Annotated in this window: 43 protein-coding genes and 1 other RNA gene (1 of these 44 running past the window's edge); 16 read left to right on the top strand and 28 right to left on the bottom strand. The window is 66.2% G+C overall.

Annotated features, from left to right (window positions below):
* Together OU11_RS07540 and OU11_RS07535 are read left to right on the top strand one after the other, a co-directional pair.
* A protein-coding gene (locus tag OU11_RS07540) for a transglutaminase-like domain-containing protein (RefSeq protein WP_033515817.1) crosses the window boundary here: on the top strand, positions 1–2,113 show its 3' portion. 536 nt of this gene lie to the left of the window's left edge; 2,113 of the gene's 2,649 nt are visible here — the last part of the coding sequence; its start codon lies off the left edge, out of view; the stop codon is at positions 2,111–2,113.
* A complete protein-coding gene (locus OU11_RS07535; RefSeq protein WP_052122783.1) occupies positions 2,113–3,234 on the top strand; it encodes an ROK family transcriptional regulator in 1,122 nt (373 codons plus the stop codon). The genes OU11_RS07540 and OU11_RS07535 overlap by 1 nt, the downstream gene beginning before the upstream one ends.
* A 97-nt stretch (positions 3,235–3,331) precedes the next feature.
* On the opposite strand, the gene OU11_RS07530 is transcribed toward OU11_RS07535, so the two are convergent.
* Positions 3,332–4,063: a copper homeostasis protein CutC gene (locus OU11_RS07530; RefSeq protein WP_033515815.1), complete on the bottom strand. Its 732-nt coding sequence runs from the start codon at positions 4,061–4,063 to the stop codon at positions 3,332–3,334.
* A 204-nt stretch (positions 4,064–4,267) separates the two neighbouring features.
* On the opposite strand from OU11_RS07530, the gene OU11_RS07525 reads away from it, so the two are divergent.
* The 5 genes from OU11_RS07525 (at position 4,268) to dtd (ending at position 9,351) form a co-directional block, all read left to right on the top strand.
* Positions 4,268–5,467, top strand: coding sequence for an ROK family transcriptional regulator (locus OU11_RS07525; protein ID WP_033515813.1), 1,200 nt, complete (start codon positions 4,268–4,270; stop codon positions 5,465–5,467).
* Positions 5,468–5,529: 62 nt separating this feature from the next.
* Positions 5,530–6,432 (top strand): carbohydrate kinase family protein, encoded by a 903-nt coding sequence (locus OU11_RS07520; RefSeq protein ID WP_033515812.1) that lies wholly within the window; start codon positions 5,530–5,532, stop codon positions 6,430–6,432.
* A 361-nt stretch (positions 6,433–6,793) separates the two neighbouring features.
* Positions 6,794–7,191: a transfer-messenger RNA gene (gene ssrA / locus OU11_RS09050) on the top strand.
* A gap of 333 nt (positions 7,192–7,524) precedes the next feature.
* Complete coding sequence (locus OU11_RS07515; RefSeq protein ID WP_033515810.1) at positions 7,525–8,778, top strand: AGE family epimerase/isomerase; 1,254 nt, start codon at positions 7,525–7,527, stop codon at positions 8,776–8,778.
* Between the two features lie 78 nt (positions 8,779–8,856).
* Complete coding sequence (gene dtd / locus OU11_RS07510; RefSeq protein WP_033515808.1) at positions 8,857–9,351, top strand: D-aminoacyl-tRNA deacylase; 495 nt, start codon at positions 8,857–8,859, stop codon at positions 9,349–9,351.
* Here the strand turns inward: dtd and OU11_RS07505 are convergent.
* The 12 genes from OU11_RS07505 to mraZ form a co-directional block, all read right to left on the bottom strand.
* The gene (locus OU11_RS07505; RefSeq protein WP_033515806.1) at positions 9,344–10,324 is read right to left on the bottom strand and encodes a cell division protein FtsQ/DivIB; all 981 of its coding nucleotides are present in this window, start codon (positions 10,322–10,324) and stop codon (positions 9,344–9,346) included. The genes dtd and OU11_RS07505 overlap by 8 nt on opposite strands.
* Positions 10,321–11,883 carry a UDP-N-acetylmuramate--L-alanine ligase gene (gene murC / locus OU11_RS07500; protein WP_033515804.1) on the bottom strand — a complete coding sequence of 521 codons (1,563 nt, stop codon included), beginning with the start codon at positions 11,881–11,883 and terminating at the stop codon, positions 10,321–10,323. Before murC ends, OU11_RS07505 begins: the two co-directional genes overlap by 4 nt.
* 44 nt (positions 11,884–11,927) lie before the next feature.
* Entirely contained in the window at positions 11,928–13,100 is a 1,173-nt protein-coding gene (locus tag OU11_RS07495; RefSeq protein WP_033515802.1) for a UDP-N-acetylglucosamine--N-acetylmuramyl-(pentapeptide) pyrophosphoryl-undecaprenol N-acetylglucosamine transferase, read from the bottom strand.
* Between the two features lie 86 nt (positions 13,101–13,186).
* Positions 13,187–14,455: a peptidoglycan glycosyltransferase FtsW gene (locus tag OU11_RS07490; RefSeq protein ID WP_081963526.1), complete on the bottom strand. Its 1,269-nt coding sequence runs from the start codon at positions 14,453–14,455 to the stop codon at positions 13,187–13,189.
* A complete protein-coding gene (murD, locus tag OU11_RS07485; RefSeq protein WP_373869290.1) occupies positions 14,442–15,884 on the bottom strand; it encodes a UDP-N-acetylmuramoyl-L-alanine--D-glutamate ligase in 1,443 nt (480 codons plus the stop codon). Before murD ends, OU11_RS07490 begins: the two co-directional genes overlap by 14 nt.
* A gap of 32 nt (positions 15,885–15,916) precedes the next feature.
* Positions 15,917–17,017 (bottom strand): phospho-N-acetylmuramoyl-pentapeptide-transferase, encoded by a 1,101-nt coding sequence (mraY, locus tag OU11_RS07480; RefSeq protein WP_033515798.1) that lies wholly within the window; start codon positions 17,015–17,017, stop codon positions 15,917–15,919.
* A gap of 40 nt (positions 17,018–17,057) precedes the next feature.
* The gene (locus OU11_RS07475; RefSeq protein WP_033515846.1) at positions 17,058–18,539 is read right to left on the bottom strand and encodes a UDP-N-acetylmuramoyl-tripeptide--D-alanyl-D-alanine ligase; all 1,482 of its coding nucleotides are present in this window, start codon (positions 18,537–18,539) and stop codon (positions 17,058–17,060) included.
* A 39-nt stretch (positions 18,540–18,578) separates the two neighbouring features.
* The gene (locus tag OU11_RS07470; protein ID WP_033515797.1) at positions 18,579–19,463 is read right to left on the bottom strand and encodes a hypothetical protein; all 885 of its coding nucleotides are present in this window, start codon (positions 19,461–19,463) and stop codon (positions 18,579–18,581) included.
* 24 nt (positions 19,464–19,487) lie between these two features.
* The gene (locus tag OU11_RS07465; RefSeq protein WP_033515795.1) at positions 19,488–21,299 is read right to left on the bottom strand and encodes a peptidoglycan D,D-transpeptidase FtsI family protein; all 1,812 of its coding nucleotides are present in this window, start codon (positions 21,297–21,299) and stop codon (positions 19,488–19,490) included.
* Entirely contained in the window at positions 21,296–21,751 is a 456-nt protein-coding gene (ftsL, locus tag OU11_RS07460) for a cell division protein FtsL (RefSeq protein ID WP_033515793.1), read from the bottom strand. The genes OU11_RS07465 and ftsL overlap by 4 nt, the downstream gene beginning before the upstream one ends.
* Before the next feature lie 2 nt (positions 21,752–21,753).
* Complete coding sequence (rsmH, locus tag OU11_RS07455) at positions 21,754–22,776, bottom strand: 16S rRNA (cytosine(1402)-N(4))-methyltransferase RsmH (RefSeq protein WP_033515790.1); 1,023 nt, start codon at positions 22,774–22,776, stop codon at positions 21,754–21,756.
* Positions 22,776–23,282 carry a division/cell wall cluster transcriptional repressor MraZ gene (mraZ, locus tag OU11_RS07450; protein ID WP_033515788.1) on the bottom strand — a complete coding sequence of 169 codons (507 nt, stop codon included), beginning with the start codon at positions 23,280–23,282 and terminating at the stop codon, positions 22,776–22,778. Before mraZ ends, rsmH begins: the two co-directional genes overlap by 1 nt.
* A 244-nt stretch (positions 23,283–23,526) precedes the next feature.
* On the opposite strand from mraZ, the gene OU11_RS07445 reads away from it, so the two are divergent.
* Together OU11_RS07445 and serA are read left to right on the top strand one after the other, a co-directional pair.
* The gene (locus tag OU11_RS07445; RefSeq protein ID WP_033515786.1) at positions 23,527–25,806 is read left to right on the top strand and encodes a HelD family protein; all 2,280 of its coding nucleotides are present in this window, start codon (positions 23,527–23,529) and stop codon (positions 25,804–25,806) included.
* Positions 25,807–25,815: 9 nt separating this feature from the next.
* Positions 25,816–27,015 carry a phosphoglycerate dehydrogenase gene (gene serA, locus OU11_RS07440; protein ID WP_033515784.1) on the top strand — a complete coding sequence of 400 codons (1,200 nt, stop codon included), beginning with the start codon at positions 25,816–25,818 and terminating at the stop codon, positions 27,013–27,015.
* A 138-nt stretch (positions 27,016–27,153) separates the two neighbouring features.
* On the opposite strand, the gene nrdR is transcribed toward serA, so the two are convergent.
* A complete protein-coding gene (gene nrdR / locus OU11_RS07435; RefSeq protein ID WP_033515783.1) occupies positions 27,154–27,609 on the bottom strand; it encodes a transcriptional regulator NrdR in 456 nt (151 codons plus the stop codon).
* 40 nt (positions 27,610–27,649) lie between these two features.
* Positions 27,650–28,036, bottom strand: coding sequence for a LysM peptidoglycan-binding domain-containing protein (locus OU11_RS07430; protein ID WP_152597117.1), 387 nt, complete (start codon positions 28,034–28,036; stop codon positions 27,650–27,652).
* A gap of 155 nt (positions 28,037–28,191) precedes the next feature.
* Here OU11_RS07430 and lexA point away from each other — a divergent pair, with 155 nt between their 5' ends.
* Positions 28,192–28,899, top strand: coding sequence for a transcriptional repressor LexA (gene lexA, locus OU11_RS07425; protein ID WP_033515781.1), 708 nt, complete (start codon positions 28,192–28,194; stop codon positions 28,897–28,899).
* A gap of 144 nt (positions 28,900–29,043) precedes the next feature.
* On the opposite strand, the gene OU11_RS07420 is transcribed toward lexA, so the two are convergent.
* The 3 genes from OU11_RS07420 to hflX all read right to left on the bottom strand — a co-directional run bounded on the left by OU11_RS07420 (position 29,044) and on the right by hflX (position 33,025).
* Positions 29,044–29,970: a cation diffusion facilitator family transporter gene (locus OU11_RS07420; protein WP_033515779.1), complete on the bottom strand. Its 927-nt coding sequence runs from the start codon at positions 29,968–29,970 to the stop codon at positions 29,044–29,046.
* 436 nt (positions 29,971–30,406) lie between these two features.
* Positions 30,407–31,369, bottom strand: a complete 963-nt coding sequence (locus tag OU11_RS07415; protein WP_033515777.1) for an L-lactate dehydrogenase — start codon at positions 31,367–31,369, stop codon at positions 30,407–30,409.
* Between the two features lie 213 nt (positions 31,370–31,582).
* On the bottom strand, positions 31,583–33,025 hold the full coding sequence (gene hflX / locus OU11_RS07410; RefSeq protein ID WP_033515842.1) for a GTPase HflX: 1,443 nt from the start codon (positions 33,023–33,025) through the stop codon (positions 31,583–31,585).
* A 431-nt stretch (positions 33,026–33,456) separates the two neighbouring features.
* Between hflX and OU11_RS07405 the strand changes: the two genes are divergently transcribed.
* From OU11_RS07405 to OU11_RS07390, 4 genes are all read left to right on the top strand, one after another.
* Entirely contained in the window at positions 33,457–34,110 is a 654-nt protein-coding gene (locus OU11_RS07405) for a class I SAM-dependent methyltransferase (RefSeq protein WP_052122776.1), read from the top strand.
* Between the two features lie 61 nt (positions 34,111–34,171).
* On the top strand, positions 34,172–38,308 hold the full coding sequence (locus OU11_RS07400; protein ID WP_033515773.1) for a DUF3418 domain-containing protein: 4,137 nt from the start codon (positions 34,172–34,174) through the stop codon (positions 38,306–38,308).
* Positions 38,309–38,572: 264 nt separating this feature from the next.
* Entirely contained in the window at positions 38,573–39,364 is a 792-nt protein-coding gene (locus tag OU11_RS07395) for a hypothetical protein (protein ID WP_033515770.1), read from the top strand.
* A gap of 67 nt (positions 39,365–39,431) precedes the next feature.
* The gene (locus OU11_RS07390; RefSeq protein WP_033515768.1) at positions 39,432–41,102 is read left to right on the top strand and encodes a DUF5067 domain-containing protein; all 1,671 of its coding nucleotides are present in this window, start codon (positions 39,432–39,434) and stop codon (positions 41,100–41,102) included.
* A gap of 90 nt (positions 41,103–41,192) precedes the next feature.
* Here the strand turns inward: OU11_RS07390 and OU11_RS07385 are convergent, their stop codons facing one another.
* The 8 genes from OU11_RS07385 to OU11_RS07350 all read right to left on the bottom strand — a co-directional run bounded on the left by OU11_RS07385 (position 41,193) and on the right by OU11_RS07350 (position 50,208).
* Complete coding sequence (locus tag OU11_RS07385) at positions 41,193–42,530, bottom strand: glutamine synthetase family protein (RefSeq protein ID WP_033515766.1); 1,338 nt, start codon at positions 42,528–42,530, stop codon at positions 41,193–41,195.
* 64 nt (positions 42,531–42,594) lie between these two features.
* Complete coding sequence (gene priA, locus OU11_RS07380) at positions 42,595–43,323, bottom strand: bifunctional 1-(5-phosphoribosyl)-5-((5-phosphoribosylamino)methylideneamino)imidazole-4-carboxamide isomerase/phosphoribosylanthranilate isomerase PriA (protein WP_033515764.1); 729 nt, start codon at positions 43,321–43,323, stop codon at positions 42,595–42,597.
* 39 nt (positions 43,324–43,362) lie between these two features.
* Positions 43,363–44,010 carry an imidazole glycerol phosphate synthase subunit HisH gene (gene hisH, locus OU11_RS07375; RefSeq protein ID WP_033515762.1) on the bottom strand — a complete coding sequence of 216 codons (648 nt, stop codon included), beginning with the start codon at positions 44,008–44,010 and terminating at the stop codon, positions 43,363–43,365.
* A 50-nt stretch (positions 44,011–44,060) separates the two neighbouring features.
* Positions 44,061–44,798, bottom strand: coding sequence for a hypothetical protein (locus tag OU11_RS07370; protein ID WP_033515760.1), 738 nt, complete (start codon positions 44,796–44,798; stop codon positions 44,061–44,063).
* On the bottom strand, positions 44,798–45,397 hold the full coding sequence (gene hisB, locus OU11_RS07365; RefSeq protein ID WP_033515758.1) for an imidazoleglycerol-phosphate dehydratase HisB: 600 nt from the start codon (positions 45,395–45,397) through the stop codon (positions 44,798–44,800). Before hisB ends, OU11_RS07370 begins: the two co-directional genes overlap by 1 nt.
* A gap of 61 nt (positions 45,398–45,458) precedes the next feature.
* Positions 45,459–46,619 (bottom strand): histidinol-phosphate transaminase, encoded by a 1,161-nt coding sequence (locus OU11_RS07360; protein ID WP_033515756.1) that lies wholly within the window; start codon positions 46,617–46,619, stop codon positions 45,459–45,461.
* Positions 46,616–48,007 (bottom strand): histidinol dehydrogenase, encoded by a 1,392-nt coding sequence (hisD, locus tag OU11_RS07355; RefSeq protein WP_033515754.1) that lies wholly within the window; start codon positions 48,005–48,007, stop codon positions 46,616–46,618. Before hisD ends, OU11_RS07360 begins: the two co-directional genes overlap by 4 nt.
* A 278-nt stretch (positions 48,008–48,285) precedes the next feature.
* Positions 48,286–50,208, bottom strand: a complete 1,923-nt coding sequence (locus tag OU11_RS07350; protein ID WP_033515840.1) for a histidine-type phosphatase — start codon at positions 50,206–50,208, stop codon at positions 48,286–48,288.
* A 360-nt stretch (positions 50,209–50,568) separates the two neighbouring features.
* Between OU11_RS07350 and OU11_RS07345 the strand changes: the two genes are divergently transcribed.
* On the top strand, positions 50,569–52,191 hold the full coding sequence (locus OU11_RS07345; protein WP_033515752.1) for an ABC transporter permease: 1,623 nt from the start codon (positions 50,569–50,571) through the stop codon (positions 52,189–52,191).
* Between the two features lie 149 nt (positions 52,192–52,340).
* Entirely contained in the window at positions 52,341–52,979 is a 639-nt protein-coding gene (locus OU11_RS07340; protein WP_052122781.1) for an ABC transporter ATP-binding protein, read from the top strand.
* Positions 52,980–53,076: 97 nt separating this feature from the next.
* Here the strand turns inward: OU11_RS07340 and OU11_RS07335 are convergent, their stop codons facing one another.
* Positions 53,077–53,667, bottom strand: a complete 591-nt coding sequence (locus OU11_RS07335) for a DUF1349 domain-containing protein (protein ID WP_033515751.1) — start codon at positions 53,665–53,667, stop codon at positions 53,077–53,079.
* 181 nt (positions 53,668–53,848) lie between these two features.
* Positions 53,849–57,403 carry a DNA polymerase III subunit alpha gene (gene dnaE / locus OU11_RS07330; RefSeq protein ID WP_033515750.1) on the bottom strand — a complete coding sequence of 1,185 codons (3,555 nt, stop codon included), beginning with the start codon at positions 57,401–57,403 and terminating at the stop codon, positions 53,849–53,851.
* Positions 57,404–57,671: the final 268 nt, after the last annotated feature.

The raw sequence follows: 57,671 nt of genomic DNA, 5'->3' as shown, positions 1-57,671 counted from the left end.
CGTGCCCGCGCGACAGGTCTACACGCCGCGCTGGGCCCACTGCGACGACAACCACGCCTGGGTCGAGGCGATGGTCGACGGCGTGTGGCGGTTCATGGGCGCCTGCGAGCCCGAGGAGCAGCTGGACCGCGGCTGGTTCGACCGCGCCTCGGCCCGCGCCATGCTCGTGCACGCCCGCGTGTTCTGCGACTACTCCACCGGCACCGTCGACGTCGGCGCCTCCGCCGGGGAGCAGGATGACGCGCTGCTGGAGAACCTCACCGACGCCTACGCCCCCGTCACCCGCCTGTCCGTCACGGTGACGCACCCCGACGGGACCCCCGCCGCGGACGCCGCGATCAGTTTCGAGCTGCTCAACATGGCGGAGTTCACGCCGATCGCCCGGCTGCGCACCGATGCGCAGGGGCGCGCCGAACTGCAGGTGGGCCGCGGCTCGCTGCTCGTCCACGCCTCGACGGCGGACCTGTTCGGGCAGACGCTGGTCGACACCGCCGCCACCGACCAGGCCACGGTCGTGCTGGGGGCCCCGCTCCACCCCGGGCAGGACCCCGATCCCCGCCTGCCGGAGGATTGGACGGCGTTGACCCTGCATGCGCCGGCGGCCGGGGAGTCGCGCAGCGCCGCGCTGAGCGACGAGGAACGCGCCACCGGCACGCAACGGGCGCTGCAGGCCGAGGCCATGAGGGTGGCACGGCTGGACGGCTTCGCCGCGCAGTCGGCGCGGGGTCACGCCGCCGTGGACGCGCTGCTGCGCCATGCCGGCGGCAACTGGCCGACCCTCGCCCGGTTCCTGGACCAGGACGACTACCCCGACCGTCTGACGCTGCTGCAGGCCCTGGCCGACAAGGACCTGTGCGATACCGGATACGACGTGCTGGAGGATACGCTGCAGGCGGCCGCCCGGATCCGCGACTACGCGATGTCCGGCCCGCTGGCGCGGCTCGACGGAGAGCGCGCCGCCGGCCTGTGGCGCGACTGCGTGTTGAACCCGCGTGTGCTCAACGAGGAGCTGACCGCCGACCACCGCCTCCTGCAGGACCTTGTGGGCGCGGACCTCACGGCCCGGTTCCGGCGGGATCCCGCGCAATTGTGGGCGCGGCTCAACAACGGCGTCCGTGACGTCGACGACGACGCCCCCTGCGCGAGCGCGAGCGCGCTGTGGATCAGCGGTCTGGGCGACGCCGCGCATCGCAGGATCGCGTTCGTCGCCATCTGCCGCGTGTTGGGCATCCCCGCGCGGCTGGATCCCGAGGGCTTCCGTCCGCAGTATTTCGATGGATCGCGTTTCGTCACCGTGCAGTCCGGCGCCGCGACCGACGTGCAGGCCCCGGTTGCCGCCATGGCGCCGTGCACCATCACGGCCGAGGGACGAGAGGACGTCCCCCGTTACCAGGTGGATTGGTCCCTCGGGCAGTTGCAGCGCACGCCGCGAGGCATGGATTACGTCTCCCTGGACCTGTCCGAGCTGCCATGGGACGGCGACGGGATGCGGGTCATGCTCGAGCCCGGCGACTACAGGGCGATCACCACCGTGCGCCTGCCGAACGGCAACCAGATGGCCGCGGTGCACGGCTTCACAGTCACGCCGGACGGTTGCGCGCTGCGGCTGCGCTGGCGCACGCCGGACGAGAGCGATCTGCTGGAGCGCCTGCCGCTGGAGAACCTGCCGTTCACCGCGCCCGACGGCACCGCCACGCCGCTGGATGCGATGGTGGGCGACCGGCGCGCGGTGCTGTTCATCCTCGACGCGAACGGTTCGGAACCCAGCATCCATGTGCTTGACGAACTTCGCGAGTTCCTGACGGAGCATGCGGACACCGAGGTCGAGCCGATCCTGGCGCTCAGCCCCGCGCAGACGCCCGCCAGCGACCCGATCATGCGGATGATGGACCGGCTGCCGCGACCGTTCGAGCTGTGGCGTTGCGACGAGGCCACCGCATCGCGTCTGGCGCGCATCACCTTCGTCGACCCGGACAAGATGCCGCTGATCATCGCCGTGCATCCCGCCGCCGACGGCGGGCCCACCACCGGCGTCTACGCGTGCAGCGGCTACAACGTGGGTTCGGTGGCGTTGGCGATGCGGCTGAACAGGCTGACGGGGAGCCGATCGTGATCCCCTCCATCCTGTCCGTCCCCGGTGCGCCCGGGCAGACGGCCAAAGCCGAACCGGCCGACGTGCGACGCAACAACCGCGCGTTGATCTTCGGCCTGCTGTTTCCCGACACCGAACTCTCCCGCGCGCAGATCGGGCGTCGCACCGGGCTCTCCCGCGTCGCCGTGTCCGATGTGGTCGGCGGCATGCTGGACGAGGGGCTGATCCGCGAGGGCGGGCTGGCGCACAACACCGGCAAGGGCAAGCGCGGCACGCTGCTCGGCGTGGACCCCGAGCGGCTGCACGTCATCAGCATCGACCTGTCGCAATCGCATTTCATCCAAGGTGCGATCACCAACCTGCTCGGCGTCATCGTGGAGCGGGCCGAACTCTCGTTGGGGGCGGCCAACGCCATCACCATCGAGGACATCGCCGAGCTGGCCGAACGGCTGATGGCGCGAGCCGACGGCGTCATCGGCGTCGGCGTGGCGGCCCCCGGCGTCGTGGCCGATGGCATCGTGCGCCGTTCGACCGTGCTGGGCTGGCAGGACGTGGACCTGCGCGGTCCGTTGGAACAACGGCTCGGCGTGCCGGTCAGCGTCGACAACGACGCGACCAGCGGCATGCTGGCCGAACGGTGCTTCGGCCAGGGAGGCCCCAACCTGCTGTTCGTCTGGATGCGCCGCGGCATCGGCACCGCCGTGCTGATCAACGACGTCCCCGTCATGGGCGAGAACAATGCGGGCGGCGAGATCGGACACATCTCCATCGACCCGCAGGGACCGGAGTGCCCCTGCGGCAAACGAGGCTGCCTGGAACGGCTCATCGCCGCGCCGACGCTCGGCGAACGGCTGCGGGAGCATCCCGAATCCCGCGGCCGGATCCTCGGACAGGCGGGACTCCATCTGGCAGAGGCGCTCGCCATGCCCGTGGGCATGCTCGACATCTCCGACGTCTGCGTCTACGGACCGCCGGACATCATCAACACCGACCTCATCGCCGCCGCGCAACGGCATCTGGACGAGACGACCATGTCGTCGTTCCGTACGCGCACCGGCATCCGGCGCTGCCAGCTCGGCGGCGACATCGCCCTGCGCGGGGAGACGATCGCCGTGCTGCGCGACCATCTGCACCGGGTCTGAAGGCCCCGCCGGACCGACAGGCGAGACGGCCCGGAACTACGACACGGCCGGGCCCGAACGGACCCGGCCGTTGCCATCGACACCGGATGACGCGTGGTCAACGCGCGGCCTGCACCGCCGCCCGGACGATCTGCCGGTCGGTGCGTTCCAGCGGTGCGGCGCCGCCGCCACCGGGGCCACCTGACGCGGGAACCAGGGTCTTGGCGGACAGGTGGATTGCATTGACCCCCGCGGCGCGGATCGCGCCGATGGATTCCGGGGTCACGCCGCCGCCGGCCTGGATCTCGATGCGCCCCGACGCATGGCGCACCAGGTCGCGCAGCCGATCCAGCCCCTGCGGCACCGTGGGCGCCCCGCCCGAAGTGAGCACGCGCGTGTATCCCAGTTCGATCAACGTGTCCAACGCGGCGAACTGGTCGGGCACCATATCGAACGCACGGTGGAAGGTCACCTGCACGTTTCGGTTGCAGCGCCGCCCCTCATCACGCGCGCATTCGATCAGATCGGTCGCGAACGGCACGTCAATCGTCCCGTCCTCGCGCAGCCCGCCCACGACCACGCCGCTCGCGCCGGCCAGGATCGCCGATCTCACGTCGCCCAGCTGCACCACCTTCTCCGATTCATCGAACACGAACGAACCGGCCCGCGGCCGGACAAGCACCTGCACGCCGTGCGGCAGCCCGACATGCGCACACGCCTGGATCAGCGCGAAACTCGGGGTCAGGCCCCCCGTGGCGCCCAATGCGACGCACAGTTCGATGCGATCGGCTCCCTCGTCCAACGCCACCCTGGCCCCGTCGATGTCCTGGACGGCAATCTCCACGGTCATGGTATCTCCTTTGACTCTCGTGACTGTCATGCGCCTACGGCACCACGCTACCATCCCCGAATGCGTACCACGCCGCCACCGCACCAGGAATCGACGTCCCACGCCGATACGCATGAGAAACGATTGACACACTGCATTAACCGTGTTAATATATAAACAACGTTGAAGCCGACGAAGGAAACGATGGACCCAAAGGAGGTGCCCATGCCCAGCCAAGCCACATCACAGGCCTCGGTATCGGAATCCAACCGCTCCCGCATCCTCCAGCACCTCTATCACCACGGCATCTGCTCGCGCGCGCAGATCGCCAAGGCGCTGTCCCTCACCCCCGCGGCCATCACCAAGATCACCGCAAGACTCATCGAAGCCGGCATCATCGAGGAAACCGGCGACATGGAGGGACGCAAGAACCGCCGCTCCATCGGCCTGCACCTCGACGGCTCCCGGTTCCACGTCATCGGCGTCAAATTCGCACGCACCCTGGTCCAGATCGGCGTGTTCGACCTCGCCGGCGCCACGCTGTCCCTCGAGGACCTGCCCACCGTCAGCGACGACACCATCGCCCAGACCATCCAGGCCATCCACGGCAAAATCCACGACCTGCTCGACGCCGACCCCGCAATCATCGCCGTCGGCATGGCCGTCCCCGGACCATATCTGCGCGAGGTCGGCTACACCGCCGTCGTCTCCTCGATGCAGGGCTGGCGCACCATCAACTTCCAGCAGGAATTCGCCGGCGCATTCCGGGTCCCGGTGTTCGTGGAGCAGGACGCCCGCGCCGGCGTGCTGGCGCAGCACCTGTTCTCCCCGGACGGGCAGAGCGAGAACCTCGCCTACTATCTGCTCGGCGAAGGCGTGGGCCTCGGCGTCATCGACCACGGCCGGCTCGTCAACGGCGCACAGGGCACCGCCACCGAACTCGGACACACCAGCGTGGACGTCAACGGACTGCCCTGCGACTGCGGCAACGTCGGCTGCCTGGAACGATACTGCTCCGCCGTCGCCATCCACGAACGCGTCAACGCGGCCGGCATCATCGCGGACAGCGCCGACATGACCCATCGCCAGGCCTGCAACGCGCTGTTCGCGCTCGCGGACAACGGCGACCGCCAGGCCCTGGCCATCGTGGACGAGGCCGGCCGGTACATCGGTTACGGCTGCGTGACCATCTGCAACATGGCCAATCCCTCCCGCGTCATCCTCGGCGACATCGTCGCCGGTGCGGGACAGCACCTGCTCGACGTCGTCAAGGACATCGTGCGACGCCGGGTCACCCCCGAAGTGGCCGAAGCCACCGACATCCGACTGTCGACGCTGCCGGCGGACGCGACCGTCACCGGCGCCGCGGCCGTGGCCATCACCCAGTTCCTGGACCACCCCTCGATGTTCTTCGACATCACCTGACCGGCGGCATCAGCATCTTCCACCCCATCAATCAATCAACCAACCAAGGAAAGGAACCATCCATGACCAAGCCCATCGTGCTCTCCCTCGGCGAACTGCTGTGGGATATGCTCCCCACCGGCAAGCGCGCCGGCGGCGCTCCGGTCAACTTCATCTACCACGCCTCCATGAACGGCGCCGAAGGCGTGGCCATCAGCGCGGTCGGCGAGGACGAGCTCGGCGACGAACTGCTCGCCGCCACCGAGGCCGCGGGCATCAACTCGATGGTCCAGCGCAACGCCTGGCCCACCGGAACCGTGGACGTGGCGCTCAAGAACGGCATCCCCGAATACACGATCGTCAAGAACGTGGCCTGGGACCACATCCTATACACGCGCCAGCTCATCGAGGTCGTCGAGAAGGCCGATGCCATCTGCTTCGGCACGCTGGGCCTGCGCTCCCCCGAATCGCATGACACGATCATCGAGCTGCTCAAGCACGCCAAGAAGGGCGCGATGAAGTTCTTCGACATCAACCTGCGCGGCGACCACTACTCCAAGGAGCTCATCGAGGAGCTGCTCGGACAGGCCACCGTGTTCAAGATCAACGACGACGAGCTGTTCCTGCTGCGCGACATGTTCGACATCCGCGGCACCTCCGACGACAACGCCTGCCGCTGGTTCCTCGACACGTTCGACCTCGATTACGTCATCCTGACCGGTGGCGCCTCGTTCAGCACCATCATGTCGAAGACCGGCGAGACCTCCACGATCAACACGCCGCGGGTCGAGGTGGCCGACACCGTGGGTGCCGGCGACTCCTTCTCCGGCACCTTCACCGGCAAGCTGCTCAACGGCGCCACCCTGAAGGAGGCGCACCGCGCGGCCGTCAACACCTCCGCATTCGTCTGCACGCAGGAGGGCGCATGGCCGGCCTATCCCGAGGAAGGCATCCCGGACTACTGCCAGATCATCAACGGCGAGTGATCGCCAGACGCGCCGCACGCCGCCTGCGGCCTCGCCGGCCATAGCCTGGGAGGCCGTAGCCCGGCCGGCCGCAGCGCATCTGGCCGCAGCCCAACTGGCCCTTCTGGTGCAGTAGCGCCAAGCCACTGCGTCAGAAGGGCCAGATCATGTGCTCCAACTGAACCTTCTGTCGCAGCAGCACCAAGCAGCTGCACCAAAAGGGCCAGATCGCATGCACCAACTGAACCTTCTGACGCAGCAGCACCAAGCAGCTGCACCAGAAGGGCCGGTTCACTGGGAGCGCATCGAGTTGCATTCCTCCGGCGACGGGGTTATTGTGGAAAGTCCGGCCATGAGCCGGCAAGGTTTGATAACTGAACAAGGGGCTGATCGGTTTCGACGGTGACCTGTTCGCTGCAGGGAAGCGTGCCGAGAATGCGGGGTCCGCTCGTGGATGTCCCCCGCGAAACAATAAGTGCTAAATCTAACCGCACTGAGTTCGCTCTCGCTGCCTGAGCTTCGCGCCAGGATTAATCCAGCGAGCAGTCGCTCCGTCCGCTCTTCTGCGTCTCCGGGAAGAGTTCGGGCGTCGTTAAGGAGACTTGCCTCGTTCGCCGAGCCACAGGGCGTCTGAGGGACTTGAACTGTAGATAGGCCTGCCACCGGTTGTCCGCGATATAGGTGGAGGCAGAACAATAGCCGCAAGGCCAGCGGACTACGCACGTAGAAGATTGTGGGTACGGTCACCGGACCGGGGTTCGATTCCCCGCAGCTCCACATATCCAACCCGGCATGTCGCTGACATGCCGGGTTTTTCGTTGATATACCAACCTTGCAGACCATAGCGCCAAGTTACCGGTTTCCGGTTTCACAGCCGATTTGAGGTGTTTTGGAATGGTCTTAAGGTGGCGGATATGAGTCGCACCAGATGCTTAACGGGGAACCCATGGTGGATAGGTGTATGCCGCCATACGCCCATGTACGCTCGTATACGTCCACCGCACCTCACACATCACCACCCCGGCGTGTCTTAAGCGCTTTAGTATTAACATGATTAACGCATTAACGCAGTTACCGTCGCTGTCGACGTTTCCACGGAAGGACCATCCACCGATGACCACCGCATACTCACTCGAATCCTATGTGTTCGGCTCCCCGGAGAACCATGACCTGCTTGAATCCGAAAGCAACGAGCTCCTGGCCTTCGGACATCGCTTCCCCGCCCCGAACGGCGGCTCGTACTGGCTGGACGAGCATGGCGAACCCGACCCCTCGCAGGGCATCCAGACCTGGATCACCTGCCGCATGGCGCACGTCTATTCCCTGGGCGCCATCCACGGCGAGCCCGGTGCCGAGGAGCTGGTGGACAAGGCCCTCGACGGCCTGCGCGGCCCGCTGCATGACGACGTGAACGGCGGCTGGCACCCGTCCGTCGCCGTCGACGGCACCCCCGAGCCGGGCAAGGTCTGCTACACGCACGCCTTCGTGATCCTCGCCGCCACCTCGGCCACCCTGATCGGCCGCCCCGGCGCCAAGGAGCTGCTCGCCGAGGCGCTCGACACCTACAACGCGCGCTTCTGGGATGAGGAGCACGGTCTGGCCGTGGACACCTGGAACACCGAGTTCACCGAACTGGACCCGTACCGCGGCATCAACGCCAACATGCACACGGTCGAGGCGTTCCTCGCCGTGGCCGACGTGACCGGAGACGAGACCTACCGCACCCGTGCCGGCCGCATTGTCGACCATGTCGTCGACTGGGCCTCGCATAACTCCTGGCGCATCCCCGAGCATTTCACCGCCGATTGGGCCCCGGACCTCGAATTCAACCGCAGCAAGCCCGACGACCAGTTCAAGCCGTACGGCGCCACCCCCGGCCACGGCATCGAGTGGGCCCGCCTGATCACCCAGTTCGCCACCAGCTGCGACCGCTCCGATGAGCAGAAGGCCGCGCTGATCGACGCCGCCGAGCATCTGTTCGCCCGCGCGCTCGAGGATGCGTGGAACACCGACGGCACGATCGGCCTGGCCTACACCACCGATTGGGAGGGCCGCCCGGTGGTCACCGACCGCATGCACTGGACCCTCGCCGAATCCGTGAACACCTCCGCCGTGCTGGCCACCGTGACCGGCAAGCAGGAGTACAAGGACTGGTACGCCACATTCTGGCAGTACATCGATGAGTATCTCATCGACCACGAGCACGGCTCATGGTTCCACCAGCTGGACAAGGACAACCACGTCATCGGCACCGTGTGGCCCGGCAAGTCCGATCTGTACCATGCGCTGCAGTGCACGTTCATCCCGCGTCTGACCCCGGCCGTCTCCGTGGCCCCCGCCCTGAAGCAGGCCGCCGAGACCCACTGATCCTCTTCTTCCTCCTTTCCTCCGATTACCGCAAACGCCCCGGTCACACGACCGGGGCGTTCGTTATGATGGGCCGATATGAGAATCGTGGTGCAACGGGTCAGTTCAGCCGGCGTGGATGTGATCGACGAGTCCACGGGGGCGCCGGATCCATCGTTCGAGCCGCAGACGATCGGCCGTGGGCTGGTATTGCTGGTGGCCGTCAGCGACGACGACGGCGATGCCCAGATCGACTGGGCGGCCCGCAAGGTCGCCAATATGCGGATTTTCGAGGATGACGAGGGCAGGATGAACCGGTCGATCCTGGACGTAGGCGGCGAGGTACTGTCCATCTCCCAGTTCACGTTGTTCGCCGACATCCGCAAGGGCAACCGCCCCAGTTTCGTCGGGGCCGGCCAGCCCGACCATGCGCGGGACGTCTGGCTGCGCTTCGACGAGGCGTTGCGCGGGCACGGCCTGACCGTCAGGGAGGGCCGGTTCGCCGCCCATATGCGGGTGTCGCTGACCAACGACGGCCCGGTGACCATCCCGATCGATACGGCGGTGATGACCCGGCCCCGATTCGCTACTTGATGATGGGGCGCAGCGGCGCGGAGACGTCCACCTGGTGCTTGTCGCCGATGACGTTGGGGTCGTTGATGATCTTGTCGACCACAGCCTTCTTCAGTTTCAGGTCCGAGGAGTCGCCCCAGATGATGGTGTAGTCGCCGCCGTCCAGCGCCGTGGTGATCGAATCCTGGGTCTGCGCGCTCACCGAGGAGATGCGCTGGCGCAGCCACTCGTCCAGACTGCCCAGCACCGTCAGCGTCTCCTGCACGGCCTTGGTCGACAGCGCCTCGTCCACGTCGTCCACGTCCACCACCGGGATGCCTTCCACGGACGCGCCCTGCACGGAGTTGAGCACCCGCCCCTGGCTGTCGACCGCGGTCATCGATTCGTCGGAGGTCCGCAGCATCGCCGCGGGCCGCTGCGCCTGCACCGTCACCTCCAGATGATTCGGGAACCGTTTGACGACCTTCGCCTCGGTCACGCCCGGAATGTCGTCCAGCCGGTCGATGACCTCGTCGCTGGACACCAGGAACAGCGACTTGCCGGCCTCGCCGCCCGCGATGCCCATGATCTGCTCGTCGCTGACCCATTCGTTGCCGCCCGACACGCTGATCGCCCCGGTTTCCAGCCGGAACACCGGTGAGAAGAACAGCAGCCACACCATCGCCACCAACGCGCACACCGCGGCGGCGGCCGCCGCGATACGCATCGCGATGACACGGACGTTCGCCTTGCGACGTTCCCGGAGGCGCGCGCGGAAATCAACGACCTTCGGCCGGGTCGCGATGCCCAGCGGCCCCTTGGTCTGCTCCAGCGTCCGGGCGACCACGTCCTCGCCGTCAAGCCGCCTGGCGTCGACGAACTGTCCCGGGTCGGAATGCCGTTGGCGTTCCGGGGACGATTCCGCCGAGCGCACCGTGCGTCCCTGCGCCACGGTCCGTGACGGCGGCTTCTCGTCGGCATGCGACGACCCCGAGACGACGCGCCGTCCCGTCATCGCGTCATACCGCCGTCGCGCGCCTCAAGCAGGCGCAGCAGCTCCGCATCCATCCGGTTGACGTCGCCGGCGCCCACCGTCAGCACCACGTCACCGGCCTGAGCCCGGCCGGCCAGCGCCGCCGCCCCCTCGCGCATGTCCTCGACCGCCTCGATGTGCGGGGTCCGCCCCGTTGCGCAGGCCTTCGCCGCCTCGACGATCGTCGCCGCCGACACCGTGGGAAAATCCTCCTGCCGTTCGCGCGCGGGGAAGATGCCGGAGACGATCACGTCATCGGCCTTGGACAGCGCCTCGGCGAACTGACGCGCGAAGAACTTGGTCCGGGAGAACAGGTGAGGCTGGAACAGCACATGGATCCGGGAGCGCGGGTACCGACGACGTGTGGCGTCCAGCAGCGCGGCGATCTCCGTGGGATGGTGCGCGTAGTCGTCGATGACGGTCACGCCGTCGACGGCGCCGCAGATCTGGAAACGCCTGGCGGCGCCCAGGAACGACGTCGCGGCATGCGCGGCGTCCTCATACGGCATGCCCAGCAGGCCGGCCGCGATGATCGCCGCGGCCGCGTTCCGCGCGTTATGCAGGCCGGGGATGGACAGCTCCACCGGCACGACGTTCTCCCGCTCGTCGGAGGCGAGCGAGGCGGGGATGCGCAGCACGAACCGCTCGTGGCCGTCGCCGGCGCTCTCCTGTTCCGATTCGATCCGCACGACGGCGGCGCCGTTCAGCTCGCCCAATGCAGTGGGGTCCTGCGTGGTGTACACGACCGTCCGCGCGGCGGTATCGGGATCCAGCGCGCGCAGCACCGTCAGGCAGCCTTCGTCGTCGGCGCACATGACGACCGAGCCGCGGGCGTGGCCGACATGGTCGACGAACGCCGCATGGTACCGCTCCCCCGTGCCGTAGTGGTCGAGGTGGTCCGGCTCCGCGTTGGTCACGATGGCGATGTCCGGATGGTATTTGCGGAAGCTGCCGTCGGATTCGTCGGCCTCCGCCACAAGCACCGAACCGCGGCCGGCATGGCCGCCGTCACGGTTCACGCCGTCCGCCGACTGGATCGACCCGCCGATGGCATAGCTCGGGTCGGCCAGTTCGCCGGTACCGCCCTGCACCAGGATATGGGCCAGCAGCGAGCTGGTGGTGGTCTTGCCGTGGGCGCCGGCCACGGTGACGGCGCGTTTGGCCGCCATCAGCAACGCCAGGATATCGCTGCGGTGCACGATGCGGGCACCGGCCGAGTGCGCGGCCACGATCTCCGGGTTGTCGGGCTTGATGGCGCTGGAGTACACGACCGTCGCGGCCCCGGCGACGTTCTCGGCCCGCTGCCCGAACTGCACCGGAATCCCGAGCGACTGCAGGCGTTCGGTTTTGGCGCTCGGCTCGCGATCGGAACCGTCGACGCTCACCCCCTGCTCGTGCAGCATCTCGGCCAGCACGCTCATGCCCGCCCCGCCGATGCCGATGAAATGCGTCCGTCCGAGCCGATCCACGCGATCGTCGGCATCGAACGCCGCGACCGTGGGGTCAAGCGTGATTGCGGTGGTTGCGATTGGTTCGGACACTGTCCGCTCCTTCCCTAACGTTTCCGGTATTCCCGTATCCCGGTTCAGTCGATCATCTCAAGCACGCGGGCCGCCATCGTCTCGGCGGCGTCACGGATGCCGTACCGCCATGCGGCCTCGGCGTACCCCTCCAGCGTCCCGTGGTCGGCGAGCAGGTCCGGGACATGGTCGACGACCCATTCCTTGGTGAATTCGCGGTCCGGGACCATCAGGCCGCCGCCGGAACGCACCACAGGCTCCGCGTTGAACCGCTGCTCGCCGTTGCCGATCGGCAGCGGCACATACACCGCGGGCACGCCCAGCGCCGTCAGTTCGCTGACCGTGCCGGCGCCGGACCGGCAGACCACCAGGTCGGCGCAGGCGAACGCCCAATCGATGCGCTCCAGATATTCGGCCACATGATAGTCGCCCGTGCCGAGGCTCTCCTCACCCAACCCGGCGACGGCCCCGTCCGAGGCGCTGACCGAAACCAGCTCGCGCACCTCGTCCGCCTTGCCCTTGCCCGTCAGATGGATGACCTGCGCGTGGGCGAGCAACGCCGACGCGGAGGCCGCCATCGCCCGGTTGACGTTGGCGGCGCCCAACGAACCGCCGGTCACCACCACGATCGGACGGCCGGGGTCGACCCCCAGACGCGCGGCGCCCTCCCGCCGGGCCGCGGCACGGTCGTGTTCCATGGCGCGGCACAGATCGGCGATCGCCGGACGCAGCGGCAGTCCCACCCGTTCGATGCGCGCGCCGCGGCGGGGCTTGAGCCCGGTCTCGTCATACGCGGTGCCGATGTAATCCGCCCACCGGGCCCCCAGCTTGTTGGCCATGCCGGCCCTGGCGTTCTGTTCATGGATGAGGATCGGGATGCCCAGCGCATGGGCCGACGCGTACACCGGCGCGGAGGTATAGCCGCCGAAGCCGACCACGGCCTGCGCCTGCCGGCGTTCCAAAATCTCCTTGGTCTTGCCCGTCTCGCGCTTCCATTGCGCGGGGAACCGCAGCGCGGCCATGCCGGGACGCCGGGGGAACGGCACCTTCTCGATGGTCTCCAGCTCGTATCCGGCCTGCGGCACAAGATCGTGCTCCAACCCCACCGCAGTGCCGACCACGCCGATTTCGGCATCCGGCAGGGCCTTCCTGATGGCATCGGCCACCGCCAGCAGCGGGTTGACATGACCGGCCGTGCCACCGCCGGCCAACACGATACGCGTGATTCCGTTACTCATAGCATATGAGCTTAGTCCACGGGGAAGTCCCACGCCGACATTCACGCCCCGATCCTGCCCCGCACACCGCCGGCCCGCCCGCAGGCTCAGACGGTGACGCGCTCGGCGCCGACCTGCGGGTTGTCGCGCATCATGCTCGCCGCGACTCCCGCCGCGCCCAGACACATGATCAATGACGAGCCTCCGGCGGAGACGAACGGCATCGGCACGCCCATCACCGGCAGCAGCCCCACCACGACGGCGATGTTGACCAACCCCTGTCCGACCAGCCAGCAGGCCACGCATACCAGCACCATCGACGCGTACCGGTTGCGGGACTGCAGCGCCATGGCCAGCAGGCACCATCCGATGACGACAAACAGCAGAATGACCAGCGCGCCGCCAATGAACCCGGTCTCCTCGCAGATGATCGCGAAGATGAAGTCGTTGTGGGCGGCGGGCAGATAGTTCCACTTCTCGCGGGAATTGCCGATGCCGACGCCCAGCAGGCCGCCAGATGCGATGGCGTAGCGCGCGTGGATGGACTGGTAGCACACGCCCTGCGTGTTGGTTCCGGAGCAGGCCGTGTAGGCGGCGAGCACACGGTTCAGACGGTTCGGGCTCGAGATGACGAACGCCGCCGCGGCCGCACCGATCACCCCCACGCCGAGGGCCATCCACTTGAGCGGGAACCCTCCGATGAGGAACGCGACGACGCCGATCGCCACGATGATCATGCCCGTACCCATGTCCTTGCCCAGCATCACCAACGCCAGACACGCCAGATAGACGAGGCCCGGCCCCAGATAGGCGAGCACGCCCCGCTCCTGCGACCGTTTGCGCGCCACGATCAGCGCGGAGGGCATCCAGATGCACAGCGCAAGCTTCATGACCTCCGCCGGCTGGAGGGTGAAGACGCCTTCGATGCCGATCCATCCGGTATTGCCGTACTGGGTGATGCCCAACGGCGTCAGGGTCAGCGCCTGCAGCAGCATCGCGACGCCGATGGCCGCCGGCCCCAGCTTCCGGTACAGACGGCAGGGCATGTGCATGGTCAGCAGCGCCAGTGCCAGGCCGATGACGCAATAGACGCCCTGGTTCAACGCCTGACGCCACGGGGACGCCCCCTGCGACACCATGTCCACGGAGGAGCTGGAGAACACCATAATCACGCCGAAGCAGGTGAGCACCAGCACCGCCACACGGAAACCGTGATAGCACCACAACGGGTTGAGCAGGCTCCGCCATCCGGTGTGCCGGTGGAAGTCCTCCGCCCCGTCATGCTTGGGCACCCGCACCGTCCGCGACTGGCCCGGACGAGTCGATTTTCCGGAACCCGCGGTGACGGTGGACCGCGTCTGCCTAGGCTTGGGCATGGGCAGCCACCCACAGCCGGGCCTGTTCGGCGAACCTGTCGCCGCGGTCGGCATAGGAGACGAACTGGTCCATCGACGCGCAGGCCGGCGCCATCAGCACCACGTCGCCGGGCCGGGCGAACGCGCCCGCCGCCTCGACGGCTCGAGCCATCACGGTTGCCTTGTCCGCCGGGTCGATGACGGTGAGCGGGATGTCGGGGGCGCTTGCGGCGAACGCCTCCAGCATCGGCTGCTGGTCGACGCCGATGACGACGGCCGCCTTGATCCGCTGGGCCTGATCGGCGATCAGCTGTTCGAACCGGCCTCCCTTGGCCAACCCACCGGCGATCCACACCACGCTCTTGGCCCCGAAGCTGCTCAGCGACGCCGCCGCCGCATGGGCGTTGGTCGCCTTGGAATCATCGACGAAACGGACGTCCCCCTGCGGACCGTGCAATACGGCCACGGTCTGGATGCGGTGCCCGCCCGGGGAGAACCGCTGCAGCGCATCCACCGCGGTCGCGCAGTCGACGCCCATGCCCAGCACCAACGCCAGCGCGGCCAGCGCGTCGGCCAGCAGATGCGGGTACACCGTGCCGTCCGGCTCGCACAGGTGCGGGAACTCCAGGATTGGGGCGATGCGCCGCGCCTGTCCGACCGGGTCGCCCGCCACGCCGCTCATGTCCACGATCCAGCCGTCACGCACGCCGATCTGTCCGGCGACGGGCTCATGCAACGTGAAACCGACCTTCCGGCACCCCTCCGCCGGTTCGGCGTGCTCCGCCAGATCGGTGACGCGGGCGTCGTCGGCGTTGTAGACCAGCGCGCGCGTGACCCCGTGGAACACCTTCGCCTTGTCGGCCGCGTACCGTTCCATGCCGCCATGCCAGTCCAGGTGGTCGGCGGCCAGGTTGGTGATCACCGCGCAGTCCAAGGCCAGGGAATCCGTGAAATGCAGCTGGAACGAGCTCAGTTCCACGCACAGCGCGTCATGCTCCGGCTCGACCGCGGCGTGGGAGACGGCCTTGCCGATGTTGCCGACCGCGGGGGCGTCCCAGCCGCAGGCCTGGAGCATGGCCGCGGTCATCTCCGTGGTCGAAGTCTTGCCGTTGGTGCCGGTGATGCCGATCCACGGCGCGGGACGGCCGGTGCGCGACGAGTCCGCACGCAGCAGCCATGCCAGCTCCACTTCGCTGATCACAGGGATGCCGCGGCGCTGCGCCTCAAGGATGAACGGGGTGTTCGGCGGGAACACCGGCGAGGTGACCATCAGGTCGACGGCATCCCAGTCCAGGTCGTCGAACGAGTGCAGGTCGGCCTCCGGCTTGTGCTCGTCCACGGCGATCACCCTGCCGGCGCGTCCGGTCAGTACCTCCACCACGCCGCGTCCGGACACGCCCAGTCCCGCCACGACCACGGTCTTCGTGGACCAATCCACCGTCTGATTCATATCTTGCATCCTCCGTTCATCCTCGATACCGGTCACACCAGGCCGGAACGGGCGACCCAGTCGCCGTAGAACACCACCAGGCCGATCAGCACGAAGATCAGTTCGACCATCCAGAAACGCACGACAACCTTGCTTTCGGTCCATCCCAGCATCTCGAAATGATGGTGGATGGGCGCCATCCTGAACACGCGTTTGCCGGTGAGCTTGAACGAACCGACCTGGATGACATCGGACATCGCCTCGATGACGTACAGGCCGCCGATGATGATGGCCAGGAACTCGGTGTGGGTGGCGATGGACATCGCCGCGAACAGTCCGCCGAGCGCCAGCGAGCCGGTGTCGCCCATGAAGATCGTGGCGGGGTTCGAGTTGAACCACAGGAAGCCGAAGCAGGCCACCGCCGCGCACAACGCGATGATGGTCAGATCCAGCGGGTCGGAGACCGCGTACTCGAATCCCTCATGGCCGGCGCCCTTGAGATGGTAGCTTTCCCAGAAGGCGATCAGCCCGTAGCCGGTGAACGCGATCATCGACGAACCGGTGCACAGGCCGTCGAGACCGTCGCTCAGGTTGACGGCGTTCGTCCACGCGGTCATCAGGAAGTTCACCCAGATAACGAACAGGATGATCGCCACCACCTTGCCCGCGAATTCGAAGCTGAAGAACGGCTCCTCGATGAAGCTCATGCCAGCCTGCGCGCTCGGGAAGCCCGAACGGGTGGGAATGATGAGCGCCAACACCGCATACAGCGTGGCGAAGATGAACTGTCCGATGAATTTGCCCATCACCGACAGGCCCTCGTTCTGCTTCTTGCGCACCTTGGCGAAATCGTCAATGAACCCGAGGATGCCCATCGAGACCATCGCGAACAGCACCAGCACCGCCGACATCGAGATCGGATGCCCGAACACGACAAGCCGGTAGATGGCGGAGGCCAGCCACCCCAGCACAATGGCCAGGTTGATGACCACGCCGCCCAACGTCGGCGTGCCACGCTTGACCTGATGGCTCTGGGGACCATCCTGCCGGATGTACTGCCCGTAGTGCAGCCTGTGCACCAGACGGATCAGCAGCGGCGTGCCCACGATCATGACCACCAGTGAAACCAAGATTCCGATAATGACTGCAATCACCTGCGATGCTCCATTCGCGTCGTGTACCTCATTCGTGCCTTCAGACCGTCCATCGTTCGGCCAATGCGCTCAACCCGGAGACATGCGATCCCTTCAGCAACACCACGGTGTCCGCATGATCGCGCGCCAAACGGGTGACCACCGCATCGGCCTGGTCGGTGTCATGCACCCAGTCTATCGAGACGCCATCCTGTCCGGACTCGGCAGCGGCCCGCTTTGCCCCGTCCGCGACCGCTTCGGCCAGCGCATCAACATGCGGATCCTGCGCGCGGCCGACCGCCACGACGGCGTCCACCCCGCTGCCGACGGCGTACTCACCCACGCCGCGATGCAGTTCGGTCTCGTTCTCGCCCAGCTCCAGCATCGCGCCCAGTACGGCGATGCGGAACGGACGCGTGTGCTCCCCGTCGCCCCAGGAGCGCAATCCGTCAAGGCCGGCGCGCATCGAATCCGGGTTGGCGTTGAACGAATCGTCGATCAGCGTGAACGCCGCCCCGCCGCGTTCGACGGTGGACACCGCCATGCGATGCGGGCTGATGCGGGTCAGCCCGCCCAGCACCGTACCAATCCGCTCGGGCGCCATGCCCAGTCGGTACGCCACCGAGGCCGCGGCCAACGCGTTCATCACGTTGTGCCGCCCGCAGATGCCCAGCCGCACCGGCGTGCGCGCTCCATCCGGGGTGACCAGCGTGAACCGGGGACGGTCGAAGCCGTCCACGTCGATGTTCTGGGCCGAGCAGCCACCGTCGCGTGCGGCCGCGGCGTCCACGCCGAACCACAGCACCTCGCCCGGGGCGATCGCGCCCATCGTGACCACATGCTCGTCGTCGGCGTTGAGAATCGTCAGACCGCCGGGCACAAGCCCGCGCACGATCTCGCTTTTGGCCTCGAGGATGCGCTCCACCGAGCCGAACTCGCCCAGATGGGCCACGCCCACCTTCAGCACGACGGCGATGTCCGGCGGCGCCACGGTGGTCAGCCGCGCGATCTCGCCGACGTGGTTGGCGCCCATCTCCGCCACCAGGAACCGGGTGCGCTCGCCGACCTTCAGCGCGGTCAGCGGCAGCCCGATCTCGTTGTTGAACGAGCCGACCGGCGCCACCGTCTGTCCCATGTCCCCCAGCAACGCGGACAGCATGTCCTTGGTCGTGGTCTTGCCCACCGAGCCGGTGATGCCGACGATCGTGAACGGATCGCCCGCAGCGCGCCGCAGTTCGATGTTGCGCCGCGCTAGGGCGCCCAGGGCGGCCACCGTGTCGTCGACGACGATCTGCGCCGTCGGGGCGTCCACCTCATGGTTCACCAGGGCCACGGCGGCACCCGCCTCGCCGGCGGTGCCCACGAAATCATGACCGTCCACACGCTCTCCGGCGATCGCTACGAACACCGCTCCGGGGCGGACCTGCCGCGAGTCGCTGACCGCGCAGGTCACCACCGTGTCGGCGTCGGCAGCCGCACCGGCCGATACCGTCAGACGTCCACCGACCGCATCAGCGACCTCCTGCACCGTCATCGGCATCATGGTCGATTCGGTTTCCATACCCGCTCCTCTCATACCGGTTCAGGACAATTCCCGGGACACGCGCAAGGCGCTCCTGATATTGGACCGGCGCACGCCCGCGGCCATCGCCATCGCGATGACCAGGGACAGCGTCTGCCACGACTCTCCGCCCTCGATGTCGGCCGCCTGCCGAGCGAAGGCGTCGGATTCCGCGGTGCGTCCAACCACCCGCCCGCGTTCGTCCATCACATATCCGTACATCCGGCGGGCGCGCTCATCCATCACGTCCCGCTCGGCATCGGTATCGGCCTCGATGCCCAGCACATCGATGTCGGCCGCGCACAACGCGCCGTGGCGCACCGTGTCGTCGTCCAACGCAATCACCATGGCGGAGGCCCCGTCCTCGAGACACACCGACAGTGTCCTGCGCACGTCCAGCACGCCCAACGGGAACCGCATATCGACGTACCGGTCCAGCGACTGCGTATCGGAGGCGCAGAGCACCCCCACCGGATTGCCCAGCATATGCAGGAACTCCCCCAGCTGCCGGGCGATGCGTTCGCTCGACGAGGCGTCGCGCCCCAGACAGGCGAACATCGCCAGCGCCTGCGCGGGCGCGCCCGTCAGCGCATCGGCCATGGCCGCCACCTGCCCATCCCGATAATCCCCCAGCAGCAGCGGAATCGACAGCCGCTCGCCGGCGCCGCGCAACGCGCGCGGCACCAACGCCGCGTAGGCGCCCCGCGCCACGGCACGCTCCAGACGCTCCATGTTCACCGCGCCCGACGGCACATACAGCGAACCGGGAATCACCGAATCCACGTCATCGGCCAGCGACGTCACCGTCACCCCCTGCGCGAACCGGGGCACCAATTCGAAGCCGTACCGCGACGCCAGATCCGCCAAGGTCATCCGGCACGCGCCCGAACCGCTCACCATGCTCATCGGCCCCGCCTCTCCTTACAGTGATCACCAATCCACCGGAATAGCATCGGTCCGCGGCTCGGAGGCCGGCACCTCGTATTTCTGCATAAGGAATTCACCAATCCTGGCGAACAGCGGGCCGGCCGTCAGACCGCCGAAACCACCCTTCTGCGGGTCCTTGATCACCACGGTGACCACGAAACGCGGGTTGTCGGCGGGAATGATGCCCGACCAGTCGCACACAATCGACGTCAATCGGCCGTCCGCGCCCGCCACCTCGGCGGTGCCGGTCTTCGACGCCACGCGATAGCCGTCCACCTTGGCGACGTTGTCGTATTCCTCGGCCACCGATTCCATGGCGTTGAGCACGTCCGCGGCCACCTGCTCATCGACCACGCGCACGGCCTCGCCCTTGTCCGGCGAGGTGCTGCGCCCCTGCCCGTCGGTGATCGACTTGATCAGCGACTGCTGGTGCCGCACGCCGCCGTTGGCGATCGTCGCCACGATGTTGGTCAGCTGCAGCGCGTTCACGGTGTAGCCCTGACCGAAGAGCACCGTGTCCCGGGTGCGGCCGTCCCATGAATCCGCCGAGGCCAGCATGCCGTTGGATTCGCCGGGCAGGTTCAGCCCGGTGGGCTGGCCGACGCCGAACTTGGTCAGGAACTCGTAGCGCTGCTCGTTGCTGTAGTTCTCGCTGGCCATGACCGTGCCGACGTTCGACGAGTTCTGCAGGATGCCGGCCAGCGTCCAATGCTCGTCGCCGTGCCCCGTGGCGTCATGGAACTCCTGGCCGTCCTTGGTGAAGCTGTACGGCACGATGAACTGGTCGGTGGCCTTGTGCAACCCCGTCTGCAACAGGCCGGCCATCGTGATGACCTTGCCGATCGAGCCGGGTTCGAACGTCTCGCCGACCGCCCGGGAACCGTTCAGCTTGGCGTCGTCGCTGCCCGCCTCGATCTGGTCGGTGTCCTCCAGCGCCACGATCTCATTGGTCTGCAGGTCCATCACCACGGCGATCGCCCATGAGGCGTCGAATTCCTCAACGCCGTCCATCAGCACCTTCTTGACGTACCAATCGACGTCCTGGTCGATGGTGAGCCTGACGTCGCTGCCGTCCACGGCCTCCTGCGAATCCGTCAGGGTGCCGGGGATCTCCTCGCCGCCGTTGCCGCGCTGGTACACCTCATAGCCGTCGGTGCCGGTCAGGCTCTCGTCCATCATCTGCTCGATGCCGTTGACGCCCACGCCGTCGTTGTCCACGCCGCCCAGCAGCGCCCCCAGCTGGGTGCCGGTCGAGTAGATGCGGTCGCTGCTCAGCTCGCAGTACACCACACCGGCCAGATGCAGGTCGTCGATCTTGCGCTTGACCTCCGGCGTCAGGTCACGCCGAAGCACCAGGTAGCGTCCCGTACCGTCCAGCTGGGCCCCCAGTTCCAGCGGATCGACGTCATCCAGCACCGTGGCGAGCAGGCGGGCGACGGCGGCGGCACCGGTGGCGCCCACCGGCTGTCCGTCGATCTGATGGCAGTAGCCGAGCGACTTCTCCTCCGCGGAGTCGCAGGCCACCGGCACGAACGTCGAAGCGGCCAGCGGGTCGCCGATCAGGTTGTAGCGTTCCACGCTCTGCGCCAGCACATTGCCGTTGGTGTCCAGGATCCGGCCGCGCTTCGCCCGGATCGGCACCGTGATGGTGCGGCTTTGCGTGGCCGCCTGCGCGGTGGCGCGACCCTCCAGCAGCTGCACGCCGATGAGCTTGCCCAGGCACAGCACGGCCATGAAGGCCAGCACCACACCGATGGCGATGCACCGGTTGGCGAATTGCCCCAGTCCGGATGCCCGGATACGTCCACGTTTCATTGCGTTCCGCCTTCACTGGTGTTGTAGCCGTTCAGATCGATCGTGATCGACCCCTCCTGCGGCACCATGCCCATCTCCTGGGCACGTTCCGGCAGGGAGGCCTTGAGCAGGTCAAGTTGGGTCTGCGCGTCCTCCACGTCCTGCGACAGTCGTTCGATGCGCGACTCGACCTGGCTGGACTCGAAGGCGATCTCCACCATCTGCGTGCGCAGGGCCAACGCCCCCAACAGCGTGCCCACCAGAAACACCACGGCGACGGTGATATGGAACAACGGCGTGGTGCGGGTACGCGTCCACTCCAGCAAACGGCGGAATCCGCGCACCGCCTTGCCCGCGGTGGCGCGGCCGCCACCGACGACGCGCAGCTGCGGGCGCGACGGGACGTCGGCGTGGCGTTCCGGCCGTCCGGCGGGCGCCGGCGACGAATGGACGCTGCGAACCTGTGCGGCCATGCTCATCTCCCCCTTCTGCGTCGTTGGGACGCGCCGCCGGACGAGAACCGGCGACGCCACCGTTCGGGAACCGGACGCGTCAGCTCGATGCCGCGCAGACGCACCGACGCCGACCGCGGATTGCGTGCCACCTCGGCCTCATCGGCCTTGACCGCCCCACGGGTCAGCTCGCGGAAGAACGGCTGCGCGTCCTCGGGAATCATCGGTAGCCCCGGCGGCACATCCGCCACCAGCCCCTGGGCCATGAACGACTTGACGGTTTTGTCCTCCAACGAGTGATACGACTCGACGACCAGGCGGCCGCCCACGTTGAGCCGGTTCGCGATCTGCGGAAGCGTGGCGGCCAGCTTCTCCAACTCGCCGTTCACCTCGATGCGCAGCGCCTGGAACACGCGCTTGGCGGGGTTGCCCGCGGGCCGGTGCGCCTGCGGGATCACCTCATCGACCAGACGGTTCAGCTGCGCGGACGTCGTAATCGGCTCCTGATCGCGCCTGCGGCAGATCTCCCGCGCGATCTGACGGGCGTAGCGCTCCTCCCCGTATGTGCGGAAGATACGGGCCAACGACTCGGCGTCGTACTGCGCCAGAACGCGTTCCGCCGTCAGCGGCTGGCTCGTGTCCATCCTCATGTCCAGCGGGGCGTCGTGGCTGTAGGAGAAGCCGCGCTCCGTCTCGTCGATCTGCAGGCTCGACAGTCCCAGATCCATGAACACCGCGTCCACGCCGTCGATGCCCTGCTCGTCCAGCACCGCGGTGAACGCGTCGAACGCCGCGTGCACCGGGATGAACCGGTCCGCCAGCCCCTCCCGCCGCACGCGTTCGGTGGCGAGCGCCAGGGCCTCGGCGTCACGGTCGATGCCGATCAGCCTCGCCTGGGGCGCAGCCTTCAGGAACGCGATGGTATGGCCCGCCAGACCCAGCGTGCAGTCCACCGCCACGGCGCCGGCATGGTCCAGCGCCGGGGCGACCAGGTCCACGCACTGCTCCAGCAGTACGGGTTGATGGATGGTTGCGTAATCGTTCATCAGAATTCCACCGCCGGTAATACGTCGTTCTCGATATCGGAGTACCCCTGTTCCTTCTCGCCCAGGTAGCGCTGCCATGCCGTCCTGTTCCAGATCTCCGCCCTGGTGCCCACGCCGATCACCACGATGTCCTCGCCCAGATCGGCGTAGTCGCGCAACAGCTGCGGGACCAGCACACGCCCCTGCTTGTCCGGAACCTCGTCGCACGCCCCGGACAGGAACACACGCAGATAGTCGCGGGTGGCCTTGTCCCCCACCGACGCGCGCTGGACCTGCATGGCCATGCGCCGGAACTCCCCGATCGGCAGCAGATAGACGCACCGCTCCTGACCCCGGGCCAGCACCACGCCCCGACCGAGCATGCCGCGGAATTTCGCGGGGAGCGCCATGCGCCCCTTGGCGTCGATCTTCGGGGTGAACGTGCCCAACAGCAACGGCGGCAGCCGCAGCTCGTCCAGTCCCTCCCCGTCCGCCGGGGGCTGGGGCTGCACTTGTGATTCGTTCATGCCAGCCCACCTCCTTACCGACAGACATGTGGATACACTTCGACCTGGGCCGCCCCACCACTTTACCCCACCATGCTCCACGAAACCCCACTTATCCACAAAACACTTACCCTTTTCCACCGATTTCCCCAACTTGTCCTCATCGCCGACGTCCCGTCGGGCGTCCGCGACCGGCCGGGAACGGTCTCGTAGCGGCCTTGCAGTACACTGGAGTGCCTGAGTTTTGGATGAAGGGACACCACGTATGTCGGGTTATGCCGAACAGCTGCAGGAGGAACAGCATGCCGTAGACCGCGCCTACGGCCGCCTGGACGATCTGCGCGCACAGGTCAGGGCGCGGCTCAACGCCGTGCGCGCCGCCGGATCGCACGGTTCACCCACCCAGCGCACCGAACGCGATTCGTTCGCCACCATGTATGAGGACCGACTGGCCCAGCTGCGCGCCGTGGAGGACCGGCTGATCTTCGGCCGGTTGGACAACACCGCCGGCGAGCGCCGGTACATCGGGCGCATCGGCCTGTCCAGCGAGGCGCACGAGCCGATCCTGACCGACTGGCGCGCCGAGGCGGCCCGCCCCTTCTATGAGGCGACCCCCTCCAACCATGGCGACATCGTGATGCGTCGCCATATCACGCTGAACTTCCGCGAGGTCGTCGGCGTCGAGGACGAGGTGCTCGACGTGCATTCCGAACAGGTGGGCAAGGCCTCGTCCGCCGGCACGCTGACCGGCGAAGGCGCGCTGCTGGCGTCGCTGAGCTCGCGCCGCACCGGCAAGATGACCGACATCGTGGCCACCATCCAGGCGGAGCAGGACCGCATCATCCGCTCGGAGCTCGGCCACGCCGTCGTGGTGCAGGGCGGCCCCGGCACCGGCAAGACGGCCGTGGCGCTGCACCGCGCCGCCTACCTGCTGTACACGCACCGCAGCATGTTGGACCGTTCGGGCGTACTGGTCGTGGGCCCCAGCCCGGCGTTCCTGCACTACATCGACCAGGTCCTGCCCTCGCTGGGCGAAACCGGCGTGGTCAGCCGCACCATCGCCGACCTGATCCCCGGCTTCAACGCCACCGCCACCGACTCCCCCCACGCCGCGCAGCTCAAGGGCGAATCGCGGATGGCCAAGGCCATCGCCAACGCCGTCGCCGCACGTGAACGCGTGCCGCGCGACCTGCCGACCATCCGCATCAACGGCTTCGCGGTCCCGATGCGCGCGGCCGACGTCGAGCAAGCCATCGCGGACGCCCGCCGCACGCGCCAGCCCCATAACAAGGCGCGGGAGACCTTCGTGCGCAGCATGCTGGAGGCCTTACGCACGCGGTACGTCGAACAGCTGGACTACACCCCCGAGCAGCCGGAGCTCAACGACGTCATGCAGCAGCTGCGGATGAACGACGTCATCCGCCGCACGCTCAATCTGGCGTGGCTGCCGATGACCGGGCCGTGGCTGATCGACCAGTTGTTCTCCAAGCCCCTGCAGCTGCGCCGCTTCGCCCCGTGGCTGACCGACGAGGACATCGATGCGCTGACCCGGGACAAGGACTCCGCGTTGACGCAGTCCGACATCCCACTGCTGGACGAGGCCATGGAACTGCTGGGACCCGACCCGCGGCAGGCCGCACGGCAGGCCGCGCTCGACGCCCAGCGCGCCGAGGAGGAGCAGTACGCCAGGGATACGCTCGCCCAGGCCGGCATCGGTTCGGGCATTGTGACCTCGCAGATGCTCGTGGACCAGATCAACGGCATGGACGCCGAGCTCACCGCACAGCGCGCGGCCGCCGACCGCGAATGGACCTACGGGCATATCGTGGTCGACGAGGCCCAGGAACTCACCGCCATGGACTGGCGCATGCTGATCCGCCGCTGCCCCTCGCGCTCGTTCACGATCGTTGGCGACGTGGCCCAGACCTCGGCGCTGGGCGGCACCCATCACTGGGAACGGACGATGAACAGCCTGTTCGGCGAAGGCAACTGGGACCTCAACGAGCTGACGATCAACTACCGCAATCCGCAGGAGGTCTCGGATCTGGCATCGCGCTTCGCCGAGGCCGAAGGACTGTACATCTCCACCGTGCACGCCGTACGCACGATGCCCGAATCGGTCGAACGGGTGTGCGTCGAGAACGAGGCCGCGTTGCATGACGCACTGGCCCGGCAGGTGGCCGACCTGGTCCGGCGGTTCGTCTCCTCCGACGGAACCGGCCGCGTGGCGGTGATCGCGCCGCAACGCCAGCTGGACGGCTTCCGGCAGACCGTACGGCTGGCGTTGCGGGATACGCTCAGCACGCAGGAGTTCGCACGACTCGACTCGCAGAACGTGTGGGACGAACAGGTCGGCGTGTGCACCACTCAGGACGTCAAGGGCCTGGAATACGACGCGGTGGTGGTCGTCCAGCCCGCCGCGATCGACCAGGAGGCGCCCTCGCGCCTGACGGCCGCGGCGGACCTGTACGTGGCGATGACCCGCCCGACGCAGCGCCTGCTTATACTGCGGACAAACGAGGACGAATCGGAGCTGCCGCTATAGCATGGGGATATGCCTCAAGCACTGTTATTGGAGAATATTCACCCGTTTGCGGCCGAATCGCTGCGCAAACGCGGCTTCGACGTCATGACGATGAAGGGCGCGTTGAATGAGGATGAGCTCATCGACGCGCTCGACGGCGTCGACCTACTCGGCATCCGGTCGAAGACCATGGTGACGCCCCGCGTCATCGACGCCCGCCCCGGTCTGTCGGCGATCGGCTGCTACTGCATCGGCACCAACCAGGTCGACCTGGACTATGCCGGCGCTCACGGCGTGGCCGTGTTCAACGCGCCGTATTCCAACACCCGGTCCGTGGTGGAACTGGTGATCTGCGACATCATCTGCCTGATGCGGCGCGTGCCCGCCCACACGCATCATCTCAAGCATGGCCTGTGGGACAAGTCGGCCTCCGGGTCGCACGAGGTGCGCGGCAAGACGCTCGGTATCGTGGGCTATGGCAATATCGGCTCGCAGCTGTCGGTACTGGCCGAGGCGCTGGGCATGCGCGTGCTGTTCTACGACATCGACGAGAAACTGGCCCTGGGCAACGCCCACCGCTGCGACACCCTTGACGAGCTGCTGGAGGCCTCCGACGCCGTGACGCTCCACGTGGACGGGCGCAAGTCCAACACCGGGTTCTTCGGCGAGAACCAGTTCGCCGCCATGAAGCAGGACGCCATCTTCATCAACTGCTCACGCGGGTTCGTGGCCGATCTGGATGCATTGAAGCGTCATCTGGATTCCGGGCACCTGTCCGGCGCGGCCGTGGACGTCTGGCCGGTTGAGCCCAAGAAGACCGGCGACCCGTTCATAACGCCGCTGGCCGATATGGACAACATGGTGCTGACGCCGCATATCGGCGGCTCGACGCTTGAGGCCCAGGAGTCCATCGGCCATTTTGTCACGCAGCGGCTGGAGGACTACTGGTTCAGAGGGTCCACGTCGCTGTCGGTGAATTTCCCCCAGCTGGCGCTGGGCGATTGCGCGGGCGCCGCGCGCGTCATCCATCTGCACGCCAATCTGCCCGGCGTGCTGGCCGATATGAACAACGTGCTGGGCGACGCCAACATCAACATCTCCGCGCAGTCGCTGGGCACCCAGGGCTCGCTCGGCTACGTGGTCACCGACGTCTCCCAGGTACCGGACGACGCCACGATGGACGCGATCGCCGCCATCCAAGGCACAATCCGTACCCGCGTGATTCGCTGAATCCCCCGTGGAACGAGAGAACCGCCGTCCCCGGCACCAACCCGGGAACGGCGGTTCCGCATATCCGGCCTTCGGCAGGCCCGTATAACGTCATGGTTCGGCAAACCGTTGCGGTTCAAGCCCGCGTACGGCCACGGTTCAGGCCTGCGTATCCACGTCTTTGAGCCCGTCGATGGCGTTCTGGAAATCCTCGAGGCTCTCAAAGTTCTGGTATACGCTGGCGAATCGCAGGTATGCCACGACGTCCAGCTCGCGCAACGGTTCGAGAATGGCCTTGCCCACGTCCTCGGATTTGACCTGGGCCAATCCCCTCGCGCGCAGGTCCTCCTCCACACGCTGCCCCAGCGCCTTGAGATCCTCCTCCCTGATCGGCCTGCCCTGGCAGGCCTTTCGCACGCCGGAGATCACCTTGTTGCGGTCGAACGGTTCGATGTTGCCCGATGTCTTCATCACCAACAGCATCGTCGATTCCACGGTGGTGAACCGCTTTCCGCATTGGGTACATTCACGGCGACGCCGAATCGAATGGCCGTCATCGCTGATGCGGGTATCGATGACCCTGGTATCGGGGTTCTGGCAAAACGGGCAATGCATGGCCCCAGAATACCCCGTACCTCTAGATTCTGGCGTGTCGCTACCACACCGGGACGATCAGGCGCTGACCGACAGTCAACTCGGAGGACGGCAGATCGTTCAACTCCTCCAGAACGGCCACCGTCTCCCACACATCGCCATCCGCCGGAGTGATACGGGCGGCGTACGACCACAAGGTATCCCCCGGACGGACCGTGTACGAGCTGACTGCGGTGGCACCCATATCGGAACGGGCTTCACAGGTGCCCACCAACCCGAAGCACGCCCACGCCAGCAGCGCCGAAAGCACGGCCACCACGACGCGCCCGCGGACGGTCAGGCGCGTCCTGCCGCGCCGCCGCGCGACCCCGGCCGCCGTGCGGCCACCGGCAGCGACGCCTCGCCGTGCCACGGCTTCACTGCCCATCGTCCGAACGCCCGTCTGCATCGCGACCACCATTCCTTTCGAACACATGTTCTATCGAACATCTGTTCTGATTCTCGCACAGATGTTCGACATGCGCAACCCGACACTCGAACAGATGTTTGATTTCATATGGTTTTCACGTTATGCTGAATGCAACGTCACTGAAAGGAGCAGCCGTGAGCACCGTCCCCTTCCCCCCGAAGACCACGGACACCCAGTCCGACGCCTCGGCGCTGACCGACCGCCAGCGCAAGGTGCTGGACGCCATCAGGGACCACGTCTCGAAACACGGCTTCGCCCCCTCCTTCCGCGAGATCGGGGAGGCTTCCGGGCTGAAAAGCCCCTCATCGGTCAAACATCAGCTGCAGGCATTGGCGGATAAGGGCCTCATCCGCATGAACGCCAACAAGGGGCGGGCAATCGAGCTGGTGGAGGAGGATCCCCCCTCTCCCCAGGCGGCAACCGTCCTTCCCTTCCCGGCGAAGCAGGGCGACAGCGCCTCGATCATCGAATCGCGCGACGTCCCGCTGGTCGGCCGCATCGCCGCGGGCGTGCCCATCACCGCCGAGCAGCACGTCGATGACGTCATGCGTCTGCCGGAACGGCTCACCGGTACCGGAAACCTGTTCATGCTTGAAGTGCACGGGGATTCGATGATCGACGCGGCGATCTGCGACGGCGACTTCGTGGTCATCCGGGAACAGCACACGGCGCAGAACGGGGATATCGTCGCCGCGCTGCTGGATGACGAGGCCACGGTCAAGACCTTCCGCAAGGAGAACGGACACGTCTGGCTCATCCCGCACAACCCCGCCTACTCCCCCATCGACGGCACCCACGCCGAGATCATGGGCAAGGTCGTCACCGTACTGCGCAAGCTGTAAGCGCCGGCAACCGCACGGCTGCCATTGGCGAGGTAGGCATCATCACGCCGGCGCCGGTGCAAACCGCAAACGCCGGCGATCACACGGATGCCGCGCAATCGCACAGGACATCCGCGGCGCGGAGCGCACGGTCACCGGGCCGATCTACTCATGCATCTGCACGGAGCTCGGGGAATCATACCCCTCCGGCTCCAGCTGGAAGGTCGTATGCCCGATCGACACCGGGAAATGCTCGCGCAGGCAATCCTGCATCCGCTCCAGCACCTCCCCGGCCTGTTGCATGGTCACATCACGCTCCACCACCACATGCGCCGACAGGACCGGCATACCGGTCGCCACGGTGCTGGCATGCAGGTCATGCACGGCCACCACACGGGGAACCTCCTCCAGATGACGACGCACCTCGCCCAGATCCAACCCCTCGGGCGTCTCCTCCAGCAGCACACGCCCGGCCGAAACCAGCAACCGCACGGCACGGGGAATCATCAGCAGCGCGATCACCCCACCGGCCACCGCATCGAACCCGGACCAGCCGGTCGCCATCATCACCACGGCGGACACCACCACGGCAATGGAGCCCAGCGCATCGTTGACCACTTCCAGAAACGCCGCCTTCATGTTCATGTTGTCCTCACGGTTCGACGCCAGAACCACCATCGATCCGCAATTCGCCGCCAACCCCAGAACGCCGAAGCACAGCAGCAGACGCACATCGCGCACGTCGTCGCCATGCCCGCCGAACAGGCGCATGCCAGCCTCCACCAACGCGTACACGCCCACGAACAGCAGCACCGTGGCCCCCTCCGCCGCCGTGATGACCTCCAGCCTGGACCAGCCCCACGTGCGCACGTCATTCGGCCGGCGGCGCATCAGCACCGCGGTGATCGCCGATGCCGCCAGCACGGACATATCGGTGAGCATATGGCCGGCGTCCACCAGCAGCGCCAACGACCCCGTGACGATCGCCCCGACCACCTCCGCCACAAACACCGATCCCGTCAACGCCAGCGTCGCCATCAGGCGCCGCTGGTGTCCCTCCCCCGCGGCCGAGGACCCATGCACATGTGCCATTCAAAACTCCTTTCCAATCTGCCACCACCGTAGACCACTTTATTGAGAATCACAATTTATCGATAATGAATTTCGTTGACATACAGCCAATTCAACATGCTTCTCATTCTCAATAAGCAGGCCGCGAGACGAAACGCGCTTCGCTCCCACAGCGAGTCGTCACCACCCCGCGACAACACGCACACTAAGCCAGCACCCCCACGGCGAGTTGTCGCCACCACGCGACAACACGCACACCAAACCAGAACCCCAACGGCGAGTTGTCGCCCTCCCGCGACAACACGCCCATCAAGGCCGCAGGCCTCGCGGACGGACCGCCGCGCAACAGGGACCGGTGGCGTACAACCCGAACCTCGTCCCGACACATGCCCGTCCCAACGCAGGAAGCCCCGACATATCGTCGGGGCTTCCTGCACAACGGCTGACGGACGGCCTATCAGAAACCGAACTTGGCGGCGGTCTCCTTCAGCGTCTCGGCGGAGCGCTTCAGCGCGGCGAGCTCGCGGTCGGACACCGGGGTGTTGATGCGCGAGTTCACGCCCTGACGGTTGATCAGGGTCGGCACGGACATGCACACGCCGGAGATGCCGTGGAAGTCGTCCAGCATCGAGCTGACCGGCAGGATGCGGTTCGCATCGTGCAGCACGGCCTCGATGATGTCCACACCGGACATGGCGATGGCGTAGTTGGTCGCGCCCTTGCCCTGGATGATGCGGTAGGCCGCGTTCTTGACCTCCTGATGGATCTCCTCGCGCTTGTCGGCATCGAGCGGCTCGTGGCCGGGCAGCGGGCTCCAGTCGCACATCGGAACGCCGCCGATGGTGGCGGAGGCCCACAGCGGGACCTCGGAATCGCCGTGTTCGCCGGCGATGTAGGCATGCACGTTCTTGACGTTGACGCCGGTCTGCTGCGCGATCAGGAAGCGCAGGCGGGCCGAGTCCAGGTTGGTGCCGGAACCGAACATCTGGTTCGCCGGCAGGCCGGACAGCTTGAGCGAGACATGGGTGACGACGTCCACCGGGTTGGTGATGAGCATGTAGATGGCGTTCGGCGCCACGTTCACCACGCTCGGAATGATGGACTTCATGATGTTGATGGTCGCGCCGGCGAGATCGAGACGGGTCTGGCCGGGCTTCTGACGGGCGCCTGCGGTGATGACGACCATGTCGGCGTCGCGGCAGATCTCGACGTCGTCGGAACCCTGCAGGGAGACGGTCGGGAAGAAGCTGGAGCCGTGCTGCATGTCGAGCACCTCGGCCTCGACGCGATCCTTGGCGATGTCCTCGAGGACGATCTCACGGGCCACACCGCGCTGGGCGGCGGCGAAGGCGAGCGTGGAGCCGACGGCACCGGCACCGATGATGGCGAGCTTTGTGGGCTTAATGGGGGAATCCACCATGTTGTTGACCTCTCTTAGCGGAATGTAAACCCCCGGGATGCGCCCGGGTTCTTTTACGCAACACCTCAGATTTTATCCGCACTACGTGACGTTTGGCGACCGACGCACGATACCACGGATTGTGATATTGCTCACGTTTTCGGCATAATCGGCCCGGTTCGGCGCATGATTCGCACACGGCCGCATCCGTCCCCGACAACGGGGCCGGCGGACTCAGCCAATCGACTCATCCACGATGCGCGCGGCGAGCACGCCGTCGACCTGGGCCTCGAGCATGATGCCATCCTCACGGTATTCGATGCCGTCGATCCTGCCGTATTCGCGCACACGCGAAATCAACGAGCCCGACGAGTACGGCAGCAACGCCGAAACATGCACGTTCGGCGTCGGCAGCATCGACTCGACCTGGGCGCGCAGCGCATCGACGCCCTCGCCCGTGGCGGCGGAGACGATATGGGCCTCGGGCGCGAGCGCCCCGATGCGCTCACGCGCGGCCTCGTCCATCATGTCGGCCTTGTTGAAGGCGATGACGACGGGGATGTTCCCCACCCCCTCGATGTCGGAAAGCACCTCGTTGACCGCGTCGATCTGCGAGAACGGATCGGGATGCGATCCGTCGACGACGTGGAGGATCAGATCGGCCTCGCCCACCTCCTCCAACGTGGATTTGAACGCCTCGATGAGCTGCGTGGGCAGGCGGCGGACGAATCCGACCGTGTCAACATACGCGTACAGCCGTCCGTCCTTGGCCCGAGCCCGGCGCACGGCCGTGTCCAGCGTGGCGAACAGCGCGTTCTCGACGAGTTCGGCGGAACCGGTCAGCCGGTTGGTCAGAGAGGATTTGCCGGCGTTCGTGTACCCGACCACGGCCACCGTGGGCAGTCCATACCGGCGGCGAGCGCCACGCTTGACGTCGCGGGCCGGCGCCATCTGGGCGATCTGCTTGCGCAGACGGGCGATGCGGTTGCGGATCACGCGGCGGTCCATCTCGATCTTCGTCTCACCCGGACCACGCGATCCGATGCCGCCGTCGGCGCCTGCGGCGCGACCGCCGGCCTGCCGCGACAGCGAGGCGCCCCAGCCGCGCAGTCGAGGCAGCATGTACTGCAGTTGGGCGAGTTCCACCTGCGCCTTGCCCTCCCGACTGGTGGCATGCTGCGCGAAGATGTCGAGGATCACGGCCGTGCGGTCCACGACCTTGACCTTGGTGGCGTCCTCCAACGCACGACGCTGGCTCGGCGGCAGATCGTCGTCCACGATGATCGTGTCGGCCTCCTCTCGCGCCACGATGCCCGCGATTTCCTTGGCCTTGCCGGAACCGACGTATGTGGCCGCGTCGGGACGGTAGCGGTGCTGCAGCAGACCGTCGCAGACCTCGGCGCCCGCGGTTTCGGCGAGTGCCGCAAGCTCGCGCAACGATTCCTCCGCCTGCGCCTGCGTGGTCACCGCGCTCGACCAGACGCCGACCAGCACGACGCGCTCCAGACGCACCTTGCGGTATTCGACCTCGGTGACGTCCTGCATCTCGCCCAGGCCGACGACATGACGCAGCGCGTTGCGCCCCTCGCGTTCCTCCCACAGCTCGTCGGAATCGGCGGCGAACCCCGCGCCCCGCTGCGTATCGTCGAGCAGCACCTCCGACTGTTCAGACAGCACGTCACGCCGTTCGTCGGAGTGTTCGCCGCGCGTCGTTTCCGCACCGGTCCCCGACGTCCGGACGTCCTGCACCGGCACGGCGTCGGAAGTCACGGGTTCCGACCCGTTCCCGGCTGTCAGTTCGTTGTATTCTGTCAAATTCCACCTATCGTCTTCGAACCATGGTCCAAATCAACGTCTCATTATCCGTAACCACACCGACAACGCCCGGCGCACCCCAGCTCCCGCGTCCGCCACCCGCCCTATGACCGACTATCCCGGCATCGGCTCCTTGATACACCGCCGCAGTACGTACACCTCACGCACCCGCCTACCGGGAACGCACGCGGAAGGGGTGCGGCGTACAATCGTGTGGACAAACGCGACGAGATGGGGCCTCCGGAAGACGGCCTGCATCCACCGCATGAGCCAATCAGATGAGGATGAGCACCATGAGCGAACAGTATTTCTCGGCAACGCCCGCCTCGCAGGATGTGCGCCGTACGCTGCACGTGACGCTGCGTGGATTCGAGGCCGACGTGGAGACCTCGAACGGGGTGTTCTCCGGCTCCCGGCTTGATCTGGGGACCTCGGTGCTGCTGCGCCACGCGCCTGAACTGCCGGAACACGGCACGTTCCTGGATCTGGGCTGCGGTTGGGGCCCCGTGGCGTTGGCGATGGCGATGGAATCGCCCGAAGCCGACGTGTGGGCGGTGGACGTGAACGAGCGGGCGCTGGAGCTGACGGCCGGCAACGCGAAGCGCAACGGCTGCGACCGCATCCGCATCGCGCAGACCGACGAACAGGGCGCGCCTCTGGCCGAACAGCATGTGTCCGGCGCCGAACCGATGCCGGCCGAGCCGAAGTTCAACGTAATCTGGTCGAACCCGCCGATCCGCATCGGTAAGGAGGCGCTGCACACGCTACTGATGGCTTGGCTGCCACGGCTCAACGCCGGCGGCGCCGCGTATCTGGTGGTGCAGCGGAATCTGGGGGCCGATTCGCTGATTCCGTGGCTGGCCGAAGCGTTGGGCAACGGGTTCGCGGTGAGCAAATACGCCAGCTCCAAGGGCTTCCGTATCATTGAGATTCTGCGGGAAGGATGAGGCCGGCCGCCGGCGGCGAGAATCCGGCACGAGGTAATAGGCGACACGAGGAATGGGGTTTATGAGGTTCGAGTATCCGAAGGAGCTGCCGGTCAGCGCGGCCAGGGACCAGATCGCGCAGGCGGTGCGCACCTCGCAGGTCGTCATCGTCTCCGGACAGACGGGTTCCGGCAAGACCACGCAGCTGCCGAAGATCCTGCTCGAACTCGGCCGCGGTTCGCACGGCCACCAGATCGTGCACACGCAGCCCCGCCGCTTGGCCGCACGCACCGTCGCCGAACGCATCGCCGCGGAGATGGACGTCAGGCTCGGCGACGAGGTCGGCTACCAGGTGCGCTTCACCGACGAAAGCTCCCCGAACACCCGTCTGCGCGTGGTCACCGACGGCATCCTGCTCGCGCAGATCCAACGCGATCCGCAGCTGAGCCGCTACGACACGATCATCATCGACGAGGCGCACGAACGCAGCCTCAACATCGACTTCCTGCTCGGCTATCTGACGGCGCTGCTCCCCCGGCGCCGCGACCTGAAACTCGTCATCACCTCCGCCACCATCGATTCGGTCAAGTTCCAGGAGCATTTCGAACGCGCCCTGCACGCGCCGGTGCCGGTCATCGAGGTGTCCGGACGCACCTATCCGGTGCAGATCGTCTACGAGCCGCTGGGCACCGCCCCCGCGCTGATGCGTTCCGTGCCCGGGTTCGAAACCGGCGCGATGCCCGGAGAGCAGGCATACGCGGAGCTCTCGGCCGCACCGAGCCCCTCCGAACGTGAGGGCCGCGGCCGCGAGCGCGACACCCCGATCGACATGCCGACCGCCGTGGCCCGCGCCTGCGCCGAGCTGGTGATCCACTCCAGCCATGTGACCGGCCCGCGCGACATCCTGGTCTTCGCCTCCGGCGAACGCGACATCCACGAGTTCGAGGCCGCGTTGCGCCACCATTACGGCCCGCGAGCCTCCGACATGCGCAGGCCGGACGCCATCGAGATCGTGCCGCTGTTCGCGCGCCTGTCCGCCAAGGAGCAGCATCGGGTGTTCGAGGCGCACACGCATCAGCGCATCATCATCGCCACGAACGTGGCAGAGACCTCGCTGACGGTGCCGGGCATCCGCTACGTGGTCGACCCGGGCACGGCCCGCATCTCCCGGTATTCGAAAACCGCCAAGGTGCAGCGGCTGCCGATCGAGCCGATCAGCCAGGCGAGCGCCGACCAGCGTTCCGGCCGATGCGGCCGTGTGGCCGACGGCATCGCCATCCGCCTGTACAGCCGCGAGGACTACGAGACGCGGCCGCGGTTCACCGAGCCGGAGATCCTGCGTACCTCGCTGGGCGCGGTGGTGCTGCACATGCTCAGCGTAGGCGTGGCCCGCACCGCCGAGGACGTGACCACGTTCGGATTCATCGACCCGCCGGATATGAAGGCCGTCTCCGACGGTTTCAACGAGCTGGTGGAACTCAAGGCGATCGCGCGCCGTCAGGGCGGCGTGACGCTGACCCATATCGGCAGGCAGCTGGCCCGCATCCCGATCGACGTGCGCCTGGGGCGCATGGTGATTGAGGCGGCGCGCTCGACCACGCCGAACACGTTGGCCGCGGTGCTGGTGGTGGTGGCGTTCCTGAGCCTGCAGGACCCCCGCGAACGCCCCGAGGAGAACCGCGAGGAGGCCGACCGCATCCACAACCGCTACGCCGACCCGTCCAGCGACTTCCTGACCGCGCTGAACATCTGGGACCGCGTGTTCCAGGCGGACGGCAATCCCAGCAACTCGGCGTTGCGCCGCATCTGCAAAACCGAGTATTTCAGCTGGCTGCGCATGCGCCAGTGGAAGGATCTGGTCACGCAGCTGACCGAGATGTGTCGCGAGTTCAAATTCAAGGTGGGCGAGCCGATTCCGATCTCCCGCCCGGACCTCAAAATCCGCCAGCTGCCGATCAACCAGCAGGCGGCGCACGCATTGTGCTGCTCCTGGGACGCGCAGGGCATCCACACCTCCATGCTGGCCGGCCTGCTCTCGATGATGGGCATGCAGGTGCTGCGCGAACCGAAGGCCTCGGATTTCGCCGGCCTCAAGGGCGCGGCGAAGGCGCGGGCGATGAAGCGCGCCCAGAAGATGGCGAAGAACGACTATCAGGGCGCGCGCGGCACGCGGTTCGCGCTGTTCCCCGCCTCCAGCGTGGCCAAGTCCACGCCGCCGTGGGTCATGAGCACCGAACTGGTGGAGACCAGCCGCCTGTGGGCGCGGTATTCGGCCTCGATCGATCCGGCGTGGGCCGAGCCGTTGGCGGGCAGCCTGACCCGCACCACCTACGCGGAGCCGCACTGGTCCGGCTCGCGCGGTTCGGCTGTGGCCAGCGCGAAGGTGCTGCTGTACGGCCTGCCGATCGTGCAGGACCGCACCGTGCAGTGGGGACGGATCAATCCGCCCGAGGCGCGCGACTTCCTGATCCGACAGGGCCTGGTCGAGGGCGACATCCAGCAGCGGTTCCAGCATGATGCGTTCGTGCAGCGCAATCTGGAGGTGCTTGAGGAGGCCGCGGAGGATGCGAGCCGTACGCGTCAGCTGGCCGGCACGGTGAGCGACGAGGACCTGTTCGACTTCTATAACGCGCGTATCCCCAACGATGTGACGTCGGTGGCCGATCTGGGCAAGTGGTGGAAGACCGCGTATGACGACGACCCGCACCTCCTGGACTTCGACCCGGAGAAGGTGGAGCGTCTGGCCGACACGGAGTCGGTGAGTCTGGCCGACTACCCGGACCAGTGGCATACGCTCGGCACCGATGGCATGCCGATCGACCTGAGACTGAGCTACGTGTACGACCCGCAGGCGCAGGATGATGGCGTGACCGTGCACATCCCGTTGAAGGCGCTCTCGCGTCTGACGCCCGAGCAGTTCACCTGGAGCGTGCCCGGCCTGCTGGACGAGCTGATCGTGGGGCTGATCAAGGCGCTGCCGAAGGCGCTGCGCGTGCAGTTCGTGCCCGCGCCGTATACGGCGCGCAAGATTCGCCTGTGGATCGACGATCACTACCCGGACCTGCCTGGTTCGGGTGACCGGCAGAAGCCGAATCTGCCGCCCGAGGATGCGCCGGTGGAGGTCGTCTCCGGTACCCAGGGCGCGGCCTGGCCGGATTTCGCGCATGTGTTCACCCAGGCGGCCATCCACACGGTCGGCGCGCAGATCCATCCCGAAGTGCTGGGGACGGAACTCTGGAACAAACTCACCCCGTATCTGCGGATGACGTACGCCGTGGAGCAGCCGCTGCCCCCGGTCAGAACCCCGCGCGGCCCGCGCCGCCATCGCGGAGGGGTCAAGGTGCTGGGCACCGGCAAGGACCTGGTGGCCTTGCAGCGCCGGTTCGCGCAGGAGGCCGAGGCCTCGGCCCGTCAGATGGTGCGGCGCAGGGCGGAAGCGGCCGGCGACCAAGGCAAGCTGGTCGAACGGGCGAACCTGTTGCAGAAGGCCGGGGCGACCACCGAATCACGTGAGACCATGCTGTGGCGCGGCGCGTTGGACGCCCTCCGGATGCCCTCCGAACGGGTCTCCTCGCGTTGGCTGGGCGCGGAGGCCCTGATGCTGGCCTCCGCGCCATACAAATCCACCAAGGATCTGGTCGAGGATCTGCAGTTGGCTGCGGTCAAACGCCTGCTGCCGCATATCGACCAGCTGCCGGACGATGCCGCGCTGGCGGAAGCCGTGGCGGAGGTGTCCCAGGTGTTCGAGGACACGGTGTATGCGGTGGCCCATGACGTGATCACGATGCTCAAACGCTACGCCGAGATCGATAAGGCGGTCTCCGGACCGGCCGATCTGCCGATGCTCTCGGTGCTGCAGTCGATCCGGGAACATATCGCCACGCTGGTATACCCAGGTTTCATCGGCGCCACGCCCCCGGCGTCGCTGCCGCGCCTGGCCGCATATCTGCAGGCCGACATGCTGCGCCTGAACAAGGCCAAAGCCGATAAGAACCGTGATGTGCGCTGGGCGTGGGAGGCCGACGAAGCCCGGCAGCTCGTGGACGCGGCGACGGCCCGCGCCAAGGCCGAACCGGCCGGGCCCCGGCACGAATCACTGACCAAGCAGGCGGACACCGCCCGTTGGATGCTCGAGGAGTTCTACGTCTCGCTCTGGGCGCAGGAGCTCGGCACCGCCGGCCCCGTGAGCCTGCAACGTATCCGCAAGGCGCTTCAGTAGGGGATGTTCATGTTCAGTTGGAAACCTGCTCCGATCATAGACATGACATGTCTCCGATACCATGCGATTCGACGCGCCTTGACCGTCCACGGTTCCCAACTGAACGCCAAATTCCCCTACTGAATACCGTCCTGGAGCACGATGACCACACGCAAACCCTCCCGCACACGTTCCAAGACGTCAGCTCGACGAACCAAGCGCCGCACGCTCACCCGTACGTGGCTGCGCGCATGGAAACGCGCGAGGTTCAGGCAACGGCTGACCATGATCGCCGTGCCTCTGGTGACTCTGATCTGCATCATCGGGGTGGTTGCCGGGCTCACGATGTTCATCCGGTGGCGCGCGGAGGTGTCGGCCGCCACCGCCGCGCAGGATGAGACCGCGCAGCGCTACGGGTTCAACCCGGGCAACATCATCTCCGACAGCCAGTTCTTCAACGCCGATGCCATGAGCCAGGCCGAGGTCCAGGCGTTCCTCGACCAGCAGGGCGGCGCGCTCGCCTCGATGGCCTTCGACACCGCAACGCAGCCCGCCGACGAATTGTGCGAGGTCTACGAAGGCGCCACCGGCGAGAGCGCGTCCGCCATCATCGACAAATCGGCCCGGGCCTGCGGCATCAGCCAGAAGGTGCTGCTGACGATGCTGCAGAAGGAGCAGCATCTGGTCACGGCCGCGGACCCCACCGACTTCCAGATCCGCGCCGCCATGGGACTGAGCTGCCCCGACGACGCGAACTGCGATCCCGCCTACGCCGGATTCTTCAATCAGGTCTACGGCGCCGCCCACCGCTACCGCTACTATCTGGCCCACTTCGACGACTACAACTACCACGCCGGCAGGTTCAACTATGTGCAGTACAACCCGGTTCCGGCCTGCGGCGGCAGCGATGTCTACATCGAGAACAACGCGACCGCACTGCTGTACATCTACACGCCCTACCAGCCGAATCGGGCCGCCCTGGAGGCCGGCTCCGGCGAAGGCGACGCATGCTCCTCATACGGCAACCGCAACTTCTCCCTGATCTACTCCGACTGGTTCGGCGATCCGCGCCAGTGAGTGGTTCCCGCGTCCTTCCCGTACAATTGGGAGTGTATCCGCCCGGCGATGAGGGAGGGCAGCACCCATGGGTCTGTTCGGCAAGCGCAACACCGATGACTATATCTCCCCGTTTGATGTGGATCAGGCACCGGACTATATCGATCCCAGTACCGTGGTCGACCGTGAATCGAAGATCGACGCCAAACAACACCAACGCGAGGAACGCCAGCGCAAGGCGGAGAAACGGGCCGAACGCCGCAGGCAGGAGCGCATCGAGCAGGCCTACTACCACGCGAGCCAACCGTCCACGAGCCAACCGTCCAAAGCATCGTCGGCACCGGCAGCGGTTCCGACATCCAAGCCCTCGGCCAGCACCACGCCTCCCCCATCGGCATATCCGAAGCCGAACATCCCACCGTCGCAGCCGGCAGGTTCCACACGTCCCACCACCAATCCGGTGGTGAACGCGGCGAATCGCGCCGACCAGCCAACCAAGAAACCGTTGGCCGCACAACTGGGCTTCGTGCTCTTCCTGCTGGCCATCGCCTCGCTCCTCGGCAACTCGCTCGGCGTCCTGATCGTCATCGGCGCGGTCGTCTATCTCATTCACGCCATCCGCACCCGACAATCACGGACCGCCAACGGCGCAGGCCGTCCCACGTCTCCGGCATCGCGCCCGCCAGCCGCGACGGCGGCACGGTCGTCCACGTCCAATCGTGCCGCCGCCGTGATCGTCACCGTTACGGTCACCGCCATCATCGTCGTGGCGGCCGCTGTCATCGGCGTCGTTATGGCGCAACGCAACACCGTCTCCGATACCTCGCGGGGATCGTTCTCCTGGTCCGCGGACGACGAGGACGACTACGACTACACCGAAAAGGAACCGGAGACGTTCGAACGGACCGGCACGCTGATCGATGAATACGACGACGAACGCATGTCGTTCACGATCGCCCGGGCCTACGCGGGCATCCATGACGACTTCGACGCCCGTACCGTCATCGTCGAGGTCGAAGCCTCCAATGAGGGATCGGCCACCACGTCACTCGGTTCGATCGGTGAGCTCGAGGTGTTCCAGAACGGTGTGGCGCTCCGGGATTCCTTCCTGTATGTCGGCGATGACGCCAGCCTGCTGCCCGGTTACGACCCCGTGTCATCAATCAACGATATCCCGCCGGGAGGCCGATCGACGATCACCGTGGCCTATGCGCTGCGCGACACCACCACGCCATTGGATGTGCGCATCACCGACTATAGCGACACCGCCACGATCAGGTCGGCCTTCGCCATCGGCGAGGATACACCCACCTCACCGTTCGAACAGATTGATTCCTCCGAACTGCCGCAGATCCCCACGCCCACCGACACCGAGGGGATGAGCACGATCCGCGACTGGGATGACACCGCCCTCGCCGAGGTACGCATCGACGATATCCAGCGTGGCACGCCAACCTATGAGGGCATCGACACGGTCATCGTCACCTTTCGGTGGATCAATCGTTCCGATGAGATCCGGTCGCTGTCCCAGCTCGGCGACATCCAGGCGTTCCTTGACGGCACCGAACTCGAGGACGCCTACCTGAGCGAGCCGGTGGAGGGGTATGAGGAGAGCTCCGAATACCTCGCGCTGCTCCCCGGGGCGCAGACCACCGCCACGCTCGCCTACGAGCTGCCGCGCACCACGGGAACGGTGAACGCGCGCATCGTCGACTACGACGACACCGCGCTGGTGGAGCGTTCGTATGAACTCGAATGATGCCGGTGCGCTGGCGTTCGGCGTCGAATGCCGGCGCGTCCCCGTCGGAAAACTCCGGCGGGGACGCGGCAATGGTCCATCGACGACACGCTACAGGCGCGGCAGGTAGGTCTTGAGCTCGTACGGGGTGACCTGATGGCTGTACTCGTTCCACTCCTGGCGCTTGTTGCGCAGGAAGTATTCGAACGCGTGCTCGCCGATCACGCCGGCCACGAAGTCGGACTTCTCCATGATCTTCAACGCCTCGTCCAGCGACTCGGGCAGCGGCTGGATGCCCATCGCACGCCGTTCGGCATCAGTCAGCTCCCAGACGTCGTCACTGGTCGGCTCGCCGAGCGGCAGCTGCCGTTCGATGCCGTCCAGACCGGCGGCCAGCAGCACCGAGTACGCCAGGTACGGGTTGGCCACCGGGTCGAGCGCGCGGAACTCCATGCGCGCCGAATTGCCCTTGCCTGGCTTGTACTGCGGGATACGCAGCAGCGCGGAACGGTTGTTGTGCCCCCAGCAGATGTAGCTCGGCGCCTCGTTGCCGCCCCACAGGCGCTTGTACGAGTTGACGTACTGGTCGGTGATCGCGCAGATCTCCGCCGCATGGTACAGGATGCCGGCCGCGAACTGGCGGGCCGTCAGCGACATGTTGAACTCCTGGCCGGCCTCGTAGAAGGCGTTCGCGTCGCCCTCGAACAGGCTCAGGTGCGTGTGCATGCCGGAGCCGGGCTGGTCGGCCAGCGGCTTGGGCATGAAGCTGGCGTAGATGCCGCGTTCCAGCGAGATCTCCTTGACCACGGTGCGGAAGGTCATGATGTTGTCCGCCGCGGTGAGCGCGTCGGCGTAGCGCAGGTCGATCTCGTTCTGGCCGGGGCCGCCCTCGTGGTGCGAATATTCCACGGAGATGCCCATCTGTTCGAGCATGTTCACGGTGGCGCGGCGGAAATCCATGCCGGAGCTGCGCGGCACGTGGTCGAAGTATCCGCCCGAATCGATCGGGGTCGGCGGCTTGGACCAGTCCTCCTGGTTCTCGAACAGGTAGAACTCGATCTCGGGATGCACGTAGAACGTGAACCCCTTCTCCTTGGCCTTGGCCAGCGACTGCTTGAGCACATGGCGCGGGTCGCCGAGCGAGGGCTCGCCGTCCGGGGTCAGCACGTCGCAGAACATGCGGGCGGTGCCCTGCGGGCCGCCGCGCCACGGCAGGATCTGGAACGTGGACGGATCCGGTTTGACGATCATATCGTCCTCGGAGACGCGGGTCATGCCTTCGATGGCCGAACCGTCGAATCCGATGCCCTCCTCGAACGCTGCCTCCAGCTCGGCGGGTGCGATCGCCACCGATTTCAGCGTGCCCAGCACATCGGTGAACCACAGGCGGATGAAACGCACATCGCGCTCCTCGACGGTGCGCAGCGCAAACTCTTGCTGTCTATCCATATGCATCATCTTCCCACGAGTTTGTGTCACATCGTGTTAACACGCGCCGATGGCGTCCACCCCGTCAGTCGGCGGCGACGGCCAATGCCTCCTGAAGCGTGAAGGCGCGCGAATACAGGGATTTGCCGAGAATCGCGGAATCCACGCCAAGCGGCGCCAACGTCCTGATCGCCTTCAGATCGTCGAGCGAGGAGATGCCGCCGGATGCCGTGACCTTGGCGTCGGTGCGTTCGGCGACCTCGCGCAGCAGGTCGATGTTCGGTCCGCTCATCATGCCGTCACGGGCCACATCGGTGACCACATACCGCGAGCAGCCGACCGAATCGAGGAACGCCATCGTCTCGAACAGGTCGCCGCCCTCCTTGACCCATCCACGGGCGGCCAGCGTATGGCCGCGCACATCCAGGCCGACGGCCACGCGGTCGCCATAGCGGCGGATCACGTCGGCGGTCCACTCCGGATTCTCCAATGCGGCGGTGCCGATGTTCACGCGGGCGGCACCGGCCTCCAGCGCCGCCTCAAGGCTGGCATCGTCACGTACGCCACCGCTCATCTCGATGTGCACGCGCTCGCCCAGCTCCGCGACGATCGCCCTGAGCTGGGCGCGGTTGTCACCGGTGCCGAACGCGGCATCCAGATCGACCAGATGAATCCATTCGGCGCCGCATTCCACCCACGTGCGGGCGGCCTCCAACGGCGAGCCGTAGTCGGTTTCGGAACCGGAGGCGCCCTGGCGCAGGCGCACGGCCTTGCCGTCACGCACATCGACGGCGGGAAGCAGTGTCAAAGCCATGATGGTGTTCCTTTCGTTATGTGGAGCGGGCGAAGCCGCTTACAGCACGCCCACCCAGTTGCGCAGCAGGCGCGAGCCGGCTTCGGCGGATTTCTCGGGGTGGAACTGCGTAGCGAACAGCGGGCCGCGCTCGTAGGCGGCGACGAAGCGGCTGCGCCCGTAGGTGCACCAACTCACCCGCTGCCCCATCCCGCGCATCGCGGCCGGCGCGACATCATCCGCGACGGGCGTCGCCTCCATCGCCGCATACGAATGCACGTAGTAGAACCGTTCGCCTTCCAGACCGGCAAACAGCGTGCTGCCTTCGGCGACCTCGACGGTGTCCCAGCCCATATGCGGCACCACGTCGGCGTCCAGTGCCCCCACGACGCCGCCGATCAGGCCGAGTCCCTCGGCGGGGATGCCGTGTTCGCTGCCCTGATCGAACAGCACCTGTTCGCCGACGCACACGCCCAGCACGGGCCGGCCGTCCTCCAGACGGTCACGGATCACCCTGTCGCCACGTACCTGGCGCAGCCCCTCCATGCATGCGGCGAACGCGCCGACTCCCGGCACCACCAGACCGTCCGCCTCCACCGATTGGCGGTAGTCCGAGGTGAGCGTCACGTCCAGGTCAAGATCGGCCAGCGCCCGCACCATCGAGCGTACATTGCCGAACCCGTAGTCGAACACCACCACCGAGGTCATGCCGTCTCCTTTCCACGTCGTATGCCCGCGGCCGAGATGGCCGCCTGTCGTCACTGAATCCGGGAACCGCCCCGTCCGAAACGCGTGTGTTCCGCGATCACCTGCAACGCGGTCTCCCTGTCCAGGCTGCCCGAATCCACGGCCTTCACCCCCTGGGCGACCACGTCGTCCACTGTGGCGATGCCCAGCATCAGATCCTCCACGAACGGCGGCGTTTCGGTGAACAGGAGCGGAGGCGCGAATCCCTGCCCGGCCTGTCCCTTGAGATACAGCGTCGCCTCGAGTTTGTCCGCGCGATTGACGGCCAGGACCACAGGCATCCCGGAGACCACCGTGGTCAGGTCGCGGGCGGCCGCTTCGGGGCCGTCACCGTTGAGATTGCGCAACACGGCGACCGCGCCCTGCGCATGGTTCAGGCAGGTGGCGGAGACGTCCGAAAGCTGGCAGAACGCGGCGAGCAGATCCGCGGAGGCCAGCTGGGTGACGATGATGGCCGATTTGGCCTTGTTGCCCAGCAGTCCCTGCAGCTCGTCGTCGAAGGAATCGGTCAGCTCCGAGGCGTCGTCGGGGACCACGATGCCGTCGGACGGCACGCCGGCGTCCGTGGCCGCATCGCCGCCGTCTGCGGTTACGCCCGATTCGGCGTCCGCGATGTCTGAAGCATCCGTATCATTGCGGAACTCCGCCTCGAACCCGGCGAGCGCGGCCTCCAGCTCCTCGTCGCTGAACGACGGCCCGTCATTCGGGAAACCGTCGTTGTTGAGGCCGTCGGCGTTCCCCCCGCTCATCACAGCGCCCCCTTGGTGCTGGGGATGCCGTCCACACGAGGATCGGGCTCGATGGCGAAACGCAGGGCGCGGGCCACGGCCTTGAACTCCGCTTCCGCGATGTGGTGCGGGTCACGGCCCGCCAACAGTTGCAGATGCAGGCAGATGCCGGCGTGCAGCGCGATCGATTCCATGACGTGTCGCACCAGCGAACCGGTGAAATGCCCGCCGATCATCGCATACTCGAATCCTTCGGGCTCGCCCGAGCACACCACGTACGGGCGTCCGGAGATGTCGACCACGGCCTTGGCGAGCGCCTCATCCAACGGCACGGTGGCGTCGGCGAAGCGGCGGATGCCGCGCTTGTCGCCGAGGGCCTGACGCAGCGCCTCGCCGAATACGATGGCCGTGTCCTCCACGGTGTGGTGCACATCGATGTCGGTGTCGCCGGTTGCGCGGATGGTCAAATCGATCAGCGAATGCTTGCCGAGCGCGGTCATCATATGGTCGTAGAACGGCACGGAGGTGTTGATATCCGTCTTGCCTGTGCCATCCAGGTTCAGCGTCAGTTCGATGCGCGACTCGCTGGTTTCGCGCACGATCGTTGCGGTACGTGCCATCGTTGCTCCTTATGCATTGCGCCGTTCAAGCGGACCGGTCCCGATACGGACCGGCCACCGCTCATGCTTCCACTATACGGAGGACTTCGGCGAGCGCCTCGCGGAAACGGGCCATTTCCTCATCCGTGCCCATGCACACGCGCATCCATCCGTCGGGACCGACCACGCGGATCAGCACGCCGCGGTCGAGCAGTTCGCGGAAGACGCGGTCGCGATCGTCGAAATGGCCGCCGAACATCAGGAAGTTCGAGGCCGATTCGGCCACGTCGAGCGGCTGCCCCTTGTAGGTCTGGGTCTTGAGCCAGGCCGCGGTCCGCTCGCGGGTCTCGCGCAGATGATCGACACGGCTCAGCTGTTCGTCGGTATGCTCGAACGCGGCGAGTGCGGCTGCCTGGGTGACGGCCGACAGATGGTAGGGCATGCGCACGATGCGCAGGCAGTCGATGATCCCCTTGCTCGCGGCCATGTAGCCGACTCGCGCGCCGGCGAAGGCGAAGGCCTTGCTCATCGTGCGGCTGACGGCCAGGTTCGAGTGTTCGGCGATCAGCGTGGCGGCCGAGGGGGTGCCGGGGTTGCGGAATTCGATGTACGCCTCGTCCACCACCACGACCGGGTGCACGCCCTCGCCGGCGCCCGCCACGGGCATGGTTGCGCAGACGTCGAGAATCCGCTTGAGGTCGCCCATGTCCAGCGGGGTGCCGGTCGGATTGTTCGGGCTGGTCAGCAGGACGATCGACGGGTGCAATTCCCCGATTGCGGCGATGGTGCGTTCGACGTTCAGCGTGAAGTCCTCGTTGCGGTGCGCGACCTGCCAGGTCGTGAACGTGTCGCGCGCGTACTCGGGGTACATCGAATACGTCGGGTCGCAACCCAGCGCGATGCGGCCGGGACCGCCGAACGCCTGGAAGACCTGCAGCATGATCTCATTGGAACCGTTCGCACCCCACAGCTGGTCGACGCTCAGCTCCACACCGGATTCACGCTTGAGATACGCGGCGAACGCCTGACGCAGTGCGACGTGTTCACGGTCCGGATACCGGTTCAGCGTGGGGGCGATTTCGCGCACCCGTGCGGCGATCGAATCGCAGACGGCCGGGTCGGGCGCGTACGGGTTCTCGTTGACGTTGAGGCACACCGGCACGTCGAGCTGCGGGGCGCCGTACGGTTCCTCGCCGATCAGATCGTTGCGCAGCGGCAGGCTTGCGGGGATCGACTCGCTCATTTGAGGCCCGCCTCGATTTCCTGCTGGTCCAGCGTCGCCTTGTCGTACGGGTCGGCGACGAAACGGGTGAGCACGCACTCGCCGTGGCCGGGCAGATCCTCGGAGACGGCGAAGGTGTTGATACGTGCGGCGAGCGCCTTGAGGCCCTCCTCGTCATATTCGATGACCTCCACCGGCTTCATGAACGTGTGCACGCCGAGGCCCGCGGCGAAACGCGCGGTGCCGGAAGTGGGCAGCACGTGGTTGGAGCCGGACATGTAGTCGCCCAGCGGCACCGGCGAATACGGGCCGCGGAAGATGGCGCCCGCGTTGCGGATGCGCTTGACGACGGCGTCCGCGTCGGCGGTCTGGATCTCCAGGTGTTCGGCGGCGTATGCGTTGGCCGCGTCGATCGACTGGTCGAGTCCGTCGGTCAGGATGATGCCGGACTGGCGGCCGGTCAGCGAGGTGGCGACGCGTTCGGCGTGCTTGGTGCGCGGCACGCGGCGGTTCAGGCTCTCCTGGGTCTTGGTGGCGATCTCCTCGCTGTCGGTGATCAGGACGGAGCCGGCGAGTTCGTCATGCTCGGCCTGGCCGATCAGGTCGGCGGCCAGGTATTCGGGGTTCGCGCCGGCGTCGGCGATGATGGCGATCTCGGTGGGGCCGGCGACCGCGTCGATGCCGACGATGCCGGAGACCATGCGCTTGGCGGTGGCCACGAAGATGTTGCCGGGGCCGGTGATCTTATCGACCGGCTCGCACAGCACCTCGCCGTCCTGCGGCTCGGTGCCCCTGGCGCCGTAGGCGAACATGGCGATGGCCTGGGCGCCGCCGACCGCGTACACCTCATCCACGCCGAGGATGGCGCAGGTGGCCAGGATGGTCTTGTCCGGCAGGCCGTCCGCCGTCTTCGGCGGGGTGGCGATGGCCAGGGATTCGACGCCGGCGGCCTGGGCGGGCACGGCGTTCATGATGACCGAGCTCGGGTACACGGCCTTGCCGCCCGGCACGTACAGGCCGACGCGCTGCACGGGGATCCAGCGTTCGGCCACACGGGCGCCGGGGGCCAGATCGGTGTGAAAATCCTCGGGGACCTGCGATGCGGCGACGGCGCGCGAACGGCGCACGGACTCCTCAATGGAGGCGCGCACGGCCGGGTCGAGCTCCTCAAGCGCGGCGGTCATCGCCTCGGCGGGCACGCGCAGATGCTCGGGGCGCACATGGTCGAACTTCTCCTCGAAGTCGCGCAGCGCCGCGGCGCCGCGGGCCTTGACGTCATCGAGGATCGGCTGGACCAGTTCGGTGGCCTCGTCGGTGCCCATCTCGGCACGCGGCATGGCAGCCAGCATCTCGGCACGGGTGAGGCGCTTGCCTCGCAGATCAATGATTCGCATCGTAGGGGTATTCATAGTTGCCTATCGTAACAACCGCGCCGTTTTTGGGATTATGCCAGCCGAATCGTGAGATGGGGCGGACCGGGGCCAGGCCACCGGCAGCCCTCCCCGGGCCCAACACGCGACACGCCGGCGCGGTGGCAAACCTACCCCGGAAGTTTGCCGACTTTGGCCAGATTCCGCCAAAGTCGGCAAACTTTTGGGGGTGCTTTGCCACCACACCGGCGTGTCGGATATGAGACCGGGGCGTCTGGAATACCCGGACGCCCCGGTTTCAGACGGGAGCTCGTCTCTCAGCGCTTGGCTCGCCTGACGAACACCAGCGTGACGCCGGCGGCGATCAGCACCACCGCGGCCGCGGCCGGGGCGATCATGGCCGCCCCCGTCTTGGCGATCGTCTTCGGCTGGTCGGAGGCCGAGGATTCCTCGGCCGACTCCGGGGATTCAGGGGAGCCTTCGCCACCGGCCTGGTTCTGGCTCTGATCGCCGGTCTGCGTATCACCGCCCTGCTGCTGGTCCTCCGACGCACCGGCATCGACCGCGATGGTCGGGTCCTCGTCCGTCGGGACACGCTTCTCCTCCAAGCCCAGGCAGCTCTTCAGCTCGGTCTCCTTGTACCAGGTGGAGCCTTCGGCCACCGGCGTGCAGGAGGCATTGAACGGAACCTCGGCTTCGTTGTAGAGCATGCGGACCAGCGGGGTGTAGGCCTTGCCGGTCTGCGGATCGATGCCGTCCCGGGTGGCCACGTCCCACTGGATGTTGGCCGCCATCGGGGTCACGGACTCACCGCGCCATTCGTTGTTCTGATAGTTGTACACGTCGGCGTCGGACTGCGGATCGACGACGGCCGGGGCCTGCTGCGTGGAGCCCGGCGCGCCGATCAGCGCGGCGAACGGCATGATGGTTTCGGCGTGCGCGAAACGGAAGGTCGCGGCGGTCGCGCCACCGGCCACGCGCTCGTCGATCGAATCGAAGAAGTCGTCGAGCAGCGGTTGGGCGATGCGGTAGGTCTCGTTCTGTCCGGCGTAGCTCGGGCCCTTCTCGTAGAAGTCCTCCATGTCGAGAATCCAGGCGAAGACGTCGCCCTCCTCGGGGCTGATGTTCGTGAAGTACTGATCGAAGTCGAAAGCGTGCTCGTCAGTGTTTTCTTCCTGCATGTCGGCGGCGATGATGTACAGGTTGTACAGGTCCATCGCGGCGTCCACCACGGAGGTGATGTGCTTGCCGGTCTCGCCGCAGATGTCCTCGCCGTACTGGGCCATCAGCTCGTCCGGATCACCCGCGATGGCGCAGTTGCGGATGTCCTCGCCCGTCACGTCGTCGCGGCCGTCCTCGTCCGCGTCCTCCGCTCCGGTGGTGGTGTTGTACCAGGAGTAGGTGCCGTCGTCGACCTTCTTCAGGAAGTCCTCGGTGAAGATCTGGGAGAGCAGGTCGTAGGAGACCGTGACCGATGCGTCGACGTCCTCGATGTAGTCCTCGGCGTTGGCGATCGTCTCGTCGTTCTCGACGAACGTCTCATACCGGGACGCGATATCGGCCGCCTCGCCGGTCTTCTCGGAACCGTCGGGGTTTTCGGTCTTGTGGAAGTACAGGGTGTCCGGGGACTTCTGGAAGGGGGCCGCATCGCCGTCACCGGCGGGGGCGGTCGGAGTTTCGTAGGAGTCCGTCAGTGCGCTGCCGGAGGCCTGATCGAATCCCTTCTTGAAGTTCTCGCCGGATTCGGTGGCGCGGGACTCGCCGGAGGATTCGTATTCGATCTTCCCGCCGTCGGCGGCGGCCTGATCGAACAGCTGCTTGTTGCGCTGGTAGGCGCGTGAGCCGATGCCCTGGTGCTGGGTGGCGCCCTGGCCGGTCAGCATGCCGTAGCCGTTCTCCACGTTGGCATCGATGATGGCCTGCACGTTCGCCATGAACGCCTGTTCGGCCTCCTCGCTGACGAAGCCGTCCACTTCGGAGGCGGTCTGACCCATCAGCTTCAGCAGCGCGTCGTACTTGTAGCTGGACAGGCCGCGGGAACCGTGGCGGGCGAGCATCTCGGTGTAGGTGATCGTGTAGCCCTCCGGCGCGGCGGAGTAGCTCATGTCAAGTGCCTGCTGGGGAGCGATGTACGGCTGCTTGCTGCTGTAGTAGGTGCCGTTCGCGGCATAGGCCGTGCCCGTCGCCAACATCGCCAGGGCGGCCACACCGGCCACGCCCGAGCCCAACGCCCGACGCATCTTCGACTGCTTGTTCACAATGGTCTCCTTGTGTCCCTCTTTCCGGGCGCACATCGCGCCCGCACCCGTCGGATCATCGAATCGAACCGCGGCCCCTGTCGGCTGGGCCGCGCAACGGACAACCCAGTTCTATCAGCGAACCGGTTCGAGGAACGCAGGACAACGGTTACCGGACCGTGAACAATCGATGATTTTCTCGGTTCTCAACGTTCTCCCAGAAACCATTCAGCGAACTACTCCCGAATCCCCCGCTAACGGCTGAGTTCCGGACAGGCGCCTTCCACCGGACGGACGCAACCTGTTCATAGGCGCAACGCTGCCCCGTACCAACCAACCGTTTCGACACACCGAGGATCGAACATGTTCATACTCCGCAACGCATGGCGTTCCATCCTGCGCAACAAGGTGCGCAACATCCTCATCGCCGTCATCGTGGCCGTCATCGCCGCGGCGGCCACCATCGCGCTCTCCATCAGGGACGCGGCGCAGACCGCCCGGGACGAGGGGCTCGCCTCCACCACGGTGACCGCCACCATCGGCGTGGACCGCGATTCGCTGATCCAGAACATGGACACCGAGGACATGGCGGACGGCACGATGTCGGGAACGCCCGACTTCGACGAACTGCGCGACGCGATCGCCGTGGACTCGCTGACGCTGGAACAATACGACCACTACGCCGATATCGCCAGCGTCCCCGTCTCCACCTACTACACCGAACAGGCTTCGCTGAACGGCTCCGACGAGCTGCAGCCCGTGGAAACGTCATCCTCGGAACAGTCCGAATCGTCCGACGATTCGGGCACCGAGTCAGCCGACGCCGCAAGCGGCACGCCCGGATTCCCCGGAGGCATGGGCGGCATGGGCGGTGATTTCTCGTTCCAATCCGGCGACTTCCTGCTGACCGGGTTCTCCTCCGACACCGCCGTGGCGAACGCGGCGAACGGATCGTTCACGATGCAGGACGGCCAGGTCTTCGGCTATGACGAAGCCGACGCCGGCGACGCGATCATCACCACGGCGCTCGCCAGCTTCAACGGCCTTGAGGTGGGCGACGAGATCACGCTCACCGACCCAGACGACGAATCCACCACCTACACATTGACAATCGTCGGCATCTACGACAACACCGCCACGCAGAACAACGGCATGGGCAGCATGATGGGCGCCGGCATGGATCCGGACAACGCCATCTACACGTCCGTCGCCACCCTCGAGGCGCTGGGATTGGCCTCCTCGGACGGCTCCGACGCGGCGGGCTCGCAACTGTCCTACACCTATGTGCTGTCCAGCGCCGAGGATTACGAAACCTTCGCCGACGAGGTGCAGCGGGAGGGGCTCGACGATGGGTACGTCGTGTCCTCGACGGACGTCGAGCAGTACGAGTCCAGCCTGGTGCCGCTGGAGAACCTGTCCTCGTTCGCGCTGACGATGCTGCTGATCATCCTGGCCGTGGGCGCGGCCGTGCTGATCGTGATCAACCTGTTCAACATCCGCGAGCGCCGGTATGAGGTGGGCGTGCTGCTCGCCATCGGCATCCGCAAGGCCAAGGTCGCCGCGCAGTTCGTACTCGAGCTGCTCATCGTGACGATGATCGGCATCGCGCTGGGCGTAGCCGCCGGCGCGGCCGCATCGGTGCCCGTCACCAACCAGCTGCTCGCCGATCAGGTCTCGCAGCAGCAGTCGCAGAGCGAGAGCGTGCAATCGCAGTTCGGACGCGAGGCCGACATTCCGGGACTGCCGGATATGGGGGACCTGAACATGGAGGACTTCGCCGGCGTGGAGGCGCCGCCCACCGGTGGCTTCGGCGGAGGGTTCCAGCAGGCCGTCGACTACATCGACGAGATCAACGCCACGGTGAACCCGACCGTCATCGGCCAGCTCGTGCTGATCGGACTGGCGCTGACGCTGCTGTCGTCGCTGGCCGGCCTCACCTCCATCGTCCGATACGAACCGTTGCGCATCCTCGCCGACCGCTCATAGCCCATCCGTTGGAACACAGAATCGGACCACAGAAGGAGTCTTTCATGAACGCCCCCACCATCCAATCACCGGCCACCGCGAACTCCCCCGCCGCTTCGCCACGGACTGACGAACGCACGACTGCGGAACCCAGCGTCCCCATCCTGACCATGGACCATGTCCACTACGCCTACGCCAAGGGCGGGCGACCGATCATCCGTGATCTGAGCCGGGAATTCCACGAGTGCACGGTCACTGCGATCGTCGGACCGTCCGGCAGCGGCAAGACCACCACATTGTCACTGCTGTCCGGACTGACGACCCCCACAACGGGTCGTATCCTGTACCGAGGCGCAGATCTGGCCAAACTCGACCGCTACCGGTACCGCAGCCATGACGTCGGCGTGATCTTCCAGAGTTTCAATCTGCTGCCGGCGTTGACCGTGGCGGAGAACATCACGCTGTCGATGGAGGCCAGCGGCGTACGCTTCGATCAGCCGAAGCGCGACATCGTCGCACGGCTGCTGGAACGGGTGCGTCTGCCCAAGGAGTATATGAACGAACGCATCCTGCACCTGTCCGGCGGCGAGCAGCAGCGCGTGGCGATTGCCCGGGCACTGAGCTACAACCCGGGGATCATCCTCGCCGACGAGCCGACCGGTAACCTCGACATGGCCACGCAGAACGACATCATGGCGATCTTCCGTTCGCTGGCGCACGACGAGGGCAAATGTGTCATCATCGTGACCCACAGCCCGCAGGTCGCCGAACAGTCCGACGAGGTCTTCACCCTGCCGAAACGGCGGTGACCGGGCGGTCGTACGCTTCACAGACACGCATTACATACGCGTAAGGGGGCGGCGCTGCATATGCGGCGCCGACCTCCTTTGCGATGAGAGATTGTCGTCACTCCCCCATGCGGATGTTGGCCACGGTACGGTGTTCGATCGACAGGTGCTCGTAGCGGCGTTCGCCGCCCTTGCCGGTCGGCGCCTGCGCCAGCAGACCGACCTTGGCCACCCTGCCGGCGTCGAGCGTGAAGAAGCGCATCATGTAGAAATGCTCGCCGTCCAGCGCATAGTGGAAGGCGAAGGCGTCACCCTTGCGGCACATCTGCAGCCAGACCGCATCGGCGTCCACGTTGGGGCCATTGGCGTCGTCGGAGACGTCCTTGGTCACCACGCTAACCATGGCGCGGGTGCCGAAGTCGGTCAGTTCGAAGCATGCCTTGGCCCAGTGGGTCAGGTCCTTGAACACCATGATCGAACAGGAGTCATAGGTCTGCTTGAAATCGTGCGACACCTTGACGCGCAGCACGAAATCGCCTTCGACCTCGGTGTAGTAGAACGGCGCGTTGCACAGCGAGTCGGGCACCGCGTCGCCCTCCTCCGCCTCCGCACCGCTGTTGCAGAAGAAATCGGTGTGCTCCGGGGCAAAGATGCTGATCACACCGTCCTGCTCGGTCACCGTTGACTCATTGATCCACTGGAATTCCATGTCGGCTCCTTTCGTATGGCTGCACCATGCCATCATCCGCGACGGCGATGCATATCTAATACATGTTAGATAATATCGCCGGCGATGAACCGACACGCCATCGCCTCGGCCCTGCGAGCGCTCGGGTCGGAACGCCGGGGCGCCGGACCGCACGCGTTCGACGCCCCGTCAGCGTATGCCGTCAGGCTGCAGGCAAACAGCTGGGGCCGAAGAGGATCTTGATCTCGGCGAACAGCGAGGTGTCGCGCTTGACACGGAACCGGTCGCCGAAGGTCAGCACCTGCGCGTTGCCCTTGTCGTCCACGATGGCGAGCTTGACCTCGCAGTAGCCGGGGTGGTTGGTCAGGATCTGCCCCAGCTGCATGACGTGGACGCGGTTGAGCGCCACCTGCGGCAGCGTGATGACGAGCGGACGTTCGTCCACCGCCTCCAACGTCGGCACGTCCATCTCGGTGGCGCGCAGGCTCACACTCTCGTCACGCACCTCCACCATGCCGCGGATGCGCACCACGGTGTCAATGGCCAGATCGGCGGCCGCCGCCTCGTACACCTTGCCGAAGAACATGCACTGGATCGAGCTTTCCATGTCCTCGATCGTGACGATGGCCCACGCGTTGCCCTTCTTGGACACGCGCCGGTCCACGCCGGTCACGAGGCCCGCGATGGTGACCTGCATGCGGTCGGGCATGGTCTTAGCGCGGTCGATCAGATGCGCGATCGACATCTCCCGCAGACTGGCAAGCACGGCCTGCATGCCGCTCAGGGGATGGTCGGACACATACAGGCCCAGCATCTCGCGCTCGAAGTTGAGCTTGGTCTTCTTGTCCCACTCCTCCACGTCCGGCACGGTGACACCGGCATCACCCATGTCCTCGGCATCGCCACCGTCGACATCGGAGAACAGGTCGAACTGACCCTCCGCCTGCTTGCGCTTGAGCCCGACCACCGAGTCGATGGCCGCCTCATGAATCTGGTACAGCGCCCTGCGGTTCGGGTCGATGGAGTCGAAGGCGCCGGCCTTGATCAGGGATTCGACCAGACGCCGGTTCAACGCGCTCAACGGTACGCGACGGATGAAGTCCATGAAGTTGACGAACTTGCCCCGCGGGCCGCTGCGTTCGGCGATGATGTCGGCCACCGGCTGATCGCCGACGTTGCGGATCGCGCCCAGACCGAAACGGACGACGTCGCCGACGGCGGAGTACTCCAGCACCGATTCGTTGACGTCGGGCGGCAGCACCTGGATGCCCATACGCCGCGCCTCACCGAGGTACAGCGCCGTCTTGTCCTTGTTGGTGCGTTCGTTCTGCAGCAGGGCCGCCATGAACTCCACCGGATAGTGGGTTTTCAGATACGCGGTCCAATAGGAGATCAGACCGTAGGCGGCCGAGTGCGACTTGTTGAACGCGTAGCCAGCGAACGGCACGAAGATGTCCCAGACGGCCTGGGCCGCCTCCTCGGAATAGCCGTGCTCCTTCATGCCCGCGAAGAACGGCACCTGCTCCTTGGCCAGCACCTCGGGCTTCTTCTTGCCCATCGCTCGACGCAGCACGTCGGCTCGGCCGAGCGAATAGCCGGCCAGGATACGCGCGGATGACTGCACCTGCTCCTGATACACGATCAGGCCATAGGTTTCGTCGAGCACCGGTGCCAGAGCCTCGGCCACTTCCGGATGAATCGGCGTGATCTTCTGCAGGCCGTTCTTGCGCTTGGCGTAGTTGTTGTGCGAATCGACATCCATCGGGCCCGGTCGGTATAGGGCGATCAGTGCCGAGATGTCATTGAAGTTATCCGGCTTGAGGCTCTTGAGCAGCGAGCGCATGCCGTCGGAATCGAGCTGGAAGACGCCGAGCGTATCGCCGCGCGACAGCAGCTGGTAGGTCTCCTTGTCGTCCAGCGGGATCTCTCGGTAGTCGATGGCCGGCTTGCCGTTGCGTTCGATGTTGCGCAGCGTATCCCGGATGACCGTGAGGTTGGACAGGCCCAGGAAGTCCATCTTGACCAGGCCCAGCGTTTCACAGGTGTGGTATTCGAAGGTGGTGGTGACCGTGCCGTCGGTGCGTTCCAGCAACGGTGACGTGTCGGTGATCGGTTCGGAGCCCATGATGGTGGCGCAGGCATGCACACCGGTCTGACGAATCAGCCCTTCGATGCCCTTGGCCTCATCGATGATGCGATGCGCATCCGTTTCGGACTCGTACATCTCGCGGAACTCGCGGGCCTCCGCGTACCGCTTCGATGTCGGGTCGAAGATCTCCTTGAGGCTGGCGTCCTTGCCGTTCTTGCTCGGCGGGAGCGCCTTGGTCACATGCTCGCCGACGGAGAACTCGTACCCCATGATGCGGGCCGAGTCCTTCAGCGCCTGCTTGGTTTTGATGGTGCCGTAGATCACGCACTGGGCCACCTTGTCATGACCGTACTTGTCGGCCACGTAGTCCAGCACCCGCATGCGGCCTTCCGGATCGAAATCGGTGTCGATATCCGGCAGGGACACACGTTCGGGGTTCAGGAAGCGTTCGAAGATCAGACCATGCTGCAACGGGTCGAGTTCGGTGATACCCATCGCATAGGCCACCATCGAACCTGCGGCGGAGCCACGGCCGGGGCCGACCATCACGCCGTTGTTCTTGGCCCAGTTGATGTAATCCGCCACGACCAGGAAGTAGCCGCAGAACTGCATCTGACAAATCACGCCGCATTCGTAGTCGGCTTGCTTCAACACGTCCAGCGGCACATTGCCCTTATATCGCGTCTCCAGGCCTTCCTCGACCTGCTTGAGGAACAGGGAGGTCTCATCCCATCCCTCGGGGCAGGGGAACTGCGGCATGAAGGCGCCGTCCTCGCCATCGTCGAACATGATATTGCAGCGTTCCGCCACTTCAAGGGTGTTGTCGCAGGCCTCGGGCAGGTCCTTGAACAACGCGCGCATCTCCTCGGCGGATTTCAGATAGTAGCCGGATCCGTCGAATTTGAAACGGTCCGGATCGTCCAGCCGAGAACCGGAGTTGATGCACAGCATGGCGTCCTGTGCGCCACGATCCTCCTCCAGCACGTAGTGGGAGTCGTTCGTGGCCAGCAGCGGCGCGTTGAGCTTCTTGGCGATCTCCAGCAACTCATTGGTCACCTGGGTCTCGATCTTCAGGCCGTGGTCCATCAACTCGATGTAGAAGCTGTCGCGGCCGTAGATGTCCTGCAGCTCACCGGCGTATCGCAAGGCCTCGTCGAACTGGCCCAGGCGCAGACGGGTCTGGATGATGCCCGACGGGCAGCCGGAGCCGCAGATCACGCCCTTGGAGTACGTGGAGAGCACGTCGGAGTCCATACGCGGATAGCGCATCACGCGGCCTTCCAGGTTGGCCACGGACGATGCCTTCATCAGGTTCTTAAGACCCTCATCGGTTTCCGCCCACAACGTCAGATGGGCGATCAGACCGCCACCGGAGACGTCATCGGAACGCTGCGCCTCGGTGCCCCAGTGCACGCGGGATTTGTCCTGACGCGCCGTCTCCGGCGTGGTGTAGGCCTCGATGCCGATGATCGGCTTGACGCCGACCTTGACGGCTTCGCTCCACATCTCATACGCACCGTGCATGTTGCCATGGTCAGCGATGCCGACAGCCGTCATACCCAGTTCCTTGGTACGCCGCACCAGATCGGGAATCTTGGACGCACCATCCAGCAACGAGTAATGCGTATGGTTGTGCAGTTGCACGAAGTCACTACCTGATCCAGCCATAGGTTCCACCTTACCTCAGTAGGTCCACGTTGGGTGTTTCTCCAGTCTCCACCCGACACGCACCGATGGTAGATATGTACCGATTCCGCGTGTGTGAGCCAACAATAGTGCGCACCATACAGCGCCACGACCGCAGGCATGCGGCAGAACGGAAAGGAGTTGGTCACGATGACGACGGCACCTATGAATCAGCACAGGAGCGCCCCTGCTCCCCATCCATGGTCGCCCATGGATCCGGAGACGCATCTGAACAAGAACGCGACGTTCG

Origin of the sequence: Bifidobacterium pullorum DSM 20433 (assembly GCF_000771405.1) — a bacterium.
GTDB classification, from domain to species: domain Bacteria; phylum Actinomycetota; class Actinomycetes; order Actinomycetales; family Bifidobacteriaceae; genus Bifidobacterium; species Bifidobacterium pullorum.
Note: the sequence above shows the minus strand (reverse complement) of the source record. Positions and strands in the feature narration are given on the sequence as shown.

What these genes read in the sequence shown, in the direction of transcription:
- OU11_RS07530 (WP_033515815.1), bottom strand. Translation starts at nt 4,063, where the DNA reads ATGACCGTGGAGATTGCCGTCCAGGACATCGACGGGGCCAGGGTGGCG.
- OU11_RS07525 (WP_033515813.1), top strand. Translation starts at nt 4,268, where the DNA reads ATGCCCAGCCAAGCCACATCACAGGCCTCGGTATCGGAATCCAACCGC.
- OU11_RS07520 (WP_033515812.1), top strand. Translation starts at nt 5,530, where the DNA reads ATGACCAAGCCCATCGTGCTCTCCCTCGGCGAACTGCTGTGGGATATG.
- OU11_RS07515 (WP_033515810.1), top strand. Translation starts at nt 7,525, where the DNA reads ATGACCACCGCATACTCACTCGAATCCTATGTGTTCGGCTCCCCGGAG.
- dtd (WP_033515808.1), top strand. Translation starts at nt 8,857, where the DNA reads ATGAGAATCGTGGTGCAACGGGTCAGTTCAGCCGGCGTGGATGTGATC.
- OU11_RS07505 (WP_033515806.1), bottom strand. Translation starts at nt 10,324, where the DNA reads ATGACGGGACGGCGCGTCGTCTCGGGGTCGTCGCATGCCGACGAGAAG.
- OU11_RS07495 (WP_033515802.1), bottom strand. Translation starts at nt 13,100, where the DNA reads ATGAGTAACGGAATCACGCGTATCGTGTTGGCCGGCGGTGGCACGGCC.
- OU11_RS07490 (WP_081963526.1), bottom strand. Translation starts at nt 14,455, where the DNA reads ATGCCCAAGCCTAGGCAGACGCGGTCCACCGTCACCGCGGGTTCCGGA.
- murD (WP_373869290.1), bottom strand. Translation starts at nt 15,884, where the DNA reads ATGAATCAGACGGTGGATTGGTCCACGAAGACCGTGGTCGTGGCGGGA.
- OU11_RS07475 (WP_033515846.1), bottom strand. Translation starts at nt 18,539, where the DNA reads ATGATGCCGATGACGGTGCAGGAGGTCGCTGATGCGGTCGGTGGACGT.
- OU11_RS07470 (WP_033515797.1), bottom strand. Translation starts at nt 19,463, where the DNA reads ATGAGCATGGTGAGCGGTTCGGGCGCGTGCCGGATGACCTTGGCGGAT.
- OU11_RS07465 (WP_033515795.1), bottom strand. Translation starts at nt 21,299, where the DNA reads ATGAAACGTGGACGTATCCGGGCATCCGGACTGGGGCAATTCGCCAAC.
- ftsL (WP_033515793.1), bottom strand. Translation starts at nt 21,751, where the DNA reads ATGGCCGCACAGGTTCGCAGCGTCCATTCGTCGCCGGCGCCCGCCGGA.
- rsmH (WP_033515790.1), bottom strand. Translation starts at nt 22,776, where the DNA reads ATGAACGATTACGCAACCATCCATCAACCCGTACTGCTGGAGCAGTGC.
- mraZ (WP_033515788.1), bottom strand. Translation starts at nt 23,282, where the DNA reads ATGAACGAATCACAAGTGCAGCCCCAGCCCCCGGCGGACGGGGAGGGA.
- OU11_RS07445 (WP_033515786.1), top strand. Translation starts at nt 23,527, where the DNA reads ATGTCGGGTTATGCCGAACAGCTGCAGGAGGAACAGCATGCCGTAGAC.
- serA (WP_033515784.1), top strand. Translation starts at nt 25,816, where the DNA reads ATGCCTCAAGCACTGTTATTGGAGAATATTCACCCGTTTGCGGCCGAA.
- nrdR (WP_033515783.1), bottom strand. Translation starts at nt 27,609, where the DNA reads ATGCATTGCCCGTTTTGCCAGAACCCCGATACCAGGGTCATCGATACC.
- OU11_RS07430 (WP_152597117.1), bottom strand. Translation starts at nt 28,036, where the DNA reads ATGCAGACGGGCGTTCGGACGATGGGCAGTGAAGCCGTGGCACGGCGA.
- OU11_RS07420 (WP_033515779.1), bottom strand. Translation starts at nt 29,970, where the DNA reads ATGGCACATGTGCATGGGTCCTCGGCCGCGGGGGAGGGACACCAGCGG.
- OU11_RS07415 (WP_033515777.1), bottom strand. Translation starts at nt 31,369, where the DNA reads ATGGTGGATTCCCCCATTAAGCCCACAAAGCTCGCCATCATCGGTGCC.
- OU11_RS07405 (WP_052122776.1), top strand. Translation starts at nt 33,457, where the DNA reads ATGAGCGAACAGTATTTCTCGGCAACGCCCGCCTCGCAGGATGTGCGC.
- OU11_RS07400 (WP_033515773.1), top strand. Translation starts at nt 34,172, where the DNA reads ATGAGGTTCGAGTATCCGAAGGAGCTGCCGGTCAGCGCGGCCAGGGAC.
- OU11_RS07395 (WP_033515770.1), top strand. Translation starts at nt 38,573, where the DNA reads ATGATCGCCGTGCCTCTGGTGACTCTGATCTGCATCATCGGGGTGGTT.
- OU11_RS07390 (WP_033515768.1), top strand. Translation starts at nt 39,432, where the DNA reads ATGGGTCTGTTCGGCAAGCGCAACACCGATGACTATATCTCCCCGTTT.
- OU11_RS07385 (WP_033515766.1), bottom strand. Translation starts at nt 42,530, where the DNA reads ATGGATAGACAGCAAGAGTTTGCGCTGCGCACCGTCGAGGAGCGCGAT.
- priA (WP_033515764.1), bottom strand. Translation starts at nt 43,323, where the DNA reads ATGGCTTTGACACTGCTTCCCGCCGTCGATGTGCGTGACGGCAAGGCC.
- hisH (WP_033515762.1), bottom strand. Translation starts at nt 44,010, where the DNA reads ATGACCTCGGTGGTGGTGTTCGACTACGGGTTCGGCAATGTACGCTCG.
- OU11_RS07370 (WP_033515760.1), bottom strand. Translation starts at nt 44,798, where the DNA reads ATGAGCGGGGGGAACGCCGACGGCCTCAACAACGACGGTTTCCCGAAT.
- hisB (WP_033515758.1), bottom strand. Translation starts at nt 45,397, where the DNA reads ATGGCACGTACCGCAACGATCGTGCGCGAAACCAGCGAGTCGCGCATC.
- OU11_RS07360 (WP_033515756.1), bottom strand. Translation starts at nt 46,619, where the DNA reads ATGAGCGAGTCGATCCCCGCAAGCCTGCCGCTGCGCAACGATCTGATC.
- hisD (WP_033515754.1), bottom strand. Translation starts at nt 48,007, where the DNA reads ATGAATACCCCTACGATGCGAATCATTGATCTGCGAGGCAAGCGCCTC.
- OU11_RS07350 (WP_033515840.1), bottom strand. Translation starts at nt 50,208, where the DNA reads ATGCGTCGGGCGTTGGGCTCGGGCGTGGCCGGTGTGGCCGCCCTGGCG.
- OU11_RS07345 (WP_033515752.1), top strand. Translation starts at nt 50,569, where the DNA reads ATGTTCATACTCCGCAACGCATGGCGTTCCATCCTGCGCAACAAGGTG.
- OU11_RS07340 (WP_052122781.1), top strand. Translation starts at nt 52,341, where the DNA reads ATGGACCATGTCCACTACGCCTACGCCAAGGGCGGGCGACCGATCATC.
- OU11_RS07335 (WP_033515751.1), bottom strand. Translation starts at nt 53,667, where the DNA reads ATGGAATTCCAGTGGATCAATGAGTCAACGGTGACCGAGCAGGACGGT.
- dnaE (WP_033515750.1), bottom strand. Translation starts at nt 57,403, where the DNA reads ATGGCTGGATCAGGTAGTGACTTCGTGCAACTGCACAACCATACGCAT.